Origin of the sequence: Aureimonas glaciei (assembly GCF_014643375.1) — a bacterium.
GTDB lineage: Bacteria > Pseudomonadota > Alphaproteobacteria > Rhizobiales > Rhizobiaceae > Plantimonas > Plantimonas glaciei.
The window spans coordinates 224,330-277,756 of record NZ_BMJJ01000008.1 but is presented as its reverse complement, the minus strand read 5'-3'; the positions used below and the strand labels follow the sequence as shown (position 1 = coordinate 277,756).

Annotated in this window: 58 protein-coding genes (1 of these 58 running past the window's edge); 33 read left to right on the top strand and 25 right to left on the bottom strand. The window is 67.6% G+C overall.

All coding sequences use genetic code 11. The features are described from left to right. Positions 1 to 223: 223 nt before the first annotated feature. The 3 genes from IEX88_RS27070 to IEX88_RS17255 form a co-directional block, all read right to left on the bottom strand. Positions 224 to 358, bottom strand: coding sequence for a hypothetical protein (locus IEX88_RS27070; protein ID WP_274604620.1), 135 nt, complete (start codon positions 356 to 358; stop codon positions 224 to 226). A gap of 124 nt (positions 359 to 482) precedes the next feature. After that, complete coding sequence (locus IEX88_RS17260) at positions 483 to 1,037, bottom strand: hypothetical protein (RefSeq protein ID WP_188853011.1); 555 nt, start codon at positions 1,035 to 1,037, stop codon at positions 483 to 485. 173 nt (positions 1,038 to 1,210) lie between these two features. Then, on the bottom strand, positions 1,211 to 1,585 hold the full coding sequence (locus tag IEX88_RS17255) for a hypothetical protein (protein WP_188853009.1): 375 nt from the start codon (positions 1,583 to 1,585) through the stop codon (positions 1,211 to 1,213). 653 nt (positions 1,586 to 2,238) lie between these two features. On the opposite strand from IEX88_RS17255, the gene IEX88_RS17250 reads away from it, so the two are divergent. Next, positions 2,239 to 2,451 (top strand): cold-shock protein, encoded by a 213-nt coding sequence (locus tag IEX88_RS17250; protein ID WP_188853007.1) that lies wholly within the window; start codon positions 2,239 to 2,241, stop codon positions 2,449 to 2,451. Positions 2,452 to 2,656: 205 nt separating this feature from the next. On the opposite strand, the gene IEX88_RS17245 is transcribed toward IEX88_RS17250, so the two are convergent. Beyond that, positions 2,657 to 3,307, bottom strand: a complete 651-nt coding sequence (locus tag IEX88_RS17245; RefSeq protein ID WP_188853004.1) for a pyroglutamyl-peptidase I — start codon at positions 3,305 to 3,307, stop codon at positions 2,657 to 2,659. A 323-nt stretch (positions 3,308 to 3,630) separates the two neighbouring features. Between IEX88_RS17245 and IEX88_RS17240 the strand changes: the two genes are divergently transcribed. Together IEX88_RS17240 and IEX88_RS17235 are read left to right on the top strand one after the other, a co-directional pair. Further along, positions 3,631 to 3,846 carry a cold-shock protein gene (locus tag IEX88_RS17240; RefSeq protein ID WP_188853002.1) on the top strand — a complete coding sequence of 72 codons (216 nt, stop codon included), beginning with the start codon at positions 3,631 to 3,633 and terminating at the stop codon, positions 3,844 to 3,846. Positions 3,847 to 4,173: 327 nt separating this feature from the next. Further along, the gene (locus IEX88_RS17235) at positions 4,174 to 5,058 is read left to right on the top strand and encodes a BA14K family protein (RefSeq protein ID WP_188853000.1); all 885 of its coding nucleotides are present in this window, start codon (positions 4,174 to 4,176) and stop codon (positions 5,056 to 5,058) included. 106 nt (positions 5,059 to 5,164) lie between these two features. Here IEX88_RS17235 and IEX88_RS17230 read toward each other — a convergent pair whose 3' ends face one another. Further along, positions 5,165 to 5,782 (bottom strand): MBL fold metallo-hydrolase, encoded by a 618-nt coding sequence (locus IEX88_RS17230; RefSeq protein ID WP_373289609.1) that lies wholly within the window; start codon positions 5,780 to 5,782, stop codon positions 5,165 to 5,167. A 71-nt stretch (positions 5,783 to 5,853) separates the two neighbouring features. Further along, complete coding sequence (locus IEX88_RS17225; protein ID WP_188852998.1) at positions 5,854 to 6,744, bottom strand: branched-chain amino acid aminotransferase; 891 nt, start codon at positions 6,742 to 6,744, stop codon at positions 5,854 to 5,856. A 461-nt stretch (positions 6,745 to 7,205) separates the two neighbouring features. Between IEX88_RS17225 and IEX88_RS17220 the strand changes: the two genes are divergently transcribed. The 5 genes from IEX88_RS17220 (at position 7,206) to IEX88_RS17200 (ending at position 10,659) form a co-directional block, all read left to right on the top strand. Continuing rightward, positions 7,206 to 7,772 carry a MarR family winged helix-turn-helix transcriptional regulator gene (locus IEX88_RS17220; RefSeq protein ID WP_188853059.1) on the top strand — a complete coding sequence of 189 codons (567 nt, stop codon included), beginning with the start codon at positions 7,206 to 7,208 and terminating at the stop codon, positions 7,770 to 7,772. Continuing rightward, positions 7,765 to 8,484, top strand: a complete 720-nt coding sequence (locus tag IEX88_RS17215; RefSeq protein ID WP_188852996.1) for a response regulator — start codon at positions 7,765 to 7,767, stop codon at positions 8,482 to 8,484. Before IEX88_RS17220 ends, IEX88_RS17215 begins: the two co-directional genes overlap by 8 nt. A 184-nt stretch (positions 8,485 to 8,668) precedes the next feature. Further along, positions 8,669 to 9,964 (top strand): ATP-binding protein, encoded by a 1,296-nt coding sequence (locus IEX88_RS17210; RefSeq protein ID WP_244640275.1) that lies wholly within the window; start codon positions 8,669 to 8,671, stop codon positions 9,962 to 9,964. Between the two features lie 66 nt (positions 9,965 to 10,030). Next, positions 10,031 to 10,273 (top strand): type II toxin-antitoxin system Phd/YefM family antitoxin, encoded by a 243-nt coding sequence (locus tag IEX88_RS17205; protein WP_188852994.1) that lies wholly within the window; start codon positions 10,031 to 10,033, stop codon positions 10,271 to 10,273. Further along, positions 10,273 to 10,659 (top strand): type II toxin-antitoxin system VapC family toxin, encoded by a 387-nt coding sequence (locus IEX88_RS17200; protein WP_188852992.1) that lies wholly within the window; start codon positions 10,273 to 10,275, stop codon positions 10,657 to 10,659. Before IEX88_RS17205 ends, IEX88_RS17200 begins: the two co-directional genes overlap by 1 nt. On the opposite strand, the gene IEX88_RS17195 is transcribed toward IEX88_RS17200, so the two are convergent. The 4 genes from IEX88_RS17195 to IEX88_RS17180 form a co-directional block, all read right to left on the bottom strand. Next, positions 10,660 to 11,016, bottom strand: coding sequence for a tRNA-binding protein (locus IEX88_RS17195; RefSeq protein ID WP_188852990.1), 357 nt, complete (start codon positions 11,014 to 11,016; stop codon positions 10,660 to 10,662). A gap of 3 nt (positions 11,017 to 11,019) precedes the next feature. Next, positions 11,020 to 11,844, bottom strand: a complete 825-nt coding sequence (proC, locus tag IEX88_RS17190) for a pyrroline-5-carboxylate reductase (RefSeq protein WP_188852989.1) — start codon at positions 11,842 to 11,844, stop codon at positions 11,020 to 11,022. Then, positions 11,841 to 12,341 carry a type III secretion system chaperone family protein gene (locus IEX88_RS17185; protein WP_188853055.1) on the bottom strand — a complete coding sequence of 167 codons (501 nt, stop codon included), beginning with the start codon at positions 12,339 to 12,341 and terminating at the stop codon, positions 11,841 to 11,843. Before IEX88_RS17185 ends, proC begins: the two co-directional genes overlap by 4 nt. A 272-nt stretch (positions 12,342 to 12,613) precedes the next feature. Further along, positions 12,614 to 12,889, bottom strand: coding sequence for an accessory factor UbiK family protein (locus tag IEX88_RS17180; RefSeq protein WP_188852986.1), 276 nt, complete (start codon positions 12,887 to 12,889; stop codon positions 12,614 to 12,616). Between the two features lie 171 nt (positions 12,890 to 13,060). On the opposite strand from IEX88_RS17180, the gene lgt reads away from it, so the two are divergent. From lgt to ychF, 10 genes are all read left to right on the top strand, one after another. After that, positions 13,061 to 13,945: a prolipoprotein diacylglyceryl transferase gene (gene lgt / locus IEX88_RS17175; protein WP_188852984.1), complete on the top strand. Its 885-nt coding sequence runs from the start codon at positions 13,061 to 13,063 to the stop codon at positions 13,943 to 13,945. Further along, positions 13,942 to 15,072 (top strand): class I SAM-dependent methyltransferase, encoded by a 1,131-nt coding sequence (locus IEX88_RS17170; protein WP_244640273.1) that lies wholly within the window; start codon positions 13,942 to 13,944, stop codon positions 15,070 to 15,072. Before lgt ends, IEX88_RS17170 begins: the two co-directional genes overlap by 4 nt. 33 nt (positions 15,073 to 15,105) lie before the next feature. Further along, on the top strand, positions 15,106 to 15,915 hold the full coding sequence (gene pgeF, locus IEX88_RS17165) for a peptidoglycan editing factor PgeF (protein ID WP_188852982.1): 810 nt from the start codon (positions 15,106 to 15,108) through the stop codon (positions 15,913 to 15,915). A gap of 8 nt (positions 15,916 to 15,923) precedes the next feature. Continuing rightward, a complete protein-coding gene (locus IEX88_RS17160; protein WP_188852980.1) occupies positions 15,924 to 17,075 on the top strand; it encodes a M24 family metallopeptidase in 1,152 nt (383 codons plus the stop codon). A gap of 227 nt (positions 17,076 to 17,302) precedes the next feature. Further along, complete coding sequence (locus IEX88_RS17155; protein ID WP_188852978.1) at positions 17,303 to 17,665, top strand: hypothetical protein; 363 nt, start codon at positions 17,303 to 17,305, stop codon at positions 17,663 to 17,665. Positions 17,666 to 17,855: 190 nt separating this feature from the next. Then, a complete protein-coding gene (locus IEX88_RS17150; protein WP_188852976.1) occupies positions 17,856 to 18,788 on the top strand; it encodes a ribose-phosphate pyrophosphokinase in 933 nt (310 codons plus the stop codon). 128 nt (positions 18,789 to 18,916) lie between these two features. After that, on the top strand, positions 18,917 to 19,885 hold the full coding sequence (locus IEX88_RS17145) for a magnesium and cobalt transport protein CorA (protein WP_188852974.1): 969 nt from the start codon (positions 18,917 to 18,919) through the stop codon (positions 19,883 to 19,885). A gap of 179 nt (positions 19,886 to 20,064) precedes the next feature. Next, complete coding sequence (locus tag IEX88_RS17140; RefSeq protein ID WP_188852972.1) at positions 20,065 to 20,706, top strand: 50S ribosomal protein L25/general stress protein Ctc; 642 nt, start codon at positions 20,065 to 20,067, stop codon at positions 20,704 to 20,706. Positions 20,707 to 20,746: 40 nt separating this feature from the next. Continuing rightward, positions 20,747 to 21,472, top strand: coding sequence for an aminoacyl-tRNA hydrolase (gene pth, locus IEX88_RS17135; protein ID WP_188852969.1), 726 nt, complete (start codon positions 20,747 to 20,749; stop codon positions 21,470 to 21,472). Between the two features lie 244 nt (positions 21,473 to 21,716). Continuing rightward, on the top strand, positions 21,717 to 22,820 hold the full coding sequence (gene ychF, locus IEX88_RS17130; RefSeq protein WP_188852967.1) for a redox-regulated ATPase YchF: 1,104 nt from the start codon (positions 21,717 to 21,719) through the stop codon (positions 22,818 to 22,820). 440 nt (positions 22,821 to 23,260) lie between these two features. On the opposite strand, the gene IEX88_RS17125 is transcribed toward ychF, so the two are convergent. Further along, the gene (locus IEX88_RS17125) at positions 23,261 to 23,737 is read right to left on the bottom strand and encodes an OsmC family protein (RefSeq protein WP_188852965.1); all 477 of its coding nucleotides are present in this window, start codon (positions 23,735 to 23,737) and stop codon (positions 23,261 to 23,263) included. 90 nt (positions 23,738 to 23,827) lie between these two features. Between IEX88_RS17125 and IEX88_RS17120 the strand changes: the two genes are divergently transcribed. Then, complete coding sequence (locus IEX88_RS17120; RefSeq protein WP_188852963.1) at positions 23,828 to 24,280, top strand: MaoC family dehydratase; 453 nt, start codon at positions 23,828 to 23,830, stop codon at positions 24,278 to 24,280. Next, a complete protein-coding gene (locus IEX88_RS17115) occupies positions 24,277 to 24,747 on the top strand; it encodes a MaoC family dehydratase (RefSeq protein ID WP_188852961.1) in 471 nt (156 codons plus the stop codon). The genes IEX88_RS17120 and IEX88_RS17115 overlap by 4 nt, the downstream gene beginning before the upstream one ends. A gap of 111 nt (positions 24,748 to 24,858) precedes the next feature. Here the strand turns inward: IEX88_RS17115 and IEX88_RS17110 are convergent, their stop codons facing one another. The 7 genes from IEX88_RS17110 to IEX88_RS17080 form a co-directional block, all read right to left on the bottom strand. After that, complete coding sequence (locus tag IEX88_RS17110) at positions 24,859 to 25,731, bottom strand: HAD family acid phosphatase (RefSeq protein ID WP_188852959.1); 873 nt, start codon at positions 25,729 to 25,731, stop codon at positions 24,859 to 24,861. Positions 25,732 to 25,812: 81 nt separating this feature from the next. Beyond that, positions 25,813 to 26,352: an adenine phosphoribosyltransferase gene (locus IEX88_RS17105; protein WP_188852956.1), complete on the bottom strand. Its 540-nt coding sequence runs from the start codon at positions 26,350 to 26,352 to the stop codon at positions 25,813 to 25,815. Positions 26,353 to 26,419: 67 nt separating this feature from the next. Next, positions 26,420 to 27,427, bottom strand: a complete 1,008-nt coding sequence (locus IEX88_RS17100; RefSeq protein ID WP_188852954.1) for a cytochrome c1 — start codon at positions 27,425 to 27,427, stop codon at positions 26,420 to 26,422. A 24-nt stretch (positions 27,428 to 27,451) separates the two neighbouring features. After that, positions 27,452 to 28,747: a cytochrome b gene (locus IEX88_RS17095; RefSeq protein ID WP_188852952.1), complete on the bottom strand. Its 1,296-nt coding sequence runs from the start codon at positions 28,745 to 28,747 to the stop codon at positions 27,452 to 27,454. A gap of 20 nt (positions 28,748 to 28,767) precedes the next feature. Then, positions 28,768 to 29,328 carry a ubiquinol-cytochrome c reductase iron-sulfur subunit gene (gene petA / locus IEX88_RS17090; protein ID WP_188852950.1) on the bottom strand — a complete coding sequence of 187 codons (561 nt, stop codon included), beginning with the start codon at positions 29,326 to 29,328 and terminating at the stop codon, positions 28,768 to 28,770. Between the two features lie 324 nt (positions 29,329 to 29,652). Further along, complete coding sequence (locus IEX88_RS17085; RefSeq protein ID WP_188852948.1) at positions 29,653 to 31,539, bottom strand: ABC transporter ATP-binding protein; 1,887 nt, start codon at positions 31,537 to 31,539, stop codon at positions 29,653 to 29,655. Further along, the gene (locus tag IEX88_RS17080; protein ID WP_188852946.1) at positions 31,536 to 33,449 is read right to left on the bottom strand and encodes an ABC transporter ATP-binding protein; all 1,914 of its coding nucleotides are present in this window, start codon (positions 33,447 to 33,449) and stop codon (positions 31,536 to 31,538) included. Before IEX88_RS17080 ends, IEX88_RS17085 begins: the two co-directional genes overlap by 4 nt. Before the next feature lie 184 nt (positions 33,450 to 33,633). Here IEX88_RS17080 and IEX88_RS17075 point away from each other — a divergent pair, with 184 nt between their 5' ends. The 4 genes from IEX88_RS17075 to IEX88_RS17060 all read left to right on the top strand — a co-directional run bounded on the left by IEX88_RS17075 (position 33,634) and on the right by IEX88_RS17060 (position 37,050). Further along, complete coding sequence (locus IEX88_RS17075) at positions 33,634 to 34,134, top strand: tRNA (cytidine(34)-2'-O)-methyltransferase (RefSeq protein WP_188852944.1); 501 nt, start codon at positions 33,634 to 33,636, stop codon at positions 34,132 to 34,134. 83 nt (positions 34,135 to 34,217) lie between these two features. Then, entirely contained in the window at positions 34,218 to 35,504 is a 1,287-nt protein-coding gene (locus IEX88_RS17070) for a BtaA family protein (RefSeq protein WP_188852942.1), read from the top strand. Beyond that, positions 35,501 to 36,175 (top strand): class I SAM-dependent methyltransferase, encoded by a 675-nt coding sequence (locus tag IEX88_RS17065; protein WP_188852941.1) that lies wholly within the window; start codon positions 35,501 to 35,503, stop codon positions 36,173 to 36,175. Before IEX88_RS17070 ends, IEX88_RS17065 begins: the two co-directional genes overlap by 4 nt. A 200-nt stretch (positions 36,176 to 36,375) precedes the next feature. After that, complete coding sequence (locus IEX88_RS17060) at positions 36,376 to 37,050, top strand: OmpW/AlkL family protein (RefSeq protein WP_188852940.1); 675 nt, start codon at positions 36,376 to 36,378, stop codon at positions 37,048 to 37,050. A gap of 112 nt (positions 37,051 to 37,162) precedes the next feature. Here IEX88_RS17060 and IEX88_RS17055 read toward each other — a convergent pair whose 3' ends face one another. Then, the gene (locus IEX88_RS17055; RefSeq protein WP_188852939.1) at positions 37,163 to 37,417 is read right to left on the bottom strand and encodes a hypothetical protein; all 255 of its coding nucleotides are present in this window, start codon (positions 37,415 to 37,417) and stop codon (positions 37,163 to 37,165) included. A gap of 216 nt (positions 37,418 to 37,633) precedes the next feature. On the opposite strand from IEX88_RS17055, the gene hemF reads away from it, so the two are divergent. Then, on the top strand, positions 37,634 to 38,545 hold the full coding sequence (gene hemF, locus IEX88_RS17050; RefSeq protein ID WP_188852938.1) for an oxygen-dependent coproporphyrinogen oxidase: 912 nt from the start codon (positions 37,634 to 37,636) through the stop codon (positions 38,543 to 38,545). Positions 38,546 to 38,715: 170 nt separating this feature from the next. Further along, positions 38,716 to 38,892: a DUF1059 domain-containing protein gene (locus IEX88_RS17045; RefSeq protein WP_188852937.1), complete on the top strand. Its 177-nt coding sequence runs from the start codon at positions 38,716 to 38,718 to the stop codon at positions 38,890 to 38,892. Positions 38,893 to 39,033: 141 nt separating this feature from the next. Here the strand turns inward: IEX88_RS17045 and IEX88_RS17040 are convergent, their stop codons facing one another. The 3 genes from IEX88_RS17040 to IEX88_RS17030 are packed head-to-tail and all read right to left on the bottom strand — an operon-like array spanning position 39,034 to position 41,524. After that, complete coding sequence (locus IEX88_RS17040; RefSeq protein ID WP_188852935.1) at positions 39,034 to 40,287, bottom strand: CCA tRNA nucleotidyltransferase; 1,254 nt, start codon at positions 40,285 to 40,287, stop codon at positions 39,034 to 39,036. After that, positions 40,284 to 40,919, bottom strand: a complete 636-nt coding sequence (locus tag IEX88_RS17035) for a CoA pyrophosphatase (RefSeq protein WP_188852932.1) — start codon at positions 40,917 to 40,919, stop codon at positions 40,284 to 40,286. The genes IEX88_RS17040 and IEX88_RS17035 overlap by 4 nt, the downstream gene beginning before the upstream one ends. After that, entirely contained in the window at positions 40,916 to 41,524 is a 609-nt protein-coding gene (locus IEX88_RS17030; protein ID WP_188852930.1) for a DUF1285 domain-containing protein, read from the bottom strand. The genes IEX88_RS17035 and IEX88_RS17030 overlap by 4 nt, the downstream gene beginning before the upstream one ends. Before the next feature lie 220 nt (positions 41,525 to 41,744). Here IEX88_RS17030 and IEX88_RS17025 point away from each other — a divergent pair, with 220 nt between their 5' ends. The 4 genes from IEX88_RS17025 to IEX88_RS17010 are packed head-to-tail and all read left to right on the top strand — an operon-like array spanning position 41,745 to position 48,655. Continuing rightward, positions 41,745 to 42,761: an AAA family ATPase gene (locus IEX88_RS17025; protein WP_188852923.1), complete on the top strand. Its 1,017-nt coding sequence runs from the start codon at positions 41,745 to 41,747 to the stop codon at positions 42,759 to 42,761. A gap of 7 nt (positions 42,762 to 42,768) precedes the next feature. Beyond that, a complete protein-coding gene (locus IEX88_RS17020) occupies positions 42,769 to 43,698 on the top strand; it encodes a DUF58 domain-containing protein (protein WP_188852920.1) in 930 nt (309 codons plus the stop codon). After that, a complete protein-coding gene (locus IEX88_RS17015) occupies positions 43,695 to 46,580 on the top strand; it encodes a DUF4159 domain-containing protein (protein ID WP_188852918.1) in 2,886 nt (961 codons plus the stop codon). The genes IEX88_RS17020 and IEX88_RS17015 overlap by 4 nt, the downstream gene beginning before the upstream one ends. Next, positions 46,577 to 48,655 carry a hypothetical protein gene (locus IEX88_RS17010; protein WP_188852916.1) on the top strand — a complete coding sequence of 693 codons (2,079 nt, stop codon included), beginning with the start codon at positions 46,577 to 46,579 and terminating at the stop codon, positions 48,653 to 48,655. The genes IEX88_RS17015 and IEX88_RS17010 overlap by 4 nt, the downstream gene beginning before the upstream one ends. A gap of 49 nt (positions 48,656 to 48,704) precedes the next feature. On the opposite strand, the gene IEX88_RS17005 is transcribed toward IEX88_RS17010, so the two are convergent. Beyond that, positions 48,705 to 49,211 (bottom strand): GNAT family N-acetyltransferase, encoded by a 507-nt coding sequence (locus IEX88_RS17005; protein ID WP_188852914.1) that lies wholly within the window; start codon positions 49,209 to 49,211, stop codon positions 48,705 to 48,707. A 346-nt stretch (positions 49,212 to 49,557) separates the two neighbouring features. Between IEX88_RS17005 and IEX88_RS17000 the strand changes: the two genes are divergently transcribed. Next, complete coding sequence (locus IEX88_RS17000; RefSeq protein WP_188852912.1) at positions 49,558 to 50,532, top strand: glutathione S-transferase family protein; 975 nt, start codon at positions 49,558 to 49,560, stop codon at positions 50,530 to 50,532. 25 nt (positions 50,533 to 50,557) lie between these two features. Here the strand turns inward: IEX88_RS17000 and IEX88_RS16995 are convergent, their stop codons facing one another. After that, positions 50,558 to 51,643 (bottom strand): helix-turn-helix domain-containing protein, encoded by a 1,086-nt coding sequence (locus IEX88_RS16995; RefSeq protein WP_188852910.1) that lies wholly within the window; start codon positions 51,641 to 51,643, stop codon positions 50,558 to 50,560. Between the two features lie 137 nt (positions 51,644 to 51,780). Here IEX88_RS16995 and IEX88_RS16990 point away from each other — a divergent pair, with 137 nt between their 5' ends. Continuing rightward, the gene (locus IEX88_RS16990; protein WP_210319291.1) at positions 51,781 to 52,869 is read left to right on the top strand and encodes an alpha/beta hydrolase family protein; all 1,089 of its coding nucleotides are present in this window, start codon (positions 51,781 to 51,783) and stop codon (positions 52,867 to 52,869) included. Here the strand turns inward: IEX88_RS16990 and IEX88_RS16985 are convergent. Further along, on the bottom strand, positions 52,860 to 53,321 hold the full coding sequence (locus IEX88_RS16985; protein WP_188852908.1) for an NUDIX domain-containing protein: 462 nt from the start codon (positions 53,319 to 53,321) through the stop codon (positions 52,860 to 52,862). The genes IEX88_RS16990 and IEX88_RS16985 overlap by 10 nt on opposite strands. Before the next feature lie 56 nt (positions 53,322 to 53,377). Here IEX88_RS16985 and IEX88_RS16980 point away from each other — a divergent pair, with 56 nt between their 5' ends. Continuing rightward, on the top strand, positions 53,378 to 53,427 hold the beginning of the coding sequence (locus IEX88_RS16980; RefSeq protein ID WP_188852906.1) for a metallophosphoesterase family protein. Its footprint extends 910 nt past the window's final position; 50 of the gene's 960 nt are visible here — the first part of the coding sequence; it begins with the start codon at positions 53,378 to 53,380; its stop codon lies off the right edge, out of view.

Sequence of the window (53,427 nt, the reverse complement as noted above, 5' to 3'; positions counted from 1 at the left end):
ACCGACGCAGACCGGGACCCTTCCAAAGCCGAAGAAGTGTAACCCATCCATCCGGGCAGTTCTGTTACTCATCAATCCGCTGGACAGGCAGCGGGATGAGGGGCCAAGCTCTTCAGGAAAGCCGCGCCATGACCGCCCGGCCTCCCCTGCTTCGACCCGGATGGCCAGAAACCGCTACCGGGCCAGCCTGTCGAGCTTCACCAGCGACCGGCCCTCCAAAAACTTAGTCGACGCCCATCGGATTGCTCGTCGCCTCGGCCTTTTCCCGCCAGGTATCGCCCGGCCGGATCGGCTTGTTGATCTCGGACAGGCAGCCGCCGAGGAGAAGGGCGGAGAGGAGGAGGAGCGAGATTTTCATGGCAAGTCCTGTGGTTCGGGTGCTGTCCCGCCGCCATGGACGGGGGGAACGGCGGTAATAAGACGGCCCGGATAGCGGCCTGAGCGCTCGCGCAGTCGGCGGGCACTGCGCACAGACCCAGCCCCTACTCCTCCGCCGCCTCGCCCTTGTTCAGCACCCGCACCAGCGTGTCGATGCGCGCCGCGCCGTCGGCGACGGTGGTGCAGACGACGACGTTCATCGCGCCCTCGTCCATCCACAAGGCGAGCGGCACTTCGCCGGCGCTGCCGGCGTCGTAGCGCTTGTCGACATATTTCCGGTCGGCGGAGAGTTTCGCCTTCTCCCTGACCGTCCAGGTCTTCGGATCGACGGTGCCGGCGAGGTCCGGCTTCAGCATCACCAGCTTCTGAGCGAGCCAGGCCTCGATCTCCTTCCACGGCATGCCCTTGGGCCGCAGGAGGTCTGAGGTCGGCACGACGCGCTGGCCTTTCGTGTGCGGCGCGGCGGCGTGGAGGCAGGAGAGGCCCTGCGGCGGACAGGCGATGCCGGCGCAGTCGAAGCGGCGGCCCTTGTCCATGGTCGCGTCGCCCGGCGGGCCCGAGGTCCAGCCGGGAATGATCTCCTGCGCCGCGGCGGGCAGGACAGGAACGGCGGACAGCATCAGCAGCACGGCCAGGCCGCCCGAAAATTTGCTCGGCATCAGATCCTCCAGAAACTCTTGGCGCTCCCTAACAGGCGGAGCCGGTGCTGGGCTGGACTGAGCAACAACTCTGGCACGCCCGAAGGATCGCGCGCACGAAAAAGGCCTCCCCGCTGGTCGGCGGGGAGGCCCGAATGTCGCGCGCTGGAGGCGGCGACAGAACTGCGCTTGGCTTACTGGGCGGTGCTGGTGCCCGAACCCGTGCCCTGGCCGGTCGTCGTCGCGGAATCGACACCACCTGGGGCCGTACCCGACGAAACGTTTGCACCGGTCAGCGGCGCGTCCTTCTTGTCGGCGGCGCCACCGTCGGTGGTCATGCTGCCGGTGGTCATGTTGTCGTCGGACGCCATGCCGTTCTGCATCGGGATGATGTTGCCGTTGGCGTCGGTGCCGGCGCCGGTGCCCTGGCCGTTGACGGTCGTGGAGTCGACGCCGTTCGGCGAGGTGCCCATCGCTTCATTGGCACCGGTCGTGCCCTGGGTCGTGGTCTGGGCGAAGGCAACGGTGCTCATGAGCGACAGGCCGGCGGCGAGAATGATCTTCTTCATCTTGAATTCCTTGATGGGGGACGCCGGCTGGACCGGCTGGGCTCCGTCTCGCGGAGTATGGAAGCACAACCGCCCGCCTCCTGCATCGTTCCCCGGAAATCCGCTAACCGGCTAAAGGCCCCTGACATCATCGTGATGATATTGTTGAGGAATCAGTTCTTGTCCGCGCGGTGGACCTCTCTACGCGGGCGCCCGCCTATCTTGGAGAGTTGTCGCAGAGACAGAGGGGAGAAGGCGAACGCAGCCGACCGATCGTCGCCTCTCCGAACGGATCCCGGCATTGCCAGTCCGGCCCGCGGTCGCCGGTCATCGCCGCCAGCATACGTTGCACTGCAGCACATGCCGCCGGGCCGGCACTCTTGCGTCCCTGCGCGTTGCCTGCCATATCAAAAGTCGTTCGGGCATTTGCTGACCCGGAGACTGGTTAGACGTTCCCTGCCGTGGGTGTCCCCGCGGACCAGCCGATTTCGGGCTCTCCGCAACCGGCCACTGCACGACTTCGACCCTTTCGCCGATACGACGTGAACTTCCGAAACCGCCGATGTCCTCCTCCGGAGGGCGTCAATTTTGTTCGGAAGCCGCACCGCCAGGGCGTCTTCCGGGCCGATCGGAAGGCCACGGCCGCCACGATCGGACACTGAAAGGGTAATTCCATGAGCCAGACCGGCACCGTCAAGTTCTTCAATGCCTCCAAGGGCTTCGGCTTCGTCACCCCGGACGGCGGCGCGAAGGACGTCTTCCTGCACGTCACCGCGCTCGAGCGCGCCGGCATGTCCTCGATCGAGGACGGCGCGAAGATCACCTTCGACGTCGAGCCCGACACCCGCGGCAAGGGCCCGAAGGCCGTCAACGTCCAGCGCGCCTAAGTTTTCGCGCCGGGCGGCAGTACGCCGCCTTGAGCCCACCGGGCTTGAACAATGCAAAGGGCTTGCCGCGAGGCGAGCCCTTTTTGCGTCGTGTAACGGGATGGCCGCGGCCCATCAACGCCCGAACGCGCCGGGCCAGGAGCTGCGGCTTGGGCGCGACGACCGGCCCAACCTGCAAGGGCAGCCAGCCGGGCCGCCCGGCGCCTCACACGGCAGGTGCAGCGGCGCTCTCCGCGGGCGAGAGCGTTTCGCAGAGCGCCAGGGCGGCGCAGCGCAGGCTCTCGTCCGAAATGGTGTGGCAGAAGATCGGCATGACGTTTGCCGCGAGATAGGCTTCGACGACGCCGTCGGTCAGCGGCGTGTGGATGAAGCCGTAGCGCTCGACGCCGAGCGCCGCGGCGTGGCGGCAGAGACGGTAGAGCGTGTCGTTGCAGAGATAGCGTCCGGCGTCGCGGGAGTACTCGAAGTCGACGCCGGCCTCGCGCAGCGAGGCCGCCATGCGGGTCAGCGGCAGTCGGGCCGCCAGGGTCTCGGGCCCTTCCGTCACCTGGGGGCCTGAGGGGAACCCGCCGACGGCATCGGCCCGGCCGAGCTCGCGCCCATTGTGGCCGGTCAGTTCGAAGCGCAGCCGCCCGGCGCCGGAATGCAACCCGAAGACGAGAACGCTGTGCGGCCGGTGCGCCTCGATCGCCTGGCGCAGCAGAGGCCAGCTCCGCTCCCAGTCGACCGGCAGAAGACAGGACAGAATAGCCTCGCCGCCGGCCGTCGAGGAGCCCTCCAGCGACTGGACGAGCTGTTCCGTCGGATTGACGGGCGCGTCAGGAAAGCTGGAAAAGCCGACAACGAGAATTGTCATGGGGGTCCGTTCATCTTCGCTGGCCGGAACATCAGCAGCCCTTAACAAGGCTTGGCCCTAGGGTTCCGTAACGAAATGTGAAGCCTTCAACGAAACTTTCACTTGCAATCGTCAGCCGGCGATAGCATGGAAAAAATGTTCGGGCAATTTCGTGGACACAATGTGACTGGGCGGATGACGGATCGGGAACGCTTATTACCCGGGCGGCGCGGGGCACTCCAAGCCGTCGATAGTTCCATTCCCTGCAGTTCAATCCTTGCAGTTCGAGAGTTGCCTGCCGCAGACTATCGGCGCACCGAACCGCCAAGGAACAGGGAATAGCAATGGCACAGACTGGCACCGTCAAATTCTTCAACACCGAAAAGGGTTTCGGCTTCATCAAGCCCGACAATGGGGGCGCCGACATCTTCGTCCACATCTCGGCGGTCCAGGCCTCCGGCCTGAACGGGCTGGTCGAAAACCAGAAGGTCTCCTACGAGACCGAGCCGGACAAGCGTGGCAAAGGGCCGAAGGCGGTGAATCTCGAAGCCGCCGACTGATCTTTCGCGAGCGCCCTACGGCCCTTCCGAACGCGCCTTCCGGGCAAGCTTGCGCCTGCCGGTCCTAGGCCGGCGCAGGTCTAACGCCGGCGCAGGTCTAACGCCGGCGCAGGTCCAAGGCTGGCGCAGGTCGTTTGCACCGTGCAGTTGCGGCGGGCCGATGCCGGCGCGGCCGCGTCCCGACCGGACGCGCGGTAACGCTAACGCCAATTTCTGGCGACTGGCGACACAAACCGCTGTTCCCGAATGCCCCACCTCCCCTATCCTGAAGGGAGCGCGCCGGCACGACGTGGCCGCGGCCCAGGCAAGGGCATCAGGGAGATCGACATGCGCCCCCATCGACTTCATCCCATAGCCCTGCTGCTCCTTGCCTGTCTCTTCGGCTTTTTCGGCGGCTACGTGAACGAGGCTTTCGCCCGCGACGGCGGCGCCCGCGCTTCCTCTCACCACCGTGGCGCCGACTATCGTGGCTTGCCCTACCGCGGCCATGCCGCCCGCCATGGCCAGGCGCGGGGCCGGCATCATGCCGACGGACGCCGCGGCGCGTCGGGTTATCGGCGCGACAACGGGTCCCGCGACAGGTCCGGACACCGGCGCGACTGGCACCACCCCTTCGCCTATCAGAACGGCAGCAATGCGTGGCACCACGACCGTTCGTACCGGCGCGACGGCTTTGCGCACCGCGATCGCGGCTGGCGGGATCGCGAGACCCGGTTTCGCGACCATGACCGGCGCAGGGGCCGGCATGATCGCGACGACTATCGGCGCGGCCAGGGTCGCCCCTACACCCCGCTGCCCCGCTACGACCATCAGTACGGCACCGAGATCGCGCCCGTCCACCGCTCGTGGAACTCGTCGTCGCGAACGGTGGACGACGACAGCTTCATCTATCTCGGGGACGGTCCCTTTTCCGAGACGTCCTCCTTTTCGACAGCCGGGATCTACCCCTCCGGACCCAAATGGATCGACGTCTCGACCGACCGCCTGGACAGACGCTCAGCCGGCCGGAACGGGATCGATGTTGCCTATGTCGGCGGCAGCAAGATCATCCGTGTCGGCCCCGGCTATTCCGCGAGCCGCCACCGGCGCCATGATCTGCAGCCCTGGTCGAACGCTTGGCTGCGCCATTGCAGCGCTTCTTACCGCAGCTTCGACCCGGCGCTCGGCACCTATGTCGCCAAGGGCGGCCGCGTCCGGTTCTGCAATCCCTGACACCCGCCGCCGCGATCGGCCTCTCCTGTCGCGGCCGTGAAGGCCCGCGACGGAAAGACGGACACCGCGCCACCGCCTTGAAAGGCCGTGGCGCCGGACCGGTTGGTCAGACGAGATAGGGGTTGTGCAGCCGTTCCTCGCCGAGCGTGCTGCCGGGACCGTGGCCGCAGACGAAGGTGACGTCGTCGCCGAGCGGCAGCAGCTTTTCCTTGATCGACGCGATCAGCGCCGCATGGTCGCCGCCGGGCAGGTCGGTGCGCCCGACCGATCCCTGGAACAAGACGTCGCCGGCATGCAGAAAGCGCGTTGCGCGGTTGTAGAAGACGACATGGCCGGGTGCATGGCCCGGACAGTGCAGGACCTGGAAACGGTGCGAGCCGAAGGAGACGGAGTCGCCGTCGCCGAGCCAGGTGTCGGGATAGGCGTTGCGAAAGCCGCCGCCGACGCCGTACATCGCCGCCTGCCGCTCGATGTTCTCAAGCAGGCCGCGGTCGGCGATGTGCGGCCCCACGATCGGCACGCCGAGCGCCTCCTTCAGTGCCATGGCACCGCCGGCATGGTCGAGATGGCCATGCGTCAGCCAGATCGCCTCGACGCGGATGCCGGCATCCGCGATCGCCGCCAGGATCCGGTCGACATCGCCGCCGGGATCGACGACGACGCCGGCCAGCGTGTCCTCATCGAACAACAGGCAGCAGTTCTGCTGGAAGGGCGTGACCGGCACGATCTGGATCGCCAGCGCGCCCTCCCCGCTTGGCGCACTGCCGCCAGGCGCCGACCCCGATGCGCCGCCGCTCACTCCGCGGCGGCCCGCTTCGGCTGCACCTCGGCCGCATAGTCGGCGACCAGCTGCCGGCTGATATCGCCCGGTGTGAAGCTGTAGGGGCCGATCTCGGCGACCGGCGTGACTTCCGCCGCCGTGCCGCACAGGAAGCACTCCGTGAAGCTCTCCAATTCCTCCGGCAGGATCGTGCGCACCTGCACCTCGTAGCCGCGCCGCTTGGCGAGGTCGATGACGGTGCGGCGGGTGATGCCGTCGAGAAAACAGTCGGGATCGGGCGTGTGGATGACGCCGTCCTTCACGAAGAAGACGTTGGCGCCGGTCGCCTCGGCGACATGGCCGCGCCAGTCCAGCATCAGCGCGTCGGCATAGCCCTTCGCCTCGGCGGCATGCTTGGAAATGGTGCAGATCATGTAGAGACCGCTGGCCTTCGCCTTGGAGGGCGCGGTGCGCGGATCCGGACGCCGGTACTCGGCCATGTCGAGCCGGATGCCCTTCATCCGCTGTTCCGGGTTGAAGTAGCTCGGCCACTGCCAGATCGCGATGGCGACGTTGATGCGGTTGTTCTGCGCCGACACGCCCATCATCTCGCTGCCGCGCCAGGCGATCGGGCGGACATAGGCGTCAGCAAAGCCCTGGCGCCGCAGCAGCTCGTTGCAGGCGGAATCGATTTCGTCGGCGCTGTAGGGGATCTTGAAGCCCAGCAGGCGTCCGGATTCGATCAGCCGATCGGTATGGGCGCGCAGCTTGAAGATCTCGCCGCCATAGGCGCGCTCGCCTTCGAACACCGCGCTCGCATAGTGTAGACCATGCGTCAGCACGTGGACCTTGGCGTCACGCCAGGGCACGAACTCGCCGTTGAACCAGATCTGCCCGTCCATTTGATCGAAGGGAACTGTGCTCATGCTTTCTTGGCGCCGCCGGCGCCCCTCCTCTGAAGTCCAAACCGTCACGCGTCGCGGATTGTCACCGCATCGCGTCAGCCCGTCAAACCCGCCTGCAGCGACAGGCGCCACGCTGTCACCGCCCTCGGCGGAAAAATCCGGCCATCCTCGACGAACGCCGCCCCGTTGCCCCGCGGCCGAAAGACTGTCGTGCTGCGGGGGGACCAAGGGTGGTATCCCGCGTCTTGCAACGGGAGAGGGATCATCCTTGCGGGTGGCCCTGTTCCCTCGGCGCAGGAGAGGTGTAACAATAGAGGGAAATTACGTCAACGGTGCTGACCTATTTTCCCCCAGCCCTTCGAAGACGAGCCGTTCCATGCGTCTGCCATTTTCTGATCTTTCTTCTGCCGGATGGGTCGTCTCTTGACCGAGGGGCCCCTCTTCGACGGATTCCCCTTTTTCGATGGATGTGCCCCTTTCCCATGGATTTGAATGTGCTTGATCGCCACGCATCGCCCGCGCTGCCCGACAGGCCGGCCCCCCAGGAGGTCGTGACGCAGGGGCTGGAGACCAGGGGCGAGCTCGATTTCCGGATCATCGAGCTGTTCTTTTTCGCCTACCGCGAATTTACCGCCGACGCCGATCTGGTGCTGGAGCGATACGGCTTCGGACGGGCCCATCACCGGGTTCTGCACTTCGTCAACCGGGCCCCGGGCATGACGATCGCCGATCTTCTCGACCTCCTGCAGATCACCAAGCAGTCGCTGTCGCGGGTGCTGCGCCAGCTCGTCGAAGGGGACTTCATCCGCCAGATGCCGGGCGAAGAGGACCGCCGCCAACGCCGCCTCTACCCGACCCGTCTCGGCCGCGATCTGACGCTGGAGCTTTCGCGCGCCCAGGCCGCGCGGATCGAGGCGGCCCTGGCGACGGCCGGCAGCATCGATCCGCGGCCCGTCATTTCCTTTTTGAGCGAGATGGCCGGGGACCGCGATACCACCACGGCCTGGTTCCGCAAGCAGGGGATTCTCGGGGGAGCCGGCGATGATTGAAGGTCAAGCGACGACGACTGCCCCCTTCCTCGACGACGACGCTCCGCATCTCCTGATCGTCGATGACGACCGGCGCATCCGCAGCCTGTTGTCGCGCTTCCTGTCCGAGCGCGGCTTTCGCGTCTCCATGGCCGCCGATGCGGCGGAGGCGCGCCGGATCCTGCGGGGGCTCGACTTCGACCTCCTGGTAGTCGACGTGATGATGCCCGGCGAAAGCGGCCTCGATCTCGTGCGCAGCATCTCGCAGCTTCGCGACACGCCGATCCTGATGCTGACCGCGCGCTCCGACACGGAACAGCGGATCGAGGGCCTCGAAGCGGGCGCCGACGACTATCTGTCAAAACCCTTCGACCCGCGCGAACTGCTGCTGCGGATCAACAACATCCTGAAGCGCGGCACGCCGTCGCCGATCCTGAAGGTCGAGAACGTCCGCTTCGGGCCGTTCAGCTTCTCCCTGGCCCGCAAGGAGCTGAAACGCGGCGCCGACATGATCCGGCTGACCGAGCGCGAGCAGGAAATCATGGCGCAGTTCGCCCTGAAGGCCGGCGAGACGATCCAGCGCCAGGAACTTCTCGGCGACGAGGCCGAGGTCGGCGAGCGCACCGTCGACGTGCAGATCAATCGGCTGCGCCGCAAGATCGAGAGCGATCCGGCCAATCCGCTCTGGCTGCAGACAGTACGCGGTGTCGGCTACCGCCTGAACGTCGATTGAGCGCCCGCCTGCCATGACTCTCTTCGAGCGCATGCGTCCGGGAGCGGGAACGAGGAAAGCATTGTCCCGTCTCGCCCGCCCACCGCTGCCCGCCTGGGCGCGCCGGCTTCGGCCCGCCGCGCCGCCGAGGCTGGACATCTGGCGGGGCCCGCTGCGGCATGTGCCGCGCTGGGTGGCGCGGCACATGCCCAAGGGCCTGTATCCGCGCTCGCTGATCATCATCATCGCGCCGATGGTGCTGCTGCAGTCGGTCGTCGCCTTCGTCTTCATGGAGCGCCACTGGCAGACGGTGACCCAGCGGTTGTCGACGGCCGTGGTCCGCGACATCGCCGGCATCATCGACGTGATCGAGAGCTATCCGCAGGACCCCGAATTCGCCACCGTCACGCGGATGGCGCGCGAAAAACTCGACCTCAACATCGCCGTCCTGCCGCCCGAGCCGCTGCCGGCGCCGGCGCCCAAGCCCTTCTTCAGCATTCTCGACGGCATTCTCAGCGAAGAGATCACCGACCAGATCAATCGGCCGTTCTGGATAGACACCGTCGGCAATTCGCGGCTGGTCGAGATTCGCATCCAGCTCGCCGACCATGTTCTGCGGGTCTTTGCCCGGCGCAATTCCGCCTATGCGTCGAACACCCACATTTTCCTGCTTTGGATGGTCGGGACGTCGCTGGTGCTGCTCGTCATCGCCATCCTCTTCCTGCGCAACCAGATCCGCCCGATCCAGGCGCTCGCCGAAGCCGCCGACGGGTTTGGCCGGGGCCAGCCGATGCCGCAGGATTTTCGCCCGCGCGGCGCTTCCGAGGTGCGGCGCGCCTCGCTCGCTTTCGTCCAGATGCGCGACCGCATCGAGCGGCAGATCGAGCAGCGCACGCAGATGCTGAACGGCGTCAGCCACGATCTGCGCACGATCCTGACGCGATTCCGGCTGCAGCTGGCTCTGCTCGGCGAAGGCGAGGATCAGGACGAGCTGAACTCCGACGTCGACGAGATGCAGCGCATGCTCGAGGGCTATCTCGCCTTCGCCAAGGGCGAGCAAGGCGAGGACGTCGCCGAGCTCGACCTGGAGCCCGTCTTCGCCAAGTTCGCCACCGAGGCGCGGCTGAAGAACAAGAAGGTCGAGACGGAAGTGATCGGCGATCCGCGCATCCTGGTGCGGCCGGATTCCTTCACCCGCCTGATCACCAACCTCGTCTCCAATGCCCTGCGCCATGCCGGCCGCGTGCGCATCGTCGGCCGGCACGAGGGCCGCTGGCTCACGGTGACGGTGGAGGACGACGGGCCGGGCATTCCCGCCGATCAGCGCGAGGAGGTGTTCAAGCCCTTCGTGCGCCTCGACACCGCCCGCAACATCGATGCGGGCGGCACCGGCCTCGGCCTCGCCATCGCCCGCGACATCGCCCGCAGCCATGGCGGGGACATTCTGTTGTCCGACAGCAAGCTCGGGGGATTGCGGGCGATGATCCGGATTCCGGCATAGGCCTTGGCCGAGGATTGGGATGGACGTATTATTCCTTCCTGACAGACGAGCTTCGGATGCCCTGCGATGACGACGATCGAGGCGAAACTTGCAGCAGCTCACCTCGGCGATTTGCTGCAGCGTGCAGCATCGGGCGAAGACATCGTGATCTCATCCGCGGGCGTTCCGAGCGCCCGGCTTGTGCCTATTGCTGATCCGACGACGAAAGGCCAGCGTCGGCTGGGCGGGTTGGCGGGGCTCGGCACGGTCCCCGACGATTTCGACGACCCTCTTCCTGACGAGATTCTGGTCCTGTTCGAAGGCCGCTGATGCGGCTGCTGATCGACACCCACATTCTGCTCTGGGCACTGTTGGAGCCCAACCGTATCCAAGATCGAACCCGCCAGCTTCTGGTCGACCGGAACAACGTCGTCTACTTCAGCGCCGCGAGCATCTGGGAACTCACGATCAAAGCGTCGATGGGGCGAACGAATTTGCAGGCGACGCCAAAGCAGGTGCTCGCGGCCGCCCTTGCCGCCGATTTTGTCGAACTGCCGATCCTCGCCGCCGTGACTTTGAGGGTCGACGACCTACCCCTGCATCACCGTGACCCGTTCGACCGGCTGCTCCTGGCTCAGGCCATCGAAATGTCGGCGAAATTTTGCACGGTCGATCGTGTTCTGCGGCGGTACGGAGACCTCGTCGACCTCGCCTGATCAGAACAGCCTGCCGCCATTCGGCACGCCCTGGCTGGGCGCCAGAAGCACCACCTCGCCCGCCTCGTCCGGAACGCCCAGGGTCAGCACTTCCGATCGCATCGGGCCGATCTGGCGCGGCGGGAAATTGACGACGGCGACGACCTGCCGGCCGACCAGCGTCTCCGGCGTATAGTGCGCGGTGATCTGCGCCGAAGATTTCTTCACGCCGATCTCCGGGCCGAAGTCGATCTTCAGGCGAAAGGCGGGCTTGCGCGCCTCCGGAAAGGGCTCGACCTCGACGATGGTGCCGACGCGGATATCGACTTTCAGGAAATCGCCGAAGGCGATCTCCGCGCTGGGCGCGTTCTCGGTCATGGCTCAGTCCTTCGACAGTTCGCGGGCGCGATCACGGGCGGCCGTCACGGCGTGCCGCATCAAGGGCCCGAGCCCGTCCTCGGCCATCAGCACGTCGAGCGCGGCCTGGGTCGTGCCGTTCGGCGAGGTGACGTTGCGGCGCAGCTGCGCCGGCGCCTCGGGCGACTGGATCATCAGCTCGCCGGCGCCCGCCACGGTGTGGCGCGCCAGCGTCATCGCCAGGTCAGGCGCGAGACCCATGGCCTCGCCGGCCGCCGCCAGCGCTTCGGTTAAGTGGAACACATAGGCCGGGCCGCTACCGGAAACCGCCGTCACCGCATCGATGTCCGCCTCGGCTTCGACCCAGACGACGGCGCCGCTCGCCGACAGCAGCGCCTCGGCCTTGTCGCGCAAGGCCGGCGTCACCAGAGGATTGGCGAAACAGCCGGTGATGCCGCGGCCGATCAGGGCCGGCGTGTTGGGCATGGCCCGCACGATCGGTCGCTCGCCCAGCGTTGCGGCGATGAAGGCAATGGTCTTGCCCGCGGCGACCGAAATCACCAAGGTTTCCGGTGTCAGGGCGGGCGCCAGGTTCGGCAGGATATCACCCATCACCTGCGGCTTCACCGCCAGGACGACGACATCGAAGGGCGACGTCGGCACGGTGGTGGAATGGCGCAGGCGACCCTCGGCGATCAGCGCGCGCAGCGCCTCGCCGGGCTGGGGATCGACGACGTGCAGGTCGTCCGCCGGCAGGCCGAAGTCGACCCAGCCGCGCAGCATCGCGCCACCCATATTGCCGCCGCCGACCAGCAGCAGCCGGCCCGGCCCCGACGAAACCGCGCTCATGCCCGCCCCACGGTCTCGAACAGGCTGCAGGCGAGCGCCTCGTCGGCATCCTTGGAAGCCCAGACGACGAACTGGAAGGCCTGGTAGAAGCGCTCGCAGTTCTCCAGCGCGCAGGTGAGAAGACGCTCCGCCTGCTGACTGGTGGGGTCGGCGCCGCCCGACAGGAGCAAAGCGTGGCGGAACATCACCGCCCCTTCCGCCGGCCAGAGGTCGAAATGGCCGACCAGCAATTGCGGATTGATCTTGGCCAGGAGACGAAGCACCTCGACCTGGCGATGCTCGGGCACCTTCATGTCGAAGGCACAGCCCAGATGCAGCGCCTCGTTGTCCGGCATCCAGGAAAAGGACACGGCGTATTCGGTCCAGACGCCGGCGACCGACATGGCGATCTCGTCGTCGCAGGGACGCTCGAACGACCAGTCGCGGCTGGCCGCCACCAGCTCGATCACATCGACCGGGTTGAACTGGCGCTCCAGTTCCATTTCGCCGAAATTCATTCTCACCCCAGATTCCCCGCAACCGCATCAGGCGCCGCACGCCGCAAGGACCAAGGCGCCCTTGCCGGGCGCCGTCATCGCGACGAATCACCCTTATGAATCAGTGTATAGGCCGGGATTCTCCGGCTTAAGGGGGTAAGGGAAATATTAACCAATTTAGGGACGGTCGAGCTTCAAGTCGGGCCACCCGCCCGACTTAAGCGACTCTCGCAAAAGAGCTTTCGAGTCCGGAACAAACAGGGGAAAACCTGTTGACAGCCTGTGGATAAATCTTAGAACTCGCCGGAAACCGGAGCAGGCGGCATTCTCGCCTCGAGATCCGCCAGGCGTTTCTTCAACGCCTCGTTTTCCAGCCGCGCCTTGGCGGCCATGTCGCGAACCGCTTCGAACTCCTCGCGCTGGACGAGATCCATGCCATTGATCAGCCGCTCGCCCTGCGCCCGAAACGCGGTCTCGACCTCGCGGCGCACACCCTGCGCAGCGCCGGCGGCATCCGTCATCATCCGGGCAAATTCGTCCAGCATCCGGTTCGGGGCACGATTGGTCATAGCGGCGTCTCCAGCAGGTGATAGGTCGCCTCTGGAGTTAGGGAGCCGGGCCCGGCTTGGCAATGCCGCCGCCGCCGTGTCCACCGCAAGCCCCCATCCTGCTTGACCCCTTCGGCCGGCGCGACCAAGGTCCGCCGGCGCGCAGCCTGCCAACGGAGCCGACCCCGTCCGATGATGACCTTTTCCACGCTCGGCGTGCTGACCTTTCCCAATATCGATCCGGTGTTCCTGGAGATCGGACCGATCGCCCTGCGCTGGTATGGCCTGGCCTATGTCGCGGGCATCGTCTGCGGCTGGCTCTACGGGCGCGCCCTCGTCTCCAACACCAAGCTCTGGCCGAACGGCGTCTCGCCGATCACCGTGCTGCAGATCGACGACTTCATCCTGTGGATCACCGGCGGCATCATCCTCGGCGGGCGGATCGGATCGATCCTGTTCTACGACTTCCACCGCTACAGCGTGGATCCCTGGGCGATGCTGCGGATCTGGGAGGGCGGCATGTCTTTCCATGGCGGGCTGATCGGCGTGGTCATCGCCACCGCCATCTTCACTCGGCGCCAGAAAATCCCGCTGTGGAGCCTGATCGACGTCGTCGCCGCCTCGGTTCCCTTCGGCCTCCTGTTCGGGCGGCTTGCCAATTTCATCAATTCCGAGCTCTGGGGCGCGCCGACGAGCGTTCCCTGGGCTTTTGTCTTTCCCAGTGGCGGCCCGGAACCGCGCCATCCGAGCCAGCTCTACGAGGGCCTGTTGGAAGGCGTCGTGCTCTGGTGCCTGCTGCGCATCCTGACCCACCATTTCAAGATGTTCAAACGACCGCGCTTCGTCGGCGGCGCCTTCATCGGCGGCTATGGCCTGGCGCGCATCTTCGTCGAGTTCTTCCGGGTCCCCGACGTCCAGCTCGGCTATCTCTACGGCGGCTGGCTAACCATGGGCATGGTCCTCTCGCTGCCGATGCTGCTGCTGGCGCTGTGGGCCATGCTCTCGGCCAAGCCGACCGTCTACGCGCCGCGTGCAGAACCCGGCGAGGCGACACCCGGCAGCATCGCCAAGCCGTGACGCCCACCCCTGCGGCAGCCCCCGAGAGCCCGCTGAAGCGGCTGATCGGCGACATCATCGACCGCAACGGGCCGATCAGCATCGAGCGCTATTGGGATCTGGCGCTGTTCCACCCCGAGCATGGCTACTATGCCAGCCAGGACCCGTTCGGCGCCCGCGGCGATTTCGTCACCGCGCCGGAGATCAGCCAGATGTTCGGCGAACTCGTCGCCGCCTGGCTGGTCGCCGCCTGGCAGGCGCTCGGCGCGCCCTCGCCCTTCGTCCTCGCCGAGATGGGCCCCGGTCGCGGCACGCTGATGGCCGACATCCTGCGCACCGCCGGGCGCCTCGACCGCGCCTTCCTCGCCGCCGCGCGCGTCACCCTGGTCGAGACCAGCGACCGGCTGGCCCGGATCCAGGCCGAGCGGCTGGCCTCCTTCGACCTGCCGATCCGTCACCGCAAGCGCCTGTCCGCGATCGAGCCGGGGCCCCTCCTCCTCGTCGCCAACGAACTCTTCGACGCCGTCGCCATCCGCCAGTTCGTGTGGGCGGCAGACGGCTGGCGGGAGAAACGCGTCGGCCGCGCACCCGACGGCCGCCTCGTCTTCGGCACCGTCCCGCTGCCGGCTGCAGCCCTCGACCTGCCCGAAAGCCTGCCGCCCCCCCGCCCGGGCGACATCATCGAGCTTTCGCCCCAGCGCAGCGCTCTGGCCGACAGCCTGGCGTCGCGCCTCGCCGCTAGCGGCGGTCTCGCGCTTCTCTTCGACTACGGCCACGCCGACAGTGCCTATGGCGACACGCTGCAAGCGATGCGCTCGCACGGCTTTGCCGATCCGCTGGTCGACCCCGGCCACAGCGACATCACCAGCCATGTCGATTTCTCGGTCCTGACCGCCCGATTCAGCCAGGCGCGGCTCGCCGTCGCGCCGGTCATGGATCAGGGCGAATTTCTGCTTCGGCTCGGCCTCGCCGAACGCGCCGGGGCGCTCGGCCGGGGCCGAAGCATAGACGAACAGGACGCGCTGGCCGTTGCCGCGCGCCGCCTGGCCGGTGGAAACGAGAACGAAATGGGACGCCTTTTCAAGGTGTTGGCAGCATCTTCGACGAGACTTCCGCTGCCGCCCTTCAAGATCCCCATCGCCGATTGACTTCACCGGGCGGGTCCACCACCATCCCGCGCGATGTCAAATCACCTCACCACGCCTGCCTTCTCACTGTCGGTTTCGGACGTGCTGACGGCCCCGGAACTCGGCGATGCCCCCGGCATCCGCCATGGCTTCTTCACCCGCCGCGGCGGGGTCTCGACCGGGCTCTATGCCGGGCTGAACATGGGTCTCGGCTCCAGCGACGACCCGGCGGCGGTGCGCGAAAACCGCGCCCGCGCCGCCAGTTTCCTCGGCCAGCCCGATCGGGAAATCGCCACGCTCTTCCAGGTCCATTCTGCCGAAGTGGTGGTCGTGACCGAGCCTCTTTCGGGGGACCGTCCGCGGGCTGACGGCCTGGTGACGCGGACGCCGGGCCTTGCCATCGGCGTCCTGACCGCCGATTGCGGGCCGATCCTCTTCGCCGATGCCAAAGCCGGCGTCGTCGGTGCCGCCCATGCCGGCTGGCGGGGCGCGGCCGGCGGCGTCATCGAGGCGACGATCGCCGCCATGGAAGGCTGCGGTGCGCAGCGCGAGAACATCGTGGCGGTTCTCGGCCCGACGATCACGCAGGAAAACTACGAGGTCGGCAACGACATGCGGGCCGAAGTGCTGCGCGGAACGCCCGATGCGGGCCGTTTCTTTGCGCCCGGCCATGCCGAGGACAAGGCGCAGTTCGACCTGCCCGGCTTCATCCTGGCGCGCCTTGGCGCAGCGGGTGTCGCCGCCCGCTTCGTCGGCCGCTGCACCTACGGAGAGGAGAGCCTCTTCTTTTCCTTCCGCCGAGCAACACATCGTGGCGAAGCCGACTACGGCCGGCAGCTCGCCGCGATTGCCATCGACCGATAGGATCTTTCATGCTGCATTTTTCGCGCGACGAATTTGCTTCCCGCCGCGACCGGCTGCTGGCGGAGATGGCCGAGCGCAAGCTCGACGCCGTCCTGCTCTTCGCCCAGGAATCGATGTACTGGCTGACCGGCTACGACACGTTCGGCTTCTGCTTCTTCCAGTGCCTGGCAGTGAAGGCGGACGGCGACATGCGCCTTCTGACGCGTTCGGCCGACCTGCGGCAGGCGCGCCAGACCTCGATCCTGGAAACCATCACCGTCTGGCGCGACCGGGGCGCGGCGGACCCGACCATCGACCTGCGCGACATGCTCGACGAGATGGGCCTGCTCGGCTCCAAGCTCGGCGTGGAATGGGCGACGCACGGTCTGACCGCCGCCAATGGCCGCCTCGTCGAGGCCAAGCTCGGCTCCTTCGCCGCCCTGAAGGATGCGTCCGACCTCGTGCCGGCGCTGCGCCTCGTCAAAAGCCCGGCCGAGATCGCCTATGTGCGCGAGGCCGCGCGCCTCGGCGACGACGCCTTCGAGGCGATGCTCCCGCTGGTCGCCCCCGGTGCCGACGAGGCCGATCTCCTGCATGCGCTGCAGGGCTCGGTGCTGAAGGCGGGTGGCGACTATCCCGCCAATTCCTTCATCATCGGATCGGGCGTCGACGCGCTTCTGTGCCGCTACAAGTCCGGCCGCCGCAAACTCGATGCCGACGACCAGCTGACGCTGGAATGGGCCGGCGTGAAGGCGCAGTATCATGCCGCGCTGATGCGGACCGTCATCGTCGGCACACCGACGAGCCGCCATCTCGAGCTCTCCGAGGCCGCGCGCGAGGCTCTTTCCGCCGTCGAGGCGGCCATGCGGCCCGGCAAGACCTTTGGCGACGTCTTCGACGCGCATGCCGGGGTGATGGAGGCGCACGACCTCGTCCGCCATCGCCTCAGCGCCTGCGGCTACTCGCTCGGCGCCCGCTACGCGCCGTCCTGGATGGAGCCGCAGATGTTCGTCTCCGGCAATGCCGAGCCGATCCTGCCGGGAATGACTCTGTTTGCCCACATGATCATCATGGATTCCGACAGCGGCACGGCGATGACCCTCGGCCAGACCTATCTGACGACGGAGGAGGCCCCGGAATCGCTATCGCGGCTGCCGCTCGACCTGACGGTGGTGGCCTGATGGCCTGGCGTCCCTTTCTCGGGCGCCCCGCGCTCCTGGCCGCGTTGAGTGCGGGAGTTCTGGCGGGCTGCAGTGCTGCGGAAAGTCCCGATTTCGGTCTGAGGCCCCCGGCGGCGATCGGCGGCGGGGCAGCGACGGCCGCGACACAGCCTGAGCCGGTCTCGCCCCCCGCGGCGAGCGCCTCACAATCGGCATCCCTCGCCTCGCAGCCGGCATCGACGGGCACGGTGGGGTCAGTGCAATTCCTGCCGCTGGTCGGAGCACCGCCCGCGACCGTCGCGGCGCTGTCGCAGGCGCTCGCCGCCAGCGCGGCGCAAAGCGGCATCGCCATCCTGCCCTCCGGCGATCCCGTCGCCCCCTTGCGGCTGAAAGGCTATTTCTCGGCGATGTCCGAAGGATCGGGCACGGTCGTGGTCTATGTCTGGGATGTCGTCGACCCCGCCGGCACCCGCATCACCCGGATCCAAGGTCAGGAGACCATCGCCAGGTCCGCCGCCGATCCCTGGTCCGCGGTCGACCAGGCGGTACTCGCCAGGATAGCGGCCACGACCCTCCAGGCGTTTCGCCGGCAGGTCGCGGCCAACGGCTGAGCAACGCGACCCATTTACCGCAATGCACACTTATCGTCGGAATCGTCCTTCGGGCGGCAAGTCTGGTTTGACTCCTGACCCTATGTTGCTAATCACCCGGTGCAGGACCGCATCGATTTTGGCTCCATGACGCTTGGCCCCGCCGGCATCGCCGGTGGCCGGGCTTCGGAATTGTGACAGGCAAGCAACGATGAAACTCTTTGTCGGCAATTCCAATCGCCAGCTCGCCGAAGCCATTGGCAAATATCTGGAACTGCCGCTCGGCCTCGCCTCCGTCCGGCGCTTTGCCGACCAGGAAGTCTTCGTCGAGATACAGGAGAACGTGCGCGGCGAGGATTGCTTCGTCATCCAGTCGACGTCCTATCCGGCGAACGATCACCTGATGGAACTGCTCATCATGATCGACGCCCTGCGACGGGCCTCGGCCAAGCGCATCACCGCCGTCCTCCCCTATTTCGGCTACGCCCGGCAGGACCGCAAGGCCGGCGGCCGGACGCCGATTTCGGCGAAGCTCGTCGCCAACCTGATCACAGAGGCGGGCGCCGACCGCGTCATGACGCTCGACCTGCATGCCGGCCAGATCCAGGGCTTCTTCGACATCCCCACCGACAACCTGTTTGCCATTCCGCTGATGTCGCGTGACATCAAGGAGCATCAGGACCTTTCCAACACCGTCGTCGTCTCGCCCGATGTCGGCGGCGTCGTCCGCGCGAGGTCCCTGGCCAAGCGCATCGACGCGCAGCTTGCCATCGTCGACAAGCGGCGCGAGCGGCCGGGCGAGTCGGAAGTGATGAACGTCATCGGCGACGTCGCCGGGCACGACTGCATCCTCATCGACGACATCATCGATTCCGGCGGCACGCTGTGCAATGCAGCCGAGGCCCTGCTGCGAATCGGCGCCAAGAGCGTGAAGGCCTACATCACCCATGGCGTCCTGTCCGGTGGGGCGGTGGCCCGCATCGGTGCCTCCATGCTGCAGGAACTGGTCATCACCGATTCGATCCAGCCGACGGCCGCCATCCGCAACGCCCCGAACATCCGCGTCGTGACGACGGCCAATCTTCTCGGCGAGGCGATCGCCCGTACTACCACCGAACAGTCGGTTTCCAGCCTCTTCGACTGACCTTTCCCCGCCGCACGGCAGCTTTCGCCCGAAGACGGGCCGCCTGAAGCGCTGCGCTTGACGCCAGGACGAAGGCGCGGCAGGCATAGCGAAAGGCCGGCGTCGCGCGTCCAGCCGCGGGAGTTCGGATGACCGTCGTTGCAGCCTATGTCTATGCCGAGGGAAAGCGCGACCGCGCCGTGTCGCTCGACGACGCCGCCGATCTCGCCCTCGCCCCCGGCGAGTTCGTCTGGATCGGCATCGTCGATCCCGACGACCGCGAGCTGGCCCAGCTGCAGCGCCACTTCAACCTGCATCCCCTCGCCGTCCGCAACGCGCACAAGCCCTACGTCCTGCCGAAGATCGAGGTCTATGACGAGGAGATCTTCGTGGTCGCCCGCACGGCGCGTCTTGACGGCGAGGCCATCGCCTACGGCAAGACCGCGATCCTCGTCGGCAAAAGCCACATCATCACCATGCGCTCTGGCTCGCTGCGCGAGCACACCGATCTCAGGGCCCGCCTCGAAGCCTCGCCACATCTCCTGAAGCTCGGCGTCGACTATGTCCTGCATGGCGTGCTCGACTTCATCGTTGACGGCTATGGGCCGATCGTCGAGGCGATCGAGGACAGCGTCGCCGAGATGGAGCGGCGGGCGCTCGACACCTTCCTCAGCCGCGCCGAGGTCAGCCGCATCTTCGCCATGCGCCGCGAGATGATCCGCTTCCGCCGCATCATGGGGCCGACGGAGGAAGTGCTGAGCCGGCTCGGCCATATCGAGGTCGACTGCATCGACGCACATGTCCGGCCCTACTTCCGGGACGTCCTGAACCGCGTGCGCCGCATCGCCAGCATGGTCGAGGGACTGCGCGAAATCCTCTCCTCGGTGCTGGAGGCTTCGAGTCTTCTGGAACAGCAGCGCCAGGGCACGATCACCCGCCAACTCGCCGCCTGGGCGGCCATCCTCGCCGTCCCCACCGCCATCGCCGGCATCTACGGCATGAATTTCCAGAACATGCCCGAGCTCGGCTGGAAGTATGGCTACCATCTGACCGTCGCCGTCATCCTGTCGGCCGCGGGCTACCTTTACTTCCGGTTCAAGCGCTCCGGCTGGCTGTAACCACCGCCCCCGGTCGCCTCGTCTTGCGATTTCGGGCCTTGCGCGCTATAGAGCCCTCGTCCGCGCGGACACCCTTGGAGGCAGCGCGGAGTTGAGCGGCCGCGAGGCCGCTTTTCGTCGTTTCGGTCCGAGCTTCGGATACCGTTGCGATAACCTCTGAACGAACAAAGGACATAGCCATGAGCGAGACCTTCACGGTCAAGGCCGAGGCGCGCGAGCAGGTCGGCAAGGGGGCCGCCAGACATCTTCGCCGCAACAAGATGGTACCGGCCGTCATCTACGGCGATAAACAGCCTCCGCTGTCGATCGCCATCCCCTACAAGGAAACCTTCCTGAAGCTGCACGCCGGCGGCTTCAAGACGACGATCATCACGATCGACGTCGGTGGCAAGCAGATCCGCGTCCTCCCCAAGGACTACCAGCTCGACCCGATCAAGGACTTCCTGATCCATGTCGACTTCCTGCGCGTCTCCAGCCGCACGGTCGTCACGGTCGAGATTCCCGTGCACTTCGAGAACGAAGATGCCGCCCCCGGCATCAAGGCCAATGACGGCAGCCTGAACATCGTCCACCACCACGTGGAAGTTCATTGCCCGGCCGAGCAGATCCCAGAGGCCTTCACGGTCGACCTGACGGGTCTCGACATCGGCGATTCGATCCATGCCTCGGCGCTGAAGCTGCCGAAGGGCGTGACGCTGACCGACGAGAGCGACTTCGTCGTCGCGACCATCGTCCCGCCGATGGCGGAAGAGGTCGACGAGATCGAGGAAGCCCCAGAGACGGAAGTCACCGCGCAGGGCGACGAGTCCGAAGAGAAGTAATTCTCTCTCGATTCGCGACACGACAAGGGAGGCCGGGCGCATGCTGCTCATCGCAGGATTGGGCAATCCCGGCCCCCAATATGCCGGCAACAGGCACAATATCGGCTTCATGGCCGTTGACGCGATCCAAAGGGATCCGTCCTTCCGACCCTGGACGAAGAAGTTCAAGGGCGAGATTTCCGAGGGCCAGATCGGGACCGAAAAGGTCCTGCTCCTGAAGCCCCAGACCTTCATGAACGATTCCGGCCTCTCGGTTGCCGACGCGGCGCGGTTCTACAAGCTCGAGCCTGCGCAGATCGTCGTCATCCATGACGAGCTCGATCTGGCACCCGGCAAGGTCCGGGTAAAGACCGGGGGCGGCAACGGCGGCCACAACGGCCTGCGCTCGATCGACGCCCATCTCGGCAAGGATTATCGGCGCGTGCGCCTCGGCATCGGCCACCCCGGCTCCAAGGAGCGCGTGCACGGCCATGTCCTTTCCGATTTCCACAAGAGCGACCGGATCTGGCTCGACCCGCTGATCGAGGCGGTGGCACGCAATATCGGCATGCTGGTCGAAGGCGACGACGCACAGTTCATGAACCGCCTGGCCATGGCCCTCTCCTCGAACGAGCCACCCTCGGCCAAGGGCACCGCCCCCGCCCCATCGCGTCCGGCGCCGAAAGCGGAAAGCCATGTGCGCGAGGCCCGCGACAAGCGCCTGGCGCCGATGCCGGCTACTGGGGCGATGGCGGACATGCTGAAGCGGCTGTTCGGCAAGGATTGAGCGGCGGTAGCGGGGCGCCGCTGCCTAAACCCCTCATGCTGAGCCTGTCGAAGCACGAGGAGTCGCCACCACGGTCGCGCGCAGCCGTCGTGCGGTGTCCCTCGTCCTTCGACAGGCTCAGGATGAGGGACACGGAAAAGCGCCTGCCAACATTGACCCGTCGCCCCTGACGCTGCAAACACCACCCAGCCCCCCAGAGATCACCGCTTCGCGCGGAAGACGTCACTTAGAGGAAGCGAGACCCATGGGTTTCAGATGCGGTATCGTCGGCCTGCCCAATGTCGGCAAGTCCACCCTGTTCAACGCGCTCACCAAGACGGCGGCGGCGCAGGCGGCCAATTATCCGTTCTGCACCATCGAGCCGAACACCGGCGATGTCGGCGTGCCGGATCCCCGGATGCAGGTGATCGCCAAGATCGGCAAGTCGGCGCAGATCGTGCCGACCCGCATCACCTTCGTCGACATCGCCGGCCTCGTGCGCGGCGCGTCCAAGGGTGAAGGCCTCGGCAACCAGTTCCTCGCCAACATCCGCGAGGTCGATGCCATCGTCCACGTGCTGCGCTGCTTCGTCGACGACGACATCACCCACGTCGAAGGCAAGATCGACCCCGTCGCCGATGCCGACACGGTCGAGACCGAGCTGATGCTCTCCGACCTCGAAAGCCTCGAGCGCCGGATCGTCGGCATCCGCAAGCGCGCCTCGACCAAGGACAAGGAATCGCTGGCCATGCTGCCGGTGATGGAAGCGGCGCTGGCCAAGCTCACCGCCGGCGAGCCGGTGCGGGTGCTCCTGAAGGGCATGCCCGCGGACGAACTGGCCATCCTGCAGGGCCTGAACCTCCTGACCTCCAAGCCGGTGCTCTACGTCTGCAACGTCGCCGAAGCCGATGCCGCCACCGGTAACGACTATTCCAAGGCCGTCGCCGCCATGGCCGAGCGCCAGGGCGCGGGCTCGGTGATCATCTCGGCCGCGATCGAGTCCGAGATCGCCCAGCTGCCCGAGGCCGAGGTGCCCGAATACATGGAGGCCGTCGGCCTCACCGAACCGGGCCTCGACCGCCTCATCCGCGCCGGCTACGACCTCTTGAACCTCATCACCTACTTCACCGTCGGCCCGAAAGAGACGCGCGCCTGGACGATCGACAAGGGCACCAAGGCCCCGCAGGCCGCCGGCGTCATCCACACCGACTTCGAAAAGGGCTTTATCCGCGCCCAGACCATCGCCTACAACGACTTCGTGACGCTCGGCGGCGAAGTCGCCGCGAAGGAAGCCGGCAAGGCGCGCGACGAAGGCAAGGAATACGTCGTCCAGGACGGCGACATCCTGATGTTCAAGTTCAACAACTGAGATCGGCACAGGAGTAACGCGCGTTCTTCTCCCCTATGGGGAGAAGTGGCCGGCAGGCCGAAGAGGGGGCGCCGGCGGCGAGTTAAATGCCAGCGGCAGGGTGGCGGGCGCGGCCCCCTCATCCCGCTGCCGCGACCTTCTCCCCGGCGGGGAGAAGAACAAGCTTCGCCGCCACGCACTCTTGGCAAGCGCTTGCGATGAATCTGACAGGTCGGTGTCGCAGCAACTGGTCTGACCGATGACAATTGCTCGGGGCCCGTCGATCGCCCGTCGACAGGCGCACCCCATCACCCTCATGCTGAGCCTGTCGAAGCACGAGGGTCGGCACGGCGCTTCAGCCTGGTGCGTGATCCTCGTCCTTCGACAAGCTCAGGATGAGAATCATGGTGAGGCCGCCCCTCCCCTCGAAGCTTCAAGAAGCCAGCAGGCATGGCATCCCCTCACGCCTCGACCACGATCTCCGCCGCGTGCCCGACCGGAAAATTCACCGAGTTCGCGATGAAGCACAGGGCATGCGCCTCCTCGTGCAACACCCCCGCCCTCCCGGCGTCTGCCCCGGCGGCAAGCGTCACCCGGGGCCGCAGCGTGACGGAGACGAAGCGCCCGCCGCCATCGCCGCCCTCCGCCATCTCGCCTTCCGCGGCATCCTCGTAGGCGGTGACGACGACGCCGTCGCGCGAGCAGAGATGCAGGTACCAGAGTTGGTGGCAGGCCGAGAGCGAGGCGAGCAGCAGGTCTTCCGGGCTCCAGCGCGCGCGATCGCCGCGAAAGGCCGGATCCGAGGAGCCGGCAATCGTCGGCTTGCCCGCGGCGGAAATCTCGTGCGCGCGGTCATAGGCGCCGTACGCGCTGGTTCCGGTGCCGCGGTTGCCGGTCCAACGCACCGTTGTCGCATAGCGGTGAGTCCTGTCGCCCATTCCTGCCCTCCCCGATCCCCTTGCGCAGCGGCGCTGACCAAACCGCCGGACCGCGGTATATAGCCCGATGGACCGCGCAAGGGAGACGGCATGCAGACCTTCGAGGATTTTCCGATAGGCGCGACACGCGCACTCGGCCCCTACCCCGTCGACCACGACGCGGTGATCGACTTCGCCCGCGAGTTCGACCCGCAGCCGATGCATCTCGACGCGGCGGCGGGCGAGGCCGGCATGCTGGGGGGCCTGTCGGCCTCGGGCTGGCACACCTGCGCGATGATGATGCGGATGATGGCCGACGGCTTTCTCCTCGCCTCGTCCTCGCAGGGCTCGCCCGGCGTCGACTACGTCAAGTGGAAGCGGCCGGTGCGGCCGGGGGACGTGCTCTCAGGCACGATGACCGTTCGGGAGTCGCGCGTCTCGGCCAGCCGCCCGACGCTCGGCATCGCGAAGCTGCACAACGACATCGTCAATCAGGCCGGCGAGAGTGTGCTCGAAACGGAATACACGCTGCTCCTCCTCACCCGCGAAGGCGTCGGCGCATGACGCTCTGGAACGCCATCGCGATCGGCGAGGCCGCCGACCTCGGCAGCCATGTCTTCACCGCCGAAGAGATCGTGCGCTTCGCCGAAAAGTTCGACCCGCAGGTGTTTCACCTCGATGCGGAGAAGGCGAAGGCGAGCGTTCTCGGCGGGCTCTGCGCCTCCGGCTGGCACACCGCCGCCGTCTGCATGCGGCTGAACGTCGACCATCAGGCCGCCCGGATCGCCGCCTGGATGGCGGCCGGAAATCCCGCGCCGCGGATCGGCCCTTCCCCGGGCGTGACCAATCTCAAATGGCTGAAGCCGGTCTATGCCGGCGACAGCGTGCGCTTTCGCCAGACGGTGACGGGCAAGCGCCTGTCGGCGAGCCGCTCCGGCTGGGGCGTGGTCGAGTTCTCGACGCTCGGCCTGAACCAGGCCGACGTGCCCGTCTTCTCCTTCGATGCCGCGGCTTTCATCGGCACGGACTGACGAGCGCGGCTGCCGATCAGCTGTTCGCCGAGGAGGCACTCTCGCCCCATGATCTTGAACCTTTGCGCCCCACGCGCCCGCGTCGGGAGCAGGAAGGCGCGGAGCCCCGTCCTACGGCGAGGGCGTCCAGGGCTGCAGCGCCTTCACCTTCAGCGCACGCTTCTCGTCGTTCGAGAGCTTGAAGTCGTCACCGAAAGTGGTGGATTCCCACGAACCGTAGGTGGGGTTGGCGAGCATGAACCAGTCCGTGGCGAAATGCGCCTGCAGCGCCTCGAAGGCGGTTTCGCGCTCTTCGGTCGTGCCCGCGGCCTTGTCGGTGAAGTCGTTGAAGTTGTCGCCGAACATCGCGACGACGCGGTAGTCCTTGGCGATGAAGTCGCGCCGGGTCGTCTTGTCGGACTTCCACTCCGGCTTCTCGTCCCGCGTCAGGAAGGTGTCGACATTGCCGCCCATCGGATAGCCGAGAGCCTCCAGGTTCGCCCGCGTGGCCGCCTCTTCGTCGGCCTTGCGGTTGGTGACGTAGAAGATCTTCACGCCCTTGGAATCGGCGTATCGGATGTAGTCGAGCGAGCCGGGAATGGCCTTGGCCTGCTTCGCGGCGACCCAGGCCGCCCAGGTCTTCGAGCTGTAGTCGGTGCCGCTGGTGACGAGGCCGGATTCGTAGGCGGAATTGTCCATCACCGTCTCGTCGAGGTCGAGGATCACGGCGGGCGGCATGTCGGCGGCGCCGGTCTGGTCGAGCGCGCTGGCGCTCTTGTCCGCCAGCGCTTCGTCGAGACGGATCCTGCCGAGCGCATAGACGGCCAGGGCATTGGCCTTGAACTCGACCGAGCGCTGCATCCACAAGGCCGCATTCAGAAGATCGTTCGGCGCGGTTTGCGCCGCGGCCGGCGCCGTCGCCGGCGTGTCCTGGGCGGCGACAGGGCCGGCGACGAGCAGGCATGCCGAAGCCCAGAACGTCAGGAGCAGCGGGGATCTCAGCATCGTCTTCTCCTCGAAACGCCAGGCGCGGGTCTCAGCGACGACCCTTCGCGTGACTGATCAAGACGATGCCCGTCGCTTTCGTCAATGGCCGGAAAAGCTGACGAGCGTGCGCACCTCGACGCCGAGCGCCTCGAGACGCTGGCGGCCGCCGAGGTCGGGCAGGTCGATGACAAAGCAGGCGGCGACGATCTCGGCGCCGAGCTGGCGCAGCAGCGTCACCGCCGCCTCGGCCGTGCCGCCGGTGGCGATCAGGTCGTCGGTCAAGAGAACGCGCTCGCCCGGTTCGATGGAATCGCGGTGCATCTCCATCTCGTCGAGGCCGTATTCCAGTGAATAGGCGACGCGCACGGTGGCATGCGGCAGCTTCCCGGCCTTGCGGATGGGCACGAAGCCGGCACCGAGCTGATGCGCCATGGCGCCGCCGAGGATGAAGCCGCGCGCCTCGATGCCGGCGACCTTGACGACATCGGCGCCGGCCAGCGGCGCGACCAGACGGTCGACGGACTGGCGAAAGGCCTCGGCGTCGGCCAGCAGCGTGGTGATGTCGCGAAACTCTATCCCGGGCTTGGGATAGTCGGCAATCGTGCGGATGTGCGCGGCGAGATCGAAGGGATCGGACATAGCTATTCCTCGGCATGAAAAAGGGGCCCTCGTGGCCCCTTTTCCCGTGCGTTTCGGTGGTTTGGCGTCAGTGCGGCGTATTCGCCCAGACACGGCGCTTGACGACGTAGACGAGCGAGGCCAGCACGATCAGGAAGATCAGGACCACGAGGCCCGTCTGCTTGCGCTCGACGAGGTGCGGCTCGGCGGCCCACATCAGGAAGGCCGAGACGTCGCGCGAATACTGGTCGATCGTCTGCGGGGCACCGTCGTCATAGGTGACGACATCGTCCGACAGCGGCGGCGGCATGGCCAGCGCCGGTCCGGCGATGAAATGCGGGTTGTAGTAGGTGCCCGGCTGGACGGTGATGCCCTCCGGCGGCTCTTCCTCGTAGCCCGTCAGCAGCGCGTGGACATAGTCCGGTCCGCCCTCGGCATACTGGATCCAGGGCAGCACGTCGAAGACGAACTGCGGGAAGCCGCGCTCGACCGCACGGGCCTTGGCGATCAGCGACAGGTCCGGCGGCGCCGCGCCGTTGTTCGCAGCCGCGGCGGCCTCGTGGTTCGGATAGGGCGACGGGAAATAGTCCGAGCCGACGCCCGGACGCTCGACCATCTCGCCATCGGCGTTCGGGTTCGGGTCCTGGACGGTGTATTCGGCGGCGAACGCCTTCACCTGCTCCTCGTTGTAGCCAAGAGCGCTCAGATTGCGGAAGGCGACGAGGTCGAGGCCGTGACAGGCGGCGCAGACTTCCTTGTATACCTTCAGGCCGCGCTGCAGCTGGCCGATGTCCCAGTGCCCGCCCATGCCGGCAAAGGTCCAGTCCATCTCCTCGGGCTTCTTCAGCGGATAGTGCGGGGTGTGGGCAGCCTCCCCCGAATGCGCCTCGGCCTCTTCCGGCTGGTCGCCGGTCGTGCCCTGGCCCGTTCCACTGTCAGGCGCGGCGCCGGGCGCGGAGCCCTCGCCGGCCTGCGGTGTCGCGTCGCTGGGCTGCGGCGCGGCCGTCGTGGAGTCGGCGGGCGCCGCCTCCTGGGCATGCACGACCGGGGCGAAGAACACGCCGGCGGCCAGAACGGCAGTCAGAAGCTTGATCATCGTGGTTTTTCCTGACGTCACCGTTCAGCCCTTCTTCTCGGGCGATGCGGCCGCACCGGTCGGCAACGTCGCGCCGCCATGCTTGGCGAGCACCGCTTCGCTGATCGAGCCGGGGAGCTTCTTCGGCGTCTCGATCAGGCCGAGCAACGGCAGCAGAATGAGGAAGTGGCCGAAGTAGTAGATCGTGCCGATCAGCGCCAGGATCGGATAGATGCCTTCCGCCGGACGCGAGCCGAGCCAGCCGAGGATGATCGCGTTGACCACGAAAATCCAGAAGAAGATCCGATAGATCGGCCGGTACGAGGTCGACCGGACGCGGCTGGTGTCGAGCCAGGGCACGAAGAACAGCACGATGATCGAGCCGAACATCACCAGCACGCCGCCGAGCTTGGAGTCGATCGGGCCGATGTTGAAGGTGATGGCGCGCAGCATGGCGTAGAAGGGCAGGAAGTACCATTCCGGCACGATGTGCGCCGGCGTCTTCAGCGAGTTCGCCTCAATGTAGTTGTCCGGGTGGCCCATGTAGTTGGGCAGGTAGAAGACGAAGTAGACGAAGATCGCGAGGAACACCAACATGGCGAACCCATCCTTGATCGTCGCATGCGGCGTGAAGGGGACGGTGTCCGCCGATGTCTTGACCTCGACGCCGGTCGGATTGGTCTGGCCGGAGACGTGCAGCGCCCAGACGTGCAGGATGACCACGCCGAAGATCATGAACGGCAGGAGATAGTGCAGCGAGAAGAAGCGGTTCAGCGTGGCGTTGTCGACGGCGAAGCCGCCGAGGAGAAGCTGCTGGATCGGCTCGCCGATGCCCGGGAAGGCGGTGAAGAAGCCGGTGATGACCGTCGCACCCCAGAAGCTCATCTGGCCCCAAGGCAGGACGTAGCCCATGAACGCCGTCGCCATCATCAGCAGGAAGATGATCACGCCGAGGATCCACAGAACCTCGCGCGGCTCCTTGTAGGAGCCGTAGTACAGGCCACGGAAGATGTGGATGTAGACGGCGATGAAGAAGAAGGAGGCGCCGTTGGCGTGCATGTAGCGCAGCATCCAGCCCCAGTTCACGTCGCGCACGATGTGCTCGACCGAAGCGAAAGCGAGGCTCGCATTGGCGGCGTAGTGCATCGCCAGGACGACGCCCGTCAGGATCTGCAGCACCAGGAACAGGCCGAGAATGCCGCCGAACGTATAGGCATAGTTCAGATTGCGCGGCACCGGATAGGCGACGAAGGAGTCGTAGACCATGCGCGGCAACGGCAGGCGGGCATCGAGCCAGCGCATGAAGCCGTTTTCAGGCACGTAGGAGGATTGGCCACTCATTGAAACACGTTGCTCCTTGGTCAGCCGATGCGCACGGTCGTGTCGGATGTGAATTCGAACGGCGGGATCGCCATGTTTTCGGGCGCGGGTCCCTGGCGGATGCGACCGGCCGTATCGTAATGCGAGCCGTGGCACGGGCAGAACCAACCGTCATAGTCGCCGGACTGGCCGAGCGGGATGCAGCCGAGATGCGTGCACACGCCGACCATCACGAGCCAGGCTTCCTTGCCGGGCGCGGCGCGGTTGGCGTCGCTGGCATCGGCGTCGCTGGCCAGATTTGCGTTACGCGCCAGGGGATCCTTGAGGTCGGCGAGCGCGACGCTCTTGCCCTCCTCCATCTCCTTGGCGGTGCGCTGGCGGATGAAGACCGGCTTGCCGCGCCACTTGGCGGTGATCGACTGGCCTTCGGCGACCTGCGTCACGTCGACGTCGATCGAGGACAGGGCCAGGGTGCCCGCGTCCGGATTCATCTGGTCGATGAAGGGCCAGACGGCGAAGCCGGCGCCGACGGCGGCGACCGCACCGGTCGCAATGTAGAGAAAATCCCGCCGGGTCGGTTCGGCTGTATCGTTGACGCTCACGGACAGGCGCTCCTTACACTGGGTCTCGACAAAGGGCCGCGTTTCCCCATGTCAGCTTTCTTGCGGAAACCGTCCCGCGCGACAAGGGGCCGGCGGCGGCAATTCGTGCGTCGCCACCATCCACCCCTTGAATTGGAGGCGTTCTAGGCAGAAGGCCGGAAATTGTCCAGCCGCGTGTGGCCTCAGGGTCAACGTGTCGCTGCCCTTCCGCCACAATCGGCACCCCGCCCGGCCCCGATCTCCCCGCGATTCGCCGGGCGAAGGGTCGAACCCCGCCGACGGGTTATCGCGTGACGCTGGTCTGGCCCTTGCGTGACCTGTCCACTATTCCGCCGCCTCGCTGTCGAGGAAGCCGCCGGACTGGCGGGCCCAGAGCTGGGCGTAGAGGCCATGGCGCTGGATGAGGTCGGCGTGGCTCCCCTCTTCCACGATCCGCCCGGCGTCGATGACGATCAGCCGGTCGAGCGCGGCGATGGTGGACAGACGATGCGCGATGGCGATCACCGTCTTGCCCTCCATCATCGCCGAGAGATTCTCCTGGATCGCCGCCTCGACCTCGGAATCCAGCGCCGACGTCGCTTCGTCGAGAACGAGGATCGGGGCGTTCTTCAGGAGCACGCGGGCGATGGCGATTCGCTGGCGCTGGCCGCCGGAGAGCTTGATGCCGCGCTCGCCGACATGGGCGTCATAGCCCGAGCGCCCGGCCGGATCGCGCAGGCCCGGGATGAAGCCTTCGGCATTGGCGCGCTCGGCCGCCAGAATCACCTCGTCCTCACCGGCATCGGGCCGGCCGAAAGCGATGTTGTCGCGGATCGAGCGGTGCAGGAGCGAGGTATCCTGGGTGACGACGCCGATCTCGCCGCGCAGCGAGGCCTGCGTGACGTCGGCGATGTCGACGCCGTCGATGAGGATGCGCCCACCTTCGAGGTCGTAGAGCCGCAGGAGCAGGTTCACCAACGTCGTCTTGCCCGCCCCGGAGCGACCGACCAGCCCGACCTTTTCGCCCGGGCGGATGGTCAGCGACAGCCGGTCGATGACGCCCGAGCCCTTGCCGTAGTGGAAGACGACGTCCTCGAAGCGGATCTCGCCGCGGGGAACCTGGAGGTCGCCGGCATCGGGGCGGTCGAGCAGCGTCGGCAGCACGGTGACCGTCGCGACCGCATCCTGGATGGTGCCGTAGTTGCGAACGAGGCCATTGATGTTGAACATCATCCAGCCCGACATCTGGTTCAGCCGCAGTACCAGTCCGAGCGCCGTGGCGACGCCGCCGGTGGAGAGCGTGCCGGCCTGCCAGGCGACGACCGAGAGCACGCCGATGGCCGTCATCATCACGCCGTTCAGCACCGCGACGGCAGTGCGCACCGAGGTCAGCGCCCGCGTCAGCTGCCGCACCCTGTCGACGTAGAAGGCAAAACCGTCGCGGACGAACTCGTCGACCTTGCGCGAGGGATCGAACAGCTTGACCGACAGGATGTTGGTAAAGCTGTCGACGACGCGGCCGGAGACCACCGAGCGCGCGTCGGCGGTGGCCCTGCCGTAGATCCGGATTTTTGGCAGGAGCACCTTGACGATCCAGACATAGCCGACCGACCAGACGAGGAGCACCGCCGCCATCCGCCAGTCGAGCGCACCGAGAATGGTGACGGCGAGGATGATGAAGGTGATGAAGGACCAGAAGGTCTGCAGCGTGGTGACGATGAAGTCGCCCGTCGCCTCGCCGACCTGCTGCACCTTCTGCGCGATGCGCCCGGCGAAATCGTTCTGGAAGAAGGTGTAGGGCTGCTCCATCAGCCGGCGGTAGGCCTGCCAGCGCACGCGGTTGTAGAAAGAGGGCGAGATTACCTGCTCTTCCAGCACGGAGGCGACGAAGAGCACCAGCGAGCGCCCGACGAGGGTCAGCATCGCCAGCCCGAAGAGCAGCCAGAAGTGGTCGGCGAGCAGCGTCTGCGGCGTCGAGGTCGACAGAGCGTCGATGATCAGGCCGACGCCGGTATACAGCACCGCCTCGACGCCACCGGTCAGGCCACCGGTGACGAGCAGGCCGATCAGCGGCCACTTCGCCTGCTTGGCGAAATGCCAGATGAAGCGGTTGGCGTCCCGCGGCAGCGGGTCGAGATAGCCGACGCGGCGGGTGCGCGCCTCCTCGGCGTCGTCCGAGTCGGCAAACGGCGCGATGACGTTTTCGAAGCGCTGCAGGAACCGGTCCATCATTCCGCCGCCCTCGCCGCCCCAGGCGTCGTGCCGACCCCGCCGTCCTCGTCGTTCCCGTCGTCCCGGCCCGCATCGATGAAGCCGCCGACCTGGCGGTTCCAGAGACTGGCATAGATGCCGCCGCGCTGGATCAGCTCTGCATGCGTCCCCTCCTCCGCGATGCGGCCGCGGTCGAGGACGATCAGCCGGTCGAGCGCGGCGATGGTCGACAGCCGGTGGGCGACCGCGATCACCGTCTTGCCCTGCATCAGCGTGTAGAGATTTTCCGCGATCGCCGCCTCGACCTCCGAATCCAGCGCCGAGGTCGCCTCGTCGAGGAGGAGGATTGGCGCGTCCTTCAGCATCACGCGGGCGATGGCGATACGCTGGCGCTGCCCGCCCGACAGTTTGACGCCGCGCTCACCGACCTCGGCATCCAGACCGTGGCGGCCGTCGACATCGGACAGGTCGTCGATGAACCCCGCCGCCTGCGCCCGTTCGACGGCGCGACGCACGTCCGCCTCGCTGGCGTCGGGCCGGCCGTAGAGAATGTTCTCGCGGATCGAGCGGTGCAGGAGGGACGTGTCCTGCGTCACCATGCCGATCTGGCTGCGCAGCGATTCCTGCGTCACCCGGGAGATATCCTGCCCGTCGATGAGGATGCGGCCTTGGTCGACGTCGTAGAAGCGCAGGAGAAGGTTCAGCAGCGTCGTCTTGCCCGCGCCGGAGCGTCCGACCAGCCCGATCTTCTCGCCCGGCCGGATGGTCAGGGTGAAGTCCTCGACCACGGCGCCCGCCTGGCGGTGCGACCTGGCCTCGGCATAGCCGAAGCCGACGTTCTCGAACCGAACCTCGCCCGTCGCGACCGCCAGTTTCTTAGCGCCCGGCTCGTCGTTCAGGGCCACCGGCAGGGTGAAGGTGGCGATGCCGTCGCTGATGGTGCCGATGTTCTCGAACAGCGCCGAGACCTCCCACATGATCCATTGCGACATGCCGTTGAGGCGCAGCACCAGTCCGACGCCGACCGCCACGGCGCCGACCGAGATGGCGCCGCCGAGCCAGAGCCAGATGCCCAGCGCGCCGACGGCCAGGAGCAGCAGCGAATTGAGGAGGGTGAGGCTGGTGTAGAAGCCGTTGATGAGCCGTGCCTGGCCGTAGACCGGCTGCAGGAAGGCGGCCATCGACCGGCGCGAGTGCTCAGCCTCGCGCCGTGTGTGGGCGAACAGCTTCACCGTGCCGATATTGGCATAGGCATCGACGATCCGGCCCGTCATCTGCGCCCGCGAGCCCGCCTGGTGCTCGGCCACGACCATCAGGCGCGGGATAAAGTAGCGCAGCAGCACGAAGTACAGGCCGAGCCAGCCGGCGAAGGGCAGCACGAGGCGCCAGTCGGCCGAGGCGACGAGGAAGATGATGCCGCCGAAATAGACGACGACATAGAGCATCACGTCGATTGACTTGGTGATCGTCTCGCGCAGCGCCAGCGCCGTCTGCATCAGCTTGGTCGAGACGCGGCCGGCGAATTCGTCCTGGAAGAAGCCGAGCGACTGCTCCAGCAGCCAGTTGTGGATGCTCCAGCGAAAGCGCATCGGGAAATTGCCGAAGATCGCCTGAAAGCCGACGAGGGCCTCGGCGAAGACGAGGCCCGGCAAGACGACGAGGATGACGAAACCCATGGCCACCAGCGTCCAGCCCTGGTCGGCGAGGAACGTCTCGCGGGAACTCGCCGACAGCCAGTCGACGATCTGGCCGAGAAAGCCGAACAGCGACACCTCGACTAGCGAGACGAGCGCGTTCAGGACAGCCATCACCGCCAGAAGCGGCCAGATCGGCCGGGCAAAATACCAGATGAAGCGCCAAAGCGTCGGGGGCGGGCTGCCGAGCCGCTCCCGGGGGAACGGATCGATCAGCCGCTCGAAGTAGGAGAACATGAACCTCTTTCCTGCTCGGCCCGTCATCGCGGGACGTCATCACCCGAACCGCGACACGCCGCCGGCTGCGGCAGGCGGATGAGGGGCGCTTTTCACGGGATATAGGTACGCGACGCCCGGCGTCACCATCGCCGATGTCCGCCGCGGCATTGTCCCGGCCGTACGAAACTGTCAGAGCTCGTCCATGCGCCCGACGATCGCCCTCTACCAGCCCGACATCGCCGGCAATACCGGCACGATCCTGCGCCTCTCCGCCTGTCTCGGGCTCGACCTCGCGATCATCGAGCCCGCCGGCTTCGACATGTCGGACCGAGCGCTGAAGCGGGCCGGCATGGACTATGTCGAGATGGCGCGCCTCACCCGCCACCTCTCGTTTGCCGCCTTCGAGGCGTGGCGCGCCGCCGCCGGCCGCCGGCTCGTCCTCTTCACCACCGCGGCCGCGACCGGCTACACCGACTTCGCCTATCGCCCCGACGACGTGCTTTTGTTCGGCCGCGAAAGCGCCGGCGTGCCGCCCCATGTTCACGCGGCGGCCGACGCCCGCGTGACGATCGCGATGGTCGCGGGCGCCCGCTCCCTGAATCTCGCCGTCGCCGCGGGCATGGCGGCCGGCGAAGCGCTGCGGCAGGTGGGCGCGCCCCGGACGCCGGCATGCACGACTGGCCTTCCGACCCAAGCCCCCTGACATCAAACTGTCAGCGACCGGATGCTACCCCGAGGAAGAGGGCGAATCGGCCTTGCCCCGCCAACTTCCGCGAGAGGTGACTAATGCCACGCCCAGCGACGGACCTCGACGCAAGCCTTAGCGATGTCGGCGGACTCTTCGCCGCTCCTGCCCGCGACCGGCGGCCGTCGGCGCGGCTGCGCAGTGCCGTCCACCGGGCCGGGCTCTGGTCGCGCGAAGGGCTGCTCGAGCGCGCCTTCACGACGATGTTCAGCGGCCTCGTCTACCCCCAGATCTGGGAGGACCCGGTCGTCGATCTCGAGGCGCTGGCGCTCGGACCCGGCAAGCGGATGATCACCATCGCGTCGGGCGGCTGCAACGTGCTCAGCTACCTCACCGCCGACCCGCAGGAGATCATCGCCGTCGATCTCAACGCCCACCATGTCGCGCTGACCCGGCTGAAGCTTGCCGGCGCCCGGCACTTTCCGAACTACGCGACCTTCTTCCGCTTCTTCGGCCGGGCCGACGATGCCGCCAACATCGCCGCCTACCGGACTTTCGTGCGAAATGGCCTGGACGCGGAGACCGCGGCCTACTGGGATCGCCGCGACCTGGTACGGCGGCCGCGCGTCCGGCTGTTCACGCAGAACATCTACAAGCACGGCGTGCTCGGCCGCTTCATCAAGCTCAGCCATGTCGGCGCGCGCCTCGCCGGCGTGCCGCTGCAGCCGCTGACCGAAATGCGGGGGCTGGCCGAGCAGCAGGCCTATTTCGACCAGGTGATCGCCCCCTTCTTCGACCGCCCGACGGTGCGCTGGCTGACCTCGCTGAAGGCCTCGCTGTTCGGCCTCGGCATTCCGCCCGCGCAGTACGAGGCGCTCGCCGGCGACGCGGAAATGGCGGACGTCCTGAAGCAGCGGCTGGAAAAGCTGATCTGCGGGTTTCCGATGGACGAGAACTATTTTACCCACCAGGCGCTCGGCCGGGCCTATGCGCCGGGCGATGCCGGCCCGCTGCCGCTCTATCTGCAGAGCACGCATTTCTCCGACATCGCTGCCCGCGCGAACCGCGTCTCGGTCGTCCGCCAGTCCTTCACCGAAAGGCTGCATGCGGAGGCCGACGCGAGCCTCGACGGCTACGTGCTGCTCGACGCGCAGGACTGGATGACCGACACTCAGCTGAACGACCTCTGGCGCGAGATCACCCGCACCGCCCGCCCCGGCGCGCGCGTCATCTTCCGCACTGCCGGCGAAGCGACGATCCTGCCCGGCCGGGTCGCGGACGGCGTGCTCGCCGCATGGGACTATCGCCAGGCTCAGTCGGAAGACCTCTGTCGCCGCGACCGCTCGGCGATCTACGGCGGCTTCCATCTCTACATCCGGCAGGCATGACCGCCGAGCCGCACAGCGCGCCGTCCGATGCCGGCCATTCCCGGCTGATGGACGCGGTCTACCGGCGCCAGCGCCACATCTACGACGTCACGCGCAAATTCTACCTGCTTGGCCGCGACCGGCTGATTGCCGACCTCGCGCCGTCTCCGGGCGATACCGTGCTCGAGGTCGGCTGCGGCACCGGGCGCAACCTCATCCTCGCCGCGCGGCGCTATCCGCAGGCCCGCCTGTACGGCATCGACATTTCCGAAGCGATGCTGGCGACCGCTCGCGCCAACATCGCCAAAGCCGGCCTCGCCGGCCAGATCACGCTCGCCCGTGCCGACGCGACGGCGTTTTCGCCAGGCAACCTGTTCGGCTTTCCGGCCTTCGACCGCGTCTTCATCTCCTACGCCGTGTCGATGATTCCGGATTGGCAGGCGGCCGCCGCCGCCGCCTTCGGCGCCCTCGGCCCCGGCGGCAGCCTTCATATCGTCGACTTCGGCCAGCAGGAAGGCCTGCCGCCCGTCGCCCGGCGCCTGTTGCAGGCCTGGCTCCGCCGCTTCCACGTCACGCCCCGCGCCAATCTGGGTGACGTGCTGGCCACGCTTGCGGCCGGACAGGACACGCGGCTCGACGAAACGCGGCTCCATCGCGGCTACGCCTGGCTGTTTGCCGTCCGCCGCAGCTGAGCCTAGCGCCGGCGAGCGAACCGCAGCGGGCGGCCCACGCGCCCCTTCTCCCTGCGATAAAAATGTCACTTTCTTTCCGCCGAGCAGGGGCCGCCCGGGATTTCGCGCGGGCATTTGATCTCGCGCAAAGCCGCGTCCTCACCAAGCTGTGATCGAGACGGCGCGGCACGAGGCCGATCGCATTGCGAGGGAAATATCACATGCAGAAAACGACGAAGCGGAGCTGGGCCATCCTGGCCGCCATCTTCCTGACGGCGGCGCCGGCCGTTGCCGCGGACGTCTCGACGCCAGCCGCGCCCGAAGCCGCGGCTGCCCACAACCCCTGGCAGGTCCGCGTCCGGGCGCTCGGGGTGATCACCGAGGACGAGGGCCACGTCGACGGCATTCCGGGCTCGGATCTGTCCTACTCCGACACCATCACGCCCGAACTCGACATCAGCTACTATTTCACCCCGAACATCGCCGCCGAACTGGTGCTCGGCACGACCTATGCCAATGTCCATACCGACGGTTCGATCGCGGGCCTCGGCAAGGTCGGCAAGACCTGGGTCCTGCCCCCGACGCTGACGCTGCAGTACCACTTCACCGATTTCGGCGCCTTCCAGCCCTATGTCGGCGCGGGCGTGAACTACACCATGTTCTACAGCCAATCGGATGCCGGCGCCTTCACCAACATGGACATCGAGGACACGTTCGGTGCGGCGCTGCAGGTCGGCTTCGACTACATGATCGACGACCATTGGGGCTTCAACCTCGACGCCAAGAAGCTGTTCCTCGAGGCGGACTGGACCGCCGATCTCGGCGATACGAAGCTTTCCGGCACCGCCAAGCTGAACCCCTGGCTGATCGGCACGGGTGTCACCTACCGCTTCTAGCCTTCGTCACGTCGACAGCCCCGCGCGCTCCCTTGTCTTCCGGCGTCGCGCGGGGTCAGCCGAACTCGGCCGACGGGCCGGCGCCGAGGGGACTGGGCCGAGGCCGCGGCGCTCAGTCGGCGCTGGGCAGCCGGCGCATGGTGAATTCCACCTCGTCGCCCGGCAACAGCCGCCAGCTTTCCACCGAGGTCCAGTAGGCGGCCTTGGGATAGCGGTCGAACCACTCGCGCGCCTTCGAGCGCGCCGCGTCGCGCGGCAGGGTGTAGGTCTCGCGCACGAAACTGTCCTCACCGACGGCGCGACGCTGGCGGCCGTCGTTCAGCTGCCGGGCGAGGCCGGCCAGCGGCGGGCGGGGAAAGCTTTCCATGGCTGGGTCTCGTTGAACCGTCCTTGGCCGAAACAATAGCGTCGCGAAGGGGGATTGGCGAATCGAATCCGCCGCTTGGGGCCGATCCCCGCCCGCGGGACGGACTTTCGCCGCTCGCTGCTTCCTGTTAGGCCGATAGACAGGAACCGGCGGCCGTCGCGACAGTTGCGCCATGCAACGCGCATGCCGCCGAAGCGACGCCGAGGGAAGACATCCATGGAACGACCCGAACTGCCGGAAGGCTTGCCTGCCGACATCGACGCAAAGAAGGCCAGTGCCAGGGCCTGGTTCGAGGCGCTGCGCGACAAGATCTGCGCCGCCTTCGAGGCTATCGAGGACGATTTTGCCGGCGACGGCACGGCCGGGCGTTTCGAGCGCACACCCTGGACCCGTGGCGAAGGCGAGGCGGACGGCGGCGGCGGCGTGATGTCGATGATGCACGGCCAGGTGTTCGAGAAGGTCGGCGTCCACACCTCGACCGTCCACGGCGAGTTCTCACCGGAGTTCCGCCAGCAGATCCCGGGCGCGGCCGAGGATCCCAGTTTCTGGGCCTCGGGCATTTCGTTGATCGCCCATCCCCGCAATCCGAACGTCCCCGCCGTGCACATGAACACCCGCATGGTCGTGACATCCCGGCAGTGGTTCGGCGGCGGCGCCGATCTGACGCCGGTGCTCGACCGCCGGCGCACGCAGGAGGACCCGGACACCCAGGCCTTCCACCGCGCGCTGAAGTTCGTCTGCGACCGGCATGGCGCGGTGGCCGACCACCAGCGCTTCAAGGAATGGTGCGACGAGTACTTCTTCCTGCCGCACCGCAACGAGGCGCGCGGCGTCGGCGGCATCTTCTACGACTGGCTGCACTCGCCGGAGGAAAGCGGCGGCTGGGACGCCGACTTCGCCTTCACCCGCGATGTCGGCAAGGCTTTCCTCGTCGTCTATCCGCACATCGTGCGGGTCAACCAGCCGCGGACCTATACCGAGGCGGACCGCGAGGAGCAGCTGGTCCGGCGCGGGCGCTATGTCGAGTACAATCTCCTCTACGACCGCGGTACGCTTTTCGGCCTGAAGACAGGCGGGAACATCGCCTCCATCCTGTCCTCCATGCCCCCGGTCGTTAAGTGGCCCTGATGGGGACGCTTAAATAATCTTCTTGGATGTATAGATCAGAAGGCCGGCGCCGCCGGCTTTTCAGACGAAGTACAGAGCTCCCTTAAGAACATCTGCCAAAAGCCGCTGGAACTTTCCGAACGATCCCGCTTTATTGATCAACGCAACGTTGTGATTCGGGAGGAATCGTCATGTATGAGATGAACTGTGCAGGTGTCATTCCCGGCTGCGAACGGATCATCCGGGCCGACAGCCCCGCCGAAGTGATCCGCCGGGCGGTCATGCAGGCACGCCAGCTGGGTGTCGACCGGATCACGCCGACGATGATGGACCAGTTCCGGCAGGCGACGACCGAGCTTCCGCACTGAGGCAGGAAGCCCGGCGGCTGGCAGATCTGAGGGCGGGCTCGACGAGTCCCGCCCTTTTTCATGCCTGCCTTTTTTCCAGGGGACCTGCCACCGGCGCGAACGCGTTGGCTGGCGGCCAGGGACCGTCTCGACAGCGCCGTGTCAGGCAGCGCCGGGAACCGGCAGCATCGCCAGCAGCCGGTCGCGTACCAACGTAAAACCGCTGTCGACCCAGATCCGCTCCAGCGCCTTCAGCGCCACGCCGAGCTCGCGCCCGGGCGCAAGGCCGGCCTTCTGGAGATCCGCTCCGCTGACCGGAAAGGGCGGCGGCGAGAACGTCTCGGCATGGGCCAGAAGCCGCGACAGCACGGCGGTCTCGGCAAGACGGGTTTCGCCCTTCGCCTTTTCGACAGCGAGCGCCAGCCGCAGCCGGTCGGTGATGCCGCCCTTGTCGCCGAAATAGAGCCGTGCCCTGAGAGCGGGATCTTCCAGCGCCGGCGAGACCGGCTCGGACGAGGCGAAAGCCAAGAGGCGGTCGCGCTCGACATTCGACAGCCGCCAGCGCTTGGCGAGGTCGGCGACCCGCTCGGGATCGGGCGGAACCAGGCTTTCCAGCCGCAGCAGCGCATCCGCGTGCCAGCCGAAATGCGCCTCGGCGCCGATCAGGCCGTGGATCGCGTCGATCCCCCACTTCTCGCTTTCCGGCAGCACCAGCGACAGGACGCCGGTCTGTCGCATCCACAGCAGCGCGCGCGAGGGATCGGGCGCGGCGAGCAGCTTGCGCATTTCCGTCCAGATGCGCTCGGCCGACAGCTTCTCGATGCCCGCCTTCAGCCGCGTGGCAGCCCGCAGGCCGGCCGCGTCCGGACGGCCCTCGCCATACCAGGCGAAGAAGCGGAAGAAGCGCAGGATGCGCAGAAAATCTTCCTCGATGCGGCTTTCGGCATCGCCGATGAAGCGCAGGGTCCGGCTCTCGATGTCGGCCACGCCGCCGACGAGGTCGAGGATGGTGCCGCCGGCGTCGCAATAGAGCGCGTTGATGGTGAAGTCTCGCCGCTCGGCGTCGGCCTTCCAGTCGCGCCCGAACTTCACCTTGGCGTGCCGGCCATTGGTTTCGATGTCCTGGCGAAGGGTCGTCACCTCGAAAGGCCGTCCATTCGCCACCACCGTCACCGTGCCGTGCTCGATGCCGGTCGGCACGGTCTTGAAGCCGGCCGCCTTCGCCCGTTCCACCGTCGTCTGCGGCAGCGCCGTGGTGGCGATGTCGATGTCGGCGACGGCCTGGCCGAGCAGCGTGTTGCGGATCGCGCCGCCGACCACCCGCGCCTCCTCGTCGCCGTCACCGATGAGGGCCTGGAGCAGCGCCTGCAGCGCGGCGTCCTTCAGCCATTCGGCCTCGATCCTCGGCAGTGTCATGCGTAGAGCCTTTCGTAGAGCGTGCGGATGATGCCCGCCGTGACGCCCCAGATATGTCGGTTCTCGAAGGGCATGATGTAATAGGAGCGTTCGCGTCCCTGCCAGACTTGGCTTTCCCGGGCATGGTTGGCGGCATCCATCAGAAAGCCGAGCGGCACCTCGAAGACGTCGGCGACCTCGTCCGGGTTCGGCTTCAGCGTGAAGCCGGGACGCACCAGGCCCAGCACCGGCGTGATGCGAAAGCCGGTGGTGGTGAGATAGCGTGGAAGGCGGCCGATGGTCTCGACATGTTCCGGCGCCAGCGCGATCTCCTCTAGGCTCTCGCGCAAAGCCGCGGCCTCCGGCGAGGCGTCGCCGGGATCGACCGAGCCACCGGGAAAGGCGATCTGGCCGGAATGTTTGCGCAGATGCCCGGCCCGCGTCGTCAGGATCATGCCTGCGCCTTCCGGCCGGTCGACGATCGGCACCAGCACCGCCGCCTCCCGCGCCCCCTGGCGCTCGACCAGCTGTTCGAGGTCCGGGTTCAGCACATGGTCGCCGACATCGTTGCCGAGCGCCTCCAGCCCGGTGCCGAGGACGCGCCGTCTGAGATCGGCGGCGCTGAACACGTCAAAGCGCGGCGACGGCTTCATCGCGGGGCTCCGCCCGGTTCTCCGCCGAGCGCATCGTCCGGAAGAAAGAAACGTGCGCCGGCCGAGGCGACGAAGGCGCGACCGTCGCCGTCCGTCTCGATGAAGTCGGCAATCTCGAAGGCGAGCGGCCGGGTCAGCCGCGCCTCCAGCCGTCCGCGCACGCCGACATAGGGGGCAAAGGCGCCCGTGGCCGGATCGACGGCAAAGCGCAGGGGATGGTCCGCATCGGCGCGGACGACATCCCCGACATTGGTGCGGAAGGTCAGCACCGGCGCCGCCCCGCTGGCGTCACGATCCATCTCGACCGCGAGGAAGGCGACGTCCTCCACGGCGATACTGAGCTTTTCCACCGGCGTGACGAGAAAGGTCTGGCCGTCTTCGTCCCGGCGCAGCACCGAGCTGAAAAGCCGCACCAAAGCGGGGCGTCCGATCGGCGAGCCCTGATGGGTCCACGCCCCGTCGAAGCGGATCGCCATCTCGCTGTCGCCGCAGAAAGGCGGGTTCCAGCGTTCCACGGGCGGCGCGCCCTTGCCGGCGCGCTCGGCCCGCACGATCAGGGCGGCCAGGCCTGGCGAGAGGGCATGCTGATCCTCGGCGATATCCATTCTCCTGTTCGGGCGCACATTCTTGTGCACGACGGCGCGGTGGCGACATGGTCAAAGCGTCTTATTTTGGCCGGCCTTCGCAGTCACGAAATAGTTGCGTTCTGGCCGCTTGCCAGGATGTGCCCTGCCCGATTTCATGGCACTGACGCCAAGGTTCGGCGCACCCCGGCAAAATCGGCCCCCGGTGGTGATGCAGCCGGCCACGAACGGAGAATTCCCGATGACGATGCATGCGCCCCAGGACGCCGCCCTCGATGGCGAAGCGATCGTCGCTCTGGCCGAGAGTGCCCTCGCCGACATCGCGCGCGTGAAGGAATCGGTCGGCCGCGTCATCTTCGGCCAGGAAAGCGTCGTCGAGCAGACCGTGATCGCCATCCTCGCCGGCGGCCATGCCCTCCTCGTCGGCGTTCCCGGCCTCGCCAAGACCAAGCTGGTCGACACGCTCGGCATCGCCCTCGGGCTCGACGCCAAGCGCATCCAGTTCACGCCCGACCTGATGCCCTCCGACATCGTCGGCTCCGAGGTGATGGACCAGGACGAGACCGGCCGGCGCTCCTTCCGCTTCATCCGCGGTCCGGTCTTCGCGCAGCTGCTGATGGCCGACGAGATCAACCGCGCCTCGCCGCGCACCCAGTCGGCGCTCCTGCAGTCGATGCAGGAATACCACGTCACCGTCGCCGGCGAGCGGCATGACCTGCCGGCGCCGTTCCACGTGCTGGCGACGCAGAACCCGCTGGAGCAGGAGGGCACCTATCCCCTGCCCGAGGCGCAGCTCGACCGTTTCCTGATGCAGGTCGACGTGCACTACCCCGACATCGACGCGGAGCGCCAGATCCTGATCGAGACCACCGGCGCGGGCGAGCGCAAGGCGCTGCCGGTGCTGACCGCCGCGCGGCTGCGCGAGATCCAGCTGCTCGTCCGCCGCATGCCGGTGCCCGAAAGCGTCGTCGAGGCGATCCTGGCCCTGGTGCGCTCGGCCCGTCCCGGCCACGGCAACAAGGAAGCCGACGCGCACATCGCCTGGGGCCCCGGCCCCCGCGCCAGCCAGTCGCTGATGACCTGCGTGCGCGCCCGCGCGCTCTACGAAGGGCGCCTCGCCCCCTCGATCGACGACGTCATCGCGCTCGCCGAGCCGATCCTGCAGCACCGCATGGCGCTGAACTTCGCCGCTCGGGCCGAGGGCATGAGCGTTCGCGACGTCATTGCCGCCCTGAAGCGGGACGCGGCGAAGGGCTGATCCGGGCATGGCAACCATCGGCCAGTCGGTCGACCTCACCCCCAGTGCCGATGCCCTCGTTCGCGCGCGCCAGCGCGCCGCCTTGCTGCCCGACCTGCTGGTTGAGGCCAAGCGCGTGGTGACGACGGTGATCGCCGGCTGGCACGGAAGGCGCCGGCGCGGCGTCGGCGAGAATTTCTGGCAGTTCAGGCCCTTCGTCGACGGCGGCGAGGTCTCGCGCATCGACTGGCGGCGCTCGGCCCGCGACGACAATGTCTATCTGCGCGACCAGGAATGGGAGGCGGCGCAGACCGTGTGGATCTGGGCCGATCCCTCTCCGTCGATGCTGTACAAGTCCGAAATCGCGACGGTCTCGAAGGAATCGCGCGCGATGGTCCTCGTGCTGGCGCTGGCCGACCTCTTGTCGCGCTCGGGCGAGCGGATCGGCTATCCCGGCGTGCTCGACCCGATCTCCGCCCGCAATGCCGCCGAGCGCATCGCCACCGCCCTCGTCCCCGGCCGCCCCGCCGGCTTCCCGCCGGACGACCGGATGAAGCGCTTCAGCGAAGTCGTTCTGGTCAGCGATTTCCTCGATCCGGTGGACGAGATCCTCGAGCGCATCGATCGCATCGCGCGGCGCGGCATCCGCGGCCATCTCATCGCCATCGCCGACCCGGCCGAGGAGACCTTTCCCTATGCCGGTCGCACCGAATTCCGCGATCCCGAAACGGGCGCCAAGCTGACGGCCGGCCGCGCCGAGGGGCTGCGCGAGGAGTATCTGCAGCTCTTCCAGGCGCGACGCGCGGTGATCGGCGAGCATTGCCGACGGCTCGGCTGGAGTTTTGTCGCCCACCGCACCGATCGACTCGCCTCCGAGGCGCTGGTCGGCGTGCATGGACGCTTGAGCGGCGTGCCGCAGCCGATGGCGCGGCAGACCGGCGGGATCGGCGCAGCATGAGCGGTCTTTCCTTCGGCGCCCCGCTGATGCTCCTCGGCCTTCTGGCGCTGCCGGTGATCTGGTGGCTCCTGAAACTCACGCCGCCGCGCCCGCAGATGGAAGTGTTTCCGCCGCTGCGCATCCTGGCGCGGGTCGCGCGCGTCGAGGAGACCCCGGCCAAGAGCCCGTGGTGGCTGACGCTGCTCCGCCTGCTGCTCGCCGCCCTCGTCATTCTCGCTCTGGCCGCGCCGGTGTTGAACCCGCGCGAGGGCCTGCTGTCGGGCACCGGACCGGTCGCGCTGATGGTCGACAACGGCTGGGCCAGTGGCGCCGACTGGCCGGCGCGCCGCGATGCTGCCGAACAGGTGATCCGCGATGCCGGCGACGCGGAGCGCCCGGTGGCGCTGGCCTTCACCGCAGAGGGTCCGACCGACGACGCGACGCCGGTCGAGGCGAGCGTGGCGCTGGAGCGCCTCGGCGCCGCCATCGCGCGGCCGATCCCGACCGATCGCCCGGCGGCCGCGACGCGCTTGGCCACCGCCCTCGGCGGCACCGAGCTTGGCTCTCTCGCCTTCCTCAGCGACGGCCTCGACGGCAACGGCACCCCGGAAGTCACCACGACCCTGGCCGGACTCGGCGCCGGTCAGGCGATTCTCTACCGCCCCTCGATCGCTCCCCTCGTCGGCCTGACGCAGGCGGACAACTCGACCGAGGCGCTGGTGGTTCAGGCGGTCCGCCCGCAGGGCGTCGCCGGCGACGCCAACTTCACCGTCCGCGTCGTCGACGGCCAGAGCCGCGAGATCGGCACGGCCTCGCTCGACTTCACCGGCGATGCCGTCACCGCCGAGGCACGCTTCACCGTGCCGGTGGAGCTGCGCAACGACATCGCCCGGCTAGAGGTCGTGGGTCCCGCGACGGCCGCCAGCGTGCGCCTCGTCGACGACAGTTTTCGCCGTCGCCGCGTCGGCCTGATCTCCGGCGAGGGCGCGGATGTCGCCCAGCCGCTCTTGTCGCCGCTCTACTACATCACCCGGGCGCTCGAACCCTTTGCGGACCTGGCCCGGGCCGACAGCGCCGACCTCTCCAGCGCCATCCCCGCCCTCGTCGCCCGCCGGCCGTCGGTGATCGTCATGGCCGACATCGGCGTCATTCCCGCGCCGGCCGAGACGGCCCTGCGCGACTTCGTCGACAAGGGAGGATTCCTCGTGCGCTTCGCCGGACCGCGGCTCGCCGCCTCCACCGGCGACGATCCCCTGGTGCCGGTGCGGCTGCGCAGCGGCGAACGCCAGCTCGGCGGCGCCATGTCCTGGTCGGAGCCGCAGAAGATCTCGCCGGTACCGCCGACCAGTCCGCTGGCCGGGATAGCGATCGGCGACGAGGTCACGGTCACCCGCCAGATCCTCGCCGAGCCCTCGGTGGATCTCGCCGACCGCACCTGGGTGAGCCTCGCCGACGGCACGCCGCTGGTGACCGCCCAGACCGTCGGCGCGGGAACCATCGTTCTGTTTCACGTCACCGCCGAAGCCACCTGGTCGAACCTGCCGATATCAGGCGCCTTCGTCGACATGCTCCGGCGCATCGTGACCCTGTCGCGCTCGACCGGTCCGGCGGCCACGGAAGAAGGCGCCGCCGGCAGCGCCCAGAGCCTGCCGCCCTACCGGGTGATGGATGCCGAAGGCCGGCTCGCCGCGCCCGGCGCCGAGGCAGAACCGCTGCTTCTCACGGCGGGGACCTCGGCGATCGTCACGCGCCGCAACCCGCCCGGCCTCTACGGTACCGAGGCCGGCTACACCGCCCTGAACCTCCTGCCAGAAGACGCGACGCTGGCGCCCTTGCCGGAACTCGACCTCGGCACACCCGTCGCCGCCCGCGGCTATGGCAGTGAAGCCTCTGTCGACATGATGCCGCTTCTCTTCGCCGCAGCGCTCGTGCTCTTCGCCCTCGATGTTCTCGCAATGCTGTGGCTGAACGGCGTCCTGACGCGCCTCGGCCGTCGCGGCTTCGGCGGCCGGGCCGCGGCCCTGCCGGTCCTTGCCATGGTCGGCCTAGGCCTCGCCTTCTCCGCCGTCGGCACCAATGGCGCGATGGCGCAGGATGCGCCCGCGGCCGAGGCGGCACCGTCGGCGTCCAGCACGGCGGACGACGCCGCCCGCGCGGAGGCGGCGATCGCCGCGACAGAGACGACGCATCTGGCCTATGTCGAGACCGGCGAATCCGAGACCGACGAGATCTCCCGCCAGGGTCTCGACGGCCTGTCGCAGTTCATCGCCGCCAAGACCGCGCTGGAGCCGGGATCGGCCGTCGGCGTCAACATCGCCGCCGACGAGCTGGCCTTCTATCCCATCCTCTACTGGCCGATCGACGCCGGTGCGCCGATGCCGACGACCGCGGCGATCAGCCGGGTCGACGCCTACATGAAGCAGGGCGGCACGGTGCTGTTCGACGTGCAGGACGATCCGATCTCCTCGCTGACTTCGACCGCCGTCTCGCCCGGCCAGCGAAGGCTGCGCGACATCCTCGCCGATCTCGACATCCCGCCGCTGGAGCCGGTGCCGACCGACCACGTGCTGACGAAATCATTCTACATCATGCGCGACTTTCCCGGCCGCCACACCGGCTCGCCGCTGTGGGTCGAGGCGCTGGTGCGCGATCCCAACGCCGAGACACGGCCCGCCAGCGCCGGCGACGGCGTCTCCTCGATCATGATCACTTCGAACGATTTTGCCCGCGCCTGGGCCGTCGACGACAGCGGCCTGTTCCGCTTTCCGACCGATGCCAGCGACCCCACGCAGCGCGAATACGCCTATCGCAGCGGGGTCAACATCGTGATGTACGTCCTCACCGGCAACTACAAGGCCGACCAGGTGCATGTGCCCGCTCTCCTGGAAAGGCTGGGCCAATGACCTGGTCGATGCAGTTCGCCCCCTTCTTCTCCTGGCCGGTTCTGGCTGCCCTCGCCGTTCCCGCCGCGCTGTTGGTCGCCGTCCTCCTCCTGGTCAGGATGCGTGGGTCGTTTCTGCGCGTCCTCGCACTGGCGGCCCTGATCCTGGCGCTGCTCAATCCCGTGGTGCTGCGCGAGCAGCGCGATCCCCTGAAGAGCGTCGTCGCGCTCGTCGTCGACAACAGCCAGAGCCAGAGCATCGGCCAGCGCAGCGCCGAGACGGCGACGGCGGTGGCGGCCCTGCAGGAAAGCCTCGCGCGCTTCCCCGACTTCGAGGTGCGCACCGTCGAGGCCCGCAATGCCGGGACGGCCGGCGGCGACGCCACCACCGCTCTGTTCGGGGCGCTCGGCTCGGCCTTCAGCGACGTGCCGCCGGCGCGGGTTGCTGGCGCGATCATGGTGACTGACGGTCAGATCCACGACATCCCCGCCGACGCCTCGACCCTTGGCTTCGACGCGCCGGTGCACGGCCTGATCACCGGCCGGGCCGACGAGTTCGACCGCCGCATCGAGATCACCACCAGCCCGCGCTTTGGCCTCGTCGACCAGGACCAGCAGCTCGTTTTCCGCGTCATCGAGGACGGGCCGCGCGCCTCGCGCAACCCCGTCGACGTGCGCATCTTCCTCAACGGCGACCTGATCGGCCGCCAGCAGGTGACGCCCGGCGTCGACGCCCGCACCGACTTCACGCTGCCGCGCGCGGGCAAGAACATCATCGAGCTTTCCGCCGCCCTCGACGCGGAAGAGATCACCCCGATCAACAACCGCGCCATCGCCGTCGTCGACGGCATCCGCGAAAACCTGCGTGTGCTCCTCGTCTCCGGCGAGCCGCATGCCGGCGAGCGCACCTGGCGCAATCTCCTGAAGTCGGACGCGGCCGTCGATCTCGTCCACTTCACCATCCTGCGTCCCCCGGAAAAGCAGGACGGCACGCCGATCGACGAGCTGTCGCTGATCGCCTTCCCGACGCGCGAGCTCTTCGTCGAGAAGATCGAGGATTTCGACCTCATCATCTTCGACCGCTACCAGCGCCGCGGCGTGTTGCCGGCGCTCTACTTCGACTACATCGCGCAGTATGTCGAAAAGGGCGGCGCGATTCTGATCGCCTCCGGGCCGGAATATGGCGGCAACGATTCCGTCGCCTCGACCTCGCTCGCCTCGATCCTGCCGGCGCTACCGACCGGGACGATCGACCAGGAAGCGTTCCGACCGACGCTCTCGGACCTCGGCAAGAAGCATCCTGTGACGCGCAACCTGCCGGGATCCGACCAGACCCCGCCGGCCTGGAGCGAGTGGTTCCGCTCGATCGACGTCGAGACGCCGCGCGGCGACACGGTGATGAACGGGCCGAACGGCAAGCCGCTGCTGGTGCTCGACCATGCCGGCGAGGGCCGCGTCGCGCTGCTCCTGTCGGACCAGGGCTGGCTGTGGTCGCGCGGCTTCGAAGGCGGCGGCCCGCATGTCGCGCTGTTCCGGCGGCTCGCGCACTGGCTGATGAAGGAGCCCGAGCTCGACGAGGAAGCGCTCGGCGCCGAGACGCGCGGCGAGGACCTCGTCGTCACCCGCCAGACCATCGGCGAGGATCCCGGTCCGGCCACCGTCGTCACCCCGTCCGGCGAGGCGCGGCAGGTGCCGCTGATCCAGGTCGGCGAGGGACGCTGGGAGGGCACGTTGCAGACCGAGGAACTCGGCCTCTACCAGGCCGCCAACGGCGATCTGAGGACGCTCGCCAATGTCGGTCCGGTCAATCCGCAGGAATACCGCGAGGCCGTGTCGACGACAGAGAAGCTGCAGCCGATCGCCGACGCGACGCGCGGCAGCGTGCGCCGCATCGCCGAGGACGGCAGCGTCGAGGTGCCGCGCATCGTGCCGGTGCGCGGTCGCGCCGATGCCGACGGGCGCGACTGGATCGGCCTCAAGACCACCGAGGAAACGGTGCTGCGCGGCGTCGATCGCACGCCGCTGTTTGCCGGCTTCCTCGGCCTCGCCGTGCTGCTCATGACCATTTCCGCCACCTGGTTCCGCGAGGGGCGCTAAAGGCCACCTTTCGGGATCATGCTTCAGGCTTGGCGGCGACTGTCGTCCGTCAGCTGCGACGCGGCCCGACCCTGCCGGCAAGCCCTTCGAGGGCGCCGTCGACCAGCGGCAGGCCGAGGATCCGCGCGGGATCGACGGGGCCGGGCATGATCACCGTCCCCGACGGCAACGGCCGGTAGCCGAGCGGCTCGTAATAGGCGCGGTCGCCGACCAGGACGATCGCCGTCTCGCCGCGCTCGCGCGCCGCCTTTTCCGCCAGGGCCATCAGCCGCCGGCCGATCCCCTGCCCCTTGTAGACCGGGCCGACGGCCAGCGGCCCGAGCACCACGGCGGGGCGCCCGCCGATGGCGACAGGCGTCTGGCGGACGGAACCGACGACGGCGCCGTCGAACAAAGCGACGAAGCAGAGGCTTCTGTCGCGGGGACACAATTCGCGCACGCGTTCGGCGGCGCGGGCGAAACGGCCGGGACCAAAAGCTTCGGCGGCTATCGCCTCGATGGCGGCGTCATGATCGGGGGTTTCCGGCAGATACCGGACGGCGGGAAGCGAAAACATGGCAGGAAATCCGGGCAGGAGCGGTACGGCCGTCCCGGCGGGTTACCGCTCAGGCGAGCCGCGGGTTCGGCACCTCTGGCGCATCAAGGCGCGAGGAGGATCGTCGTCGCTGCAAGGTCACGCCCGTCCTTCCCAGTTCGCCGTCGCGGCCCGGCGGCATCGCACGAGGCGACGCCTCGAAAGGCCTGTCCTGGCCCCGATTAGCACCGACGGGGTTCTGCGTCCATCGGGCGCAGCCCGGGCGTCGCGTCGGCGTCGCGCCGGCGTTGACGCTGCGTCTGCCTTGACGGCGGGCCGGCCCGCTTCCCATGTGGGAGCGAGGCATGAGGCCTGAAGGAGACGGACGATGGGACTTCTGGTCGAGGGCCGCTGGCAGGACAAGTGGTACGAATCGAAGAACGGCAGCTTCGAGCGCACGACGACGGCATTTCGCGACTGGATCACCCCGGACGGAACGCCCGCGCCGGACGGGCGCAAGGCGTTTCCCGCGGAGGCCGGCCGCTATCACCTCTACATCTCCCTCGCCTGCCCCTGGGCGCACCGCACGCTGATCGTCCGGCGGCTGAAGAAGCTCGAGGACGTCGTCTCGCTGTCGGTGGTCGATTTCCTGATGGGCGAGAACGGCTGGGTGTTTTCCGACCGTCCCGGCGCCATTCCCGACAGCGTGCTCGGCAAGGACCGCCTCTACGAGGTCTATACCCAGGCGAAGGCCGACTTTACCGGCCGCGTCACCGTGCCGGTGCTCTGGGACAAGAAGACGGGCACCATCGTCAACAACGAGTCGGCCGAGATCATCCGGATCTTCAATGCCGGCTTCGGCGCGCTTGCCGACGAGACCGTCGACCTCGCGCCGGACGCCCTCCTGCCGGAGATCGACGCCGTCAACGCCCGCGTCTACGACCGGATCAACAACGGCGTCTACAAATGCGGCTTCGCGACCACGCAGGAAGCCTACGAGGCGCCGTTCCACGTTCTGTTTTCCGAACTGGATGCGCTGGACGCGCTGCTGGCGGGCCAGCGCTACCTCGTCGGCAACACCATCACCGAGGCCGACTGGCGCCTGTTCACGACGCTGATCCGCTTCGACGCGGTCTACCACGGGCACTTCAAGTGCAATGCCCGCCAGATTGCCGACTATCCCAACCTCTTCCCCTACATGCTCGATCTCTACCAACAGCCCGGCATCGCCGAGACCGTCAATTTCGAGCACATCAAGGGCCACTACTACCAGAGCCACACCATGATCAACCCGACCGCCATCGTGCCGCTCGGGCCGGACCAGGATCTTCGGCAGAAGCATGGTCGCGAGCGGTTTTCCTAGAAAGCGGGACAGAACTCCGGGGGTCTCAGGTTGCCTGCGGCCCGGCGATCGACTCGGGCGGAGCGGGCGGCGTCAGCTCCGCCGGGCGCAGCATCCGCGGCGAAACCGCCCATTGCGCCGGCGCCATCCCCGTCACGCGGCGGAACTCGCGGTTGAAGTTGGACTTGGTGGCAAAGCCGCTGCCGAGCATGGCGTCGGTGACGGAGCGGCCGGCGTCGATCGCCTGGCAGGCGTCGGCGACCCGAAAACCGTTGACATAGCGCGAGACGTTTTCGCCGGTCTGCCGGTTGATCGCCTCCGAGACGCGCTTGGCCGGTAGGCCCAGCCGCCGCGCGAGCCGCGAAAGCGTCAGCTCGCTGTCGCGATGGAGCCGCTGCCCGTCCAGCAGCCGCTCGAGGTCGGCCATGATCGCGGCATCGCGGCCCCGCTCCGCGTCGCTTTCGGCCGCCGCTTCGGCAGCCGCGGGCGCCGCCGTCGCGTCGACGATTCCCGGCGCGCGGCCGAGGGCGGGCAAGGAGGCGAGCGTCCCGACGAGAAGCAATGTCAGGCTGGATCCGAAACCGATGATCCAGCTCTTCAGCCAGCCCTCCCCCGAAACCACCGCCAGCGAGATGGCCGCATCGCTGACGGCCGAGAAGATGAGGGTCGCGGCGATCGCCCGCCAGACCAAAGGCGGCCAGTCGCCCGCATCGAGCCTGGCTTCGGGCAGTCCGTCGGCGCCGGACCGCAGCGCCAGGAGCATCGCCGCGCCGTAGCAGGCGAAGACCGCGATGACCGCCGCGTCGATCGCCTCGGGCGCTCTGGCGATGCAGAAGGCCACGAAGGCCGGCGCGAGCAGATGCAGGAGCCCCGCCGACGGCGCGCCGCCGCGCCCCTGCGCCGATCGCAGCGCCAGCCAGGCGACGGGCGCGACGCACACCGCCGTCACCGGCTGGACCAGGCGAAAGACCGGCAGGCCGTAATATTGCGCCAGCGCGTTGACCACGCCCTGCAGGATGCAGGCGCCGAGCAGCACGGCCAGCGGCGGCGCCAGGCTCCCCCTCAGCCGCATCCGGACGAGAACGAAGCTGAGCGCGAGAGAGACGACGATGGAGATCGGCACGGCGAACATGGACTGCTCCCTTCAGACACCCTCTCGATAGGCCTTGAACGCGATCGGCGCGACCTCGAACCGGTTGCAGGACGCGGCCGGAAGGCGGCGCGGGCTTGGGTGGGCGGCTTGTTCCTCTCACGGCAAGGATCTCCGCCATGAACATCGCCACTTTCGCCTGTCTCGCCGTCCTTGCAAGCTCGGTTCAGGGGCTGGCTGCGCCGCCAGCCCCTGCCGCCGCAGCCGGCCGCTCCGACATCGAGGCCCTGCCCGGCTACGACCGTTTCGACGTCGTGGCGCCGCATCGCGCCGTCCTCGTCCCGGCATCGATCTGGTACCGGGCCAGCGCCCGCACCTATGCCATCCCCATCGGCGAGAACCCGGTCTTCAGAGGCACGCCGGCCCTCGTCGGAGCGGCCGCCGCAGCCGGCAAGCACCCGCTGATCCTCCTGTCGCACGGCTCCGGCGGCAACATGGACGGGCTCGGCTGGCTGTCGTCGGAACTGGCGCTGCGCGGCGCGCTGGTCGTGGCCGTGAACCATCCCGGCACCACCTCCGGCGATTCCTCGCCGCGCCGCACCCCGCGCTTCGACGAGCGGGCGAAGGACCTCAGCGCCGCCCTCGACACCGTTCTCGCCGATCCGAGCTTCGGCAAGCTCGTCGACACCAGCCGGATCAGCGCCCTCGGCTTCTCGCTCGGCGGCACCACGGTGCTCGATCTGGCCGGCGGCCATTTTGTGCGGACGAAGTACCGGGACTATTGCCGGACTTTCGGCGAGCAGGGCGACTGCGTCTTCTACCGCAAAGGCGGCGTCGACCTCGACCGTTTGCCGGCCGAGATGGAGGCCAATGTTCGCGATCCGCGTGTCGGCTCCGTCATTGCAGTCGATCCCGGTGTGACGGATGCCCTATCGCCGGAAGGCATCGCGGCGATGACGCTGCCGGTGCTCTTGATCAATCTCGGCGCGCCCGATCCCTGGCGTGGAGTCGACGTCTCAGCCAAAGGCAGCGACCTCGCCGCCCGCCTCTCTAACGCGACCTACGAGACAATCCGGCCCGCCGTCCACTTCACCTTCCTCGGCCTCTGCACGCCGCAGGCTGCAAAGATGCTGGAGGAAGAACAGGACGATCCCGTCTGCACCGATCCCGCGGGCTCCGACAGAGCCGCCGTCCATGCCGAGGTGATCGACGCCGTCGCCGCCTTTCTCGGCCTTTCCGGGCCGGAAGCCGTTCCGTCTCACCAGTAAGAGTCGAACGGCCCCTCCGAGGCGAGTTCGTCGAGGCGCCTTCTTGTGGCGGCGGCGAGCCCGTCCGGCAGCGCGGCGAGATCGAAGAAGCCGGACTCGGCGATCTCGCCGCTGGCGGGTTTCGGCGCGCTCTGCCGGACGTTGCGGCAGACATAGAAGGCGACGTGGTCGCGCCGGGAGGCGAAGCGGTTGAAGTAGAGGGCGACGAGGCGCGGCGGCTCGGTCGGCTCGAGATTGCCCTCCTCGCGCAGTTCGCGGCAGAGGCCCTCTTCGATCGTCTCGCCGGCATCGACGCCGCCGCCCGGCAGATGCCATCCCGCGATGTAGGTGTGGCGCACGAGAAAGATCCGCCCCTCCGTGTCGAAGGCGGCACAGCGCGTGCCGAGCGTCATCGGCCGCATCATCACATGCGCCATGTGGAAGAGGCGGAGCTTCAGGCCGGGCTTTACCATGGCGATGCGGCTCTCCGGCTCTTTCCCTTTGGCGTCAAGCAGCTAGATGCTTGCCCATGTTCACCCTTGCGCACCTCTCCGATATCCATCTCGGTCCCCTTCCCGA

Excerpts from the sequence above, each read along its gene's own strand:
- IEX88_RS17245 (WP_188853004.1), bottom strand. The coding sequence starts at position 3,307 with ATGACAATTCTCGTTGTCGGCTTTTCCAGCTTTCCTGACGCGCCCGTC.
- proC (WP_188852989.1), bottom strand. The coding sequence starts at position 11,844 with ATGAGCGCGGTTTCGTCGGGGCCGGGCCGGCTGCTGCTGGTCGGCGGC.
- IEX88_RS17250 (WP_188853007.1), top strand. The coding sequence starts at position 2,239 with ATGAGCCAGACCGGCACCGTCAAGTTCTTCAATGCCTCCAAGGGCTTC.
- IEX88_RS17070 (WP_188852942.1), top strand. The coding sequence starts at position 34,218 with ATGCCACGCCCAGCGACGGACCTCGACGCAAGCCTTAGCGATGTCGGC.
- IEX88_RS17235 (WP_188853000.1), top strand. The coding sequence starts at position 4,174 with ATGCGCCCCCATCGACTTCATCCCATAGCCCTGCTGCTCCTTGCCTGT.
- IEX88_RS17040 (WP_188852935.1), bottom strand. The coding sequence starts at position 40,287 with ATGACACTGCCGAGGATCGAGGCCGAATGGCTGAAGGACGCCGCGCTG.
- IEX88_RS27070 (WP_274604620.1), bottom strand. The coding sequence starts at position 358 with ATGAAAATCTCGCTCCTCCTCCTCTCCGCCCTTCTCCTCGGCGGCTGC.
- IEX88_RS17025 (WP_188852923.1), top strand. The coding sequence starts at position 41,745 with ATGACGATGCATGCGCCCCAGGACGCCGCCCTCGATGGCGAAGCGATC.
- IEX88_RS17225 (WP_188852998.1), bottom strand. The coding sequence starts at position 6,744 with ATGAGCACAGTTCCCTTCGATCAAATGGACGGGCAGATCTGGTTCAAC.
- IEX88_RS17010 (WP_188852916.1), top strand. The coding sequence starts at position 46,577 with ATGACCTGGTCGATGCAGTTCGCCCCCTTCTTCTCCTGGCCGGTTCTG.
- IEX88_RS17185 (WP_188853055.1), bottom strand. The coding sequence starts at position 12,341 with ATGAATTTCGGCGAAATGGAACTGGAGCGCCAGTTCAACCCGGTCGAT.
- IEX88_RS17045 (WP_188852937.1), top strand. The coding sequence starts at position 38,716 with ATGTATGAGATGAACTGTGCAGGTGTCATTCCCGGCTGCGAACGGATC.
- IEX88_RS17255 (WP_188853009.1), bottom strand. The coding sequence starts at position 1,585 with ATGAAGAAGATCATTCTCGCCGCCGGCCTGTCGCTCATGAGCACCGTT.
- IEX88_RS17075 (WP_188852944.1), top strand. The coding sequence starts at position 33,634 with ATGCGCCCGACGATCGCCCTCTACCAGCCCGACATCGCCGGCAATACC.
- IEX88_RS17100 (WP_188852954.1), bottom strand. The coding sequence starts at position 27,427 with ATGATCAAGCTTCTGACTGCCGTTCTGGCCGCCGGCGTGTTCTTCGCC.
- IEX88_RS16985 (WP_188852908.1), bottom strand. The coding sequence starts at position 53,321 with ATGGTAAAGCCCGGCCTGAAGCTCCGCCTCTTCCACATGGCGCATGTG.
- pth (WP_188852969.1), top strand. The coding sequence starts at position 20,747 with ATGCTGCTCATCGCAGGATTGGGCAATCCCGGCCCCCAATATGCCGGC.
- IEX88_RS17160 (WP_188852980.1), top strand. The coding sequence starts at position 15,924 with ATGCTGCATTTTTCGCGCGACGAATTTGCTTCCCGCCGCGACCGGCTG.
- IEX88_RS17120 (WP_188852963.1), top strand. The coding sequence starts at position 23,828 with ATGCAGACCTTCGAGGATTTTCCGATAGGCGCGACACGCGCACTCGGC.
- IEX88_RS17140 (WP_188852972.1), top strand. The coding sequence starts at position 20,065 with ATGAGCGAGACCTTCACGGTCAAGGCCGAGGCGCGCGAGCAGGTCGGC.
- IEX88_RS17060 (WP_188852940.1), top strand. The coding sequence starts at position 36,376 with ATGCAGAAAACGACGAAGCGGAGCTGGGCCATCCTGGCCGCCATCTTC.
- IEX88_RS16995 (WP_188852910.1), bottom strand. The coding sequence starts at position 51,643 with ATGTTCGCCGTGCCGATCTCCATCGTCGTCTCTCTCGCGCTCAGCTTC.
- lgt (WP_188852984.1), top strand. The coding sequence starts at position 13,061 with ATGATGACCTTTTCCACGCTCGGCGTGCTGACCTTTCCCAATATCGAT.
- IEX88_RS17080 (WP_188852946.1), bottom strand. The coding sequence starts at position 33,449 with ATGTTCTCCTACTTCGAGCGGCTGATCGATCCGTTCCCCCGGGAGCGG.
- IEX88_RS17205 (WP_188852994.1), top strand. The coding sequence starts at position 10,031 with ATGACGACGATCGAGGCGAAACTTGCAGCAGCTCACCTCGGCGATTTG.
- IEX88_RS17030 (WP_188852930.1), bottom strand. The coding sequence starts at position 41,524 with ATGGATATCGCCGAGGATCAGCATGCCCTCTCGCCAGGCCTGGCCGCC.
- IEX88_RS17195 (WP_188852990.1), bottom strand. The coding sequence starts at position 11,016 with ATGACCGAGAACGCGCCCAGCGCGGAGATCGCCTTCGGCGATTTCCTG.
- IEX88_RS17020 (WP_188852920.1), top strand. The coding sequence starts at position 42,769 with ATGGCAACCATCGGCCAGTCGGTCGACCTCACCCCCAGTGCCGATGCC.
- ychF (WP_188852967.1), top strand. The coding sequence starts at position 21,717 with ATGGGTTTCAGATGCGGTATCGTCGGCCTGCCCAATGTCGGCAAGTCC.
- IEX88_RS17035 (WP_188852932.1), bottom strand. The coding sequence starts at position 40,919 with ATGAAGCCGTCGCCGCGCTTTGACGTGTTCAGCGCCGCCGATCTCAGA.
- IEX88_RS17055 (WP_188852939.1), bottom strand. The coding sequence starts at position 37,417 with ATGGAAAGCTTTCCCCGCCCGCCGCTGGCCGGCCTCGCCCGGCAGCTG.
- IEX88_RS17015 (WP_188852918.1), top strand. The coding sequence starts at position 43,695 with ATGAGCGGTCTTTCCTTCGGCGCCCCGCTGATGCTCCTCGGCCTTCTG.
- IEX88_RS17180 (WP_188852986.1), bottom strand. The coding sequence starts at position 12,889 with ATGACCAATCGTGCCCCGAACCGGATGCTGGACGAATTTGCCCGGATG.
- IEX88_RS17240 (WP_188853002.1), top strand. The coding sequence starts at position 3,631 with ATGGCACAGACTGGCACCGTCAAATTCTTCAACACCGAAAAGGGTTTC.
- IEX88_RS17095 (WP_188852952.1), bottom strand. The coding sequence starts at position 28,747 with ATGAGTGGCCAATCCTCCTACGTGCCTGAAAACGGCTTCATGCGCTGG.
- IEX88_RS17145 (WP_188852974.1), top strand. The coding sequence starts at position 18,917 with ATGACCGTCGTTGCAGCCTATGTCTATGCCGAGGGAAAGCGCGACCGC.
- IEX88_RS17215 (WP_188852996.1), top strand. The coding sequence starts at position 7,765 with ATGATTGAAGGTCAAGCGACGACGACTGCCCCCTTCCTCGACGACGAC.
- IEX88_RS17150 (WP_188852976.1), top strand. The coding sequence starts at position 17,856 with ATGAAACTCTTTGTCGGCAATTCCAATCGCCAGCTCGCCGAAGCCATT.
- IEX88_RS17085 (WP_188852948.1), bottom strand. The coding sequence starts at position 31,539 with ATGATGGACCGGTTCCTGCAGCGCTTCGAAAACGTCATCGCGCCGTTT.
- IEX88_RS17210 (WP_244640275.1), top strand. The coding sequence starts at position 8,669 with ATGCCCAAGGGCCTGTATCCGCGCTCGCTGATCATCATCATCGCGCCG.
- IEX88_RS17000 (WP_188852912.1), top strand. The coding sequence starts at position 49,558 with ATGGGACTTCTGGTCGAGGGCCGCTGGCAGGACAAGTGGTACGAATCG.
- IEX88_RS17260 (WP_188853011.1), bottom strand. The coding sequence starts at position 1,037 with ATGCCGAGCAAATTTTCGGGCGGCCTGGCCGTGCTGCTGATGCTGTCC.
- hemF (WP_188852938.1), top strand. The coding sequence starts at position 37,634 with ATGGAACGACCCGAACTGCCGGAAGGCTTGCCTGCCGACATCGACGCA.
- IEX88_RS16990 (WP_210319291.1), top strand. The coding sequence starts at position 51,781 with ATGAACATCGCCACTTTCGCCTGTCTCGCCGTCCTTGCAAGCTCGGTT.
- IEX88_RS17110 (WP_188852959.1), bottom strand. The coding sequence starts at position 25,731 with ATGCTGAGATCCCCGCTGCTCCTGACGTTCTGGGCTTCGGCATGCCTG.
- pgeF (WP_188852982.1), top strand. The coding sequence starts at position 15,106 with ATGTCAAATCACCTCACCACGCCTGCCTTCTCACTGTCGGTTTCGGAC.
- IEX88_RS17220 (WP_188853059.1), top strand. The coding sequence starts at position 7,206 with ATGGATTTGAATGTGCTTGATCGCCACGCATCGCCCGCGCTGCCCGAC.
- IEX88_RS17065 (WP_188852941.1), top strand. The coding sequence starts at position 35,501 with ATGACCGCCGAGCCGCACAGCGCGCCGTCCGATGCCGGCCATTCCCGG.
- IEX88_RS17005 (WP_188852914.1), bottom strand. The coding sequence starts at position 49,211 with ATGTTTTCGCTTCCCGCCGTCCGGTATCTGCCGGAAACCCCCGATCAT.
- IEX88_RS17125 (WP_188852965.1), bottom strand. The coding sequence starts at position 23,737 with ATGGGCGACAGGACTCACCGCTATGCGACAACGGTGCGTTGGACCGGC.
- IEX88_RS17105 (WP_188852956.1), bottom strand. The coding sequence starts at position 26,352 with ATGTCCGATCCCTTCGATCTCGCCGCGCACATCCGCACGATTGCCGAC.
- IEX88_RS17200 (WP_188852992.1), top strand. The coding sequence starts at position 10,273 with ATGCGGCTGCTGATCGACACCCACATTCTGCTCTGGGCACTGTTGGAG.
- IEX88_RS17115 (WP_188852961.1), top strand. The coding sequence starts at position 24,277 with ATGACGCTCTGGAACGCCATCGCGATCGGCGAGGCCGCCGACCTCGGC.